At 70.6% G+C, this 55,511-nt stretch carries 64 protein-coding genes; 47 read left to right on the top strand and 17 right to left on the bottom strand.

Features of this window, described 5'->3' with window-relative positions:
• Nucleotides 1–46: 46 nt before the first annotated feature.
• Complete coding sequence (gene tpg / locus OIU81_RS42075) at nt 47–640, bottom strand: telomere-protecting terminal protein Tpg (RefSeq protein ID WP_329156324.1); 594 nt, start codon at nt 638–640, stop codon at nt 47–49.
• A gap of 158 nt (nt 641–798) precedes the next feature.
• Between tpg (OIU81_RS42075) and OIU81_RS42070 the strand changes: the two genes are divergently transcribed.
• A complete protein-coding gene (locus OIU81_RS42070) occupies nt 799–1,272 on the top strand; it encodes a hypothetical protein (protein ID WP_329332171.1) in 474 nt (157 codons plus the stop codon).
• Nucleotides 1,273–1,355: 83 nt separating this feature from the next.
• Nucleotides 1,356–1,850, top strand: coding sequence for a hypothetical protein (locus OIU81_RS42065; protein WP_329156327.1), 495 nt, complete (start codon nt 1,356–1,358; stop codon nt 1,848–1,850).
• 67 nt (nt 1,851–1,917) lie between these two features.
• Here the strand turns inward: OIU81_RS42065 and tpg (OIU81_RS42060) are convergent, their stop codons facing one another.
• Both tpg (OIU81_RS42060) and tap read right to left on the bottom strand, forming a co-directional pair.
• On the bottom strand, nt 1,918–2,475 hold the full coding sequence (gene tpg, locus OIU81_RS42060) for a telomere-protecting terminal protein Tpg (protein ID WP_311314893.1): 558 nt from the start codon (nt 2,473–2,475) through the stop codon (nt 1,918–1,920).
• Between the two features lie 3 nt (nt 2,476–2,478).
• Entirely contained in the window at nt 2,479–4,671 is a 2,193-nt protein-coding gene (gene tap / locus OIU81_RS42055) for a telomere-associated protein Tap (RefSeq protein WP_329156331.1), read from the bottom strand.
• Between the two features lie 270 nt (nt 4,672–4,941).
• Between tap and OIU81_RS42050 the strand changes: the two genes are divergently transcribed.
• The 3 genes from OIU81_RS42050 (at nt 4,942) to OIU81_RS42040 (ending at nt 7,035) form a co-directional block, all read left to right on the top strand.
• Nucleotides 4,942–5,382: a hypothetical protein gene (locus OIU81_RS42050; RefSeq protein ID WP_329156332.1), complete on the top strand. Its 441-nt coding sequence runs from the start codon at nt 4,942–4,944 to the stop codon at nt 5,380–5,382.
• Between the two features lie 116 nt (nt 5,383–5,498).
• Nucleotides 5,499–6,059 (top strand): hypothetical protein, encoded by a 561-nt coding sequence (locus tag OIU81_RS42045; protein WP_329156434.1) that lies wholly within the window; start codon nt 5,499–5,501, stop codon nt 6,057–6,059.
• A gap of 4 nt (nt 6,060–6,063) precedes the next feature.
• A complete protein-coding gene (locus tag OIU81_RS42040; RefSeq protein ID WP_329156334.1) occupies nt 6,064–7,035 on the top strand; it encodes an SLATT domain-containing protein in 972 nt (323 codons plus the stop codon).
• Between the two features lie 9 nt (nt 7,036–7,044).
• Here the strand turns inward: OIU81_RS42040 and OIU81_RS42035 are convergent, their stop codons facing one another.
• The 4 genes from OIU81_RS42035 to OIU81_RS42020 form a co-directional block, all read right to left on the bottom strand.
• Complete coding sequence (locus OIU81_RS42035) at nt 7,045–7,314, bottom strand: hypothetical protein (RefSeq protein WP_329156336.1); 270 nt, start codon at nt 7,312–7,314, stop codon at nt 7,045–7,047.
• A gap of 433 nt (nt 7,315–7,747) precedes the next feature.
• The gene (locus tag OIU81_RS42030) at nt 7,748–8,557 is read right to left on the bottom strand and encodes a DciA family protein (RefSeq protein WP_329156338.1); all 810 of its coding nucleotides are present in this window, start codon (nt 8,555–8,557) and stop codon (nt 7,748–7,750) included.
• On the bottom strand, nt 8,557–10,323 hold the full coding sequence (locus tag OIU81_RS42025) for a hypothetical protein (RefSeq protein ID WP_329156340.1): 1,767 nt from the start codon (nt 10,321–10,323) through the stop codon (nt 8,557–8,559). Before OIU81_RS42025 ends, OIU81_RS42030 begins: the two co-directional genes overlap by 1 nt.
• Nucleotides 10,324–11,169: 846 nt before the next feature.
• Complete coding sequence (locus tag OIU81_RS42020; RefSeq protein WP_329156342.1) at nt 11,170–11,478, bottom strand: helix-turn-helix transcriptional regulator; 309 nt, start codon at nt 11,476–11,478, stop codon at nt 11,170–11,172.
• 114 nt (nt 11,479–11,592) lie between these two features.
• Between OIU81_RS42020 and OIU81_RS42015 the strand changes: the two genes are divergently transcribed.
• Together OIU81_RS42015 and OIU81_RS42010 are read left to right on the top strand one after the other, a co-directional pair.
• Nucleotides 11,593–12,243 (top strand): HAD family hydrolase, encoded by a 651-nt coding sequence (locus OIU81_RS42015; RefSeq protein ID WP_329156344.1) that lies wholly within the window; start codon nt 11,593–11,595, stop codon nt 12,241–12,243.
• 4 nt (nt 12,244–12,247) lie between these two features.
• The gene (locus OIU81_RS42010) at nt 12,248–13,087 is read left to right on the top strand and encodes a DUF1932 domain-containing protein (protein ID WP_329156345.1); all 840 of its coding nucleotides are present in this window, start codon (nt 12,248–12,250) and stop codon (nt 13,085–13,087) included.
• A 7-nt stretch (nt 13,088–13,094) separates the two neighbouring features.
• Here OIU81_RS42010 and OIU81_RS42005 read toward each other — a convergent pair whose 3' ends face one another.
• The 4 genes from OIU81_RS42005 to OIU81_RS41990 form a co-directional block, all read right to left on the bottom strand.
• Nucleotides 13,095–13,664: a phosphotransferase-like protein gene (locus OIU81_RS42005; protein ID WP_329156346.1), complete on the bottom strand. Its 570-nt coding sequence runs from the start codon at nt 13,662–13,664 to the stop codon at nt 13,095–13,097.
• Nucleotides 13,661–14,698, bottom strand: coding sequence for an AAA family ATPase (locus tag OIU81_RS42000; RefSeq protein WP_329156347.1), 1,038 nt, complete (start codon nt 14,696–14,698; stop codon nt 13,661–13,663). The genes OIU81_RS42005 and OIU81_RS42000 overlap by 4 nt, the downstream gene beginning before the upstream one ends.
• A 198-nt stretch (nt 14,699–14,896) precedes the next feature.
• Nucleotides 14,897–16,150, bottom strand: a complete 1,254-nt coding sequence (locus tag OIU81_RS41995; RefSeq protein ID WP_329156350.1) for a helix-turn-helix domain-containing protein — start codon at nt 16,148–16,150, stop codon at nt 14,897–14,899.
• Nucleotides 16,147–16,506 (bottom strand): putative quinol monooxygenase, encoded by a 360-nt coding sequence (locus OIU81_RS41990; RefSeq protein ID WP_329156351.1) that lies wholly within the window; start codon nt 16,504–16,506, stop codon nt 16,147–16,149. Before OIU81_RS41990 ends, OIU81_RS41995 begins: the two co-directional genes overlap by 4 nt.
• 189 nt (nt 16,507–16,695) lie before the next feature.
• Here OIU81_RS41990 and OIU81_RS41985 point away from each other — a divergent pair, with 189 nt between their 5' ends.
• From OIU81_RS41985 to OIU81_RS41835, 31 genes are all read left to right on the top strand, one after another.
• Nucleotides 16,696–17,079 carry a hypothetical protein gene (locus tag OIU81_RS41985; RefSeq protein WP_329156354.1) on the top strand — a complete coding sequence of 128 codons (384 nt, stop codon included), beginning with the start codon at nt 16,696–16,698 and terminating at the stop codon, nt 17,077–17,079.
• Between the two features lie 985 nt (nt 17,080–18,064).
• Nucleotides 18,065–18,271 carry a hypothetical protein gene (locus tag OIU81_RS41980; protein ID WP_329156355.1) on the top strand — a complete coding sequence of 69 codons (207 nt, stop codon included), beginning with the start codon at nt 18,065–18,067 and terminating at the stop codon, nt 18,269–18,271.
• Nucleotides 18,272–18,380: 109 nt separating this feature from the next.
• Nucleotides 18,381–18,842 (top strand): hypothetical protein, encoded by a 462-nt coding sequence (locus OIU81_RS41975; RefSeq protein WP_329156356.1) that lies wholly within the window; start codon nt 18,381–18,383, stop codon nt 18,840–18,842.
• Nucleotides 18,842–20,983: a hypothetical protein gene (locus OIU81_RS41970; protein ID WP_329156358.1), complete on the top strand. Its 2,142-nt coding sequence runs from the start codon at nt 18,842–18,844 to the stop codon at nt 20,981–20,983. The genes OIU81_RS41975 and OIU81_RS41970 overlap by 1 nt, the downstream gene beginning before the upstream one ends.
• A 170-nt stretch (nt 20,984–21,153) precedes the next feature.
• Complete coding sequence (locus tag OIU81_RS41965; RefSeq protein ID WP_329156360.1) at nt 21,154–22,653, top strand: hypothetical protein; 1,500 nt, start codon at nt 21,154–21,156, stop codon at nt 22,651–22,653.
• On the top strand, nt 22,650–22,832 hold the full coding sequence (locus OIU81_RS41960; RefSeq protein WP_329156361.1) for a hypothetical protein: 183 nt from the start codon (nt 22,650–22,652) through the stop codon (nt 22,830–22,832). The genes OIU81_RS41965 and OIU81_RS41960 overlap by 4 nt, the downstream gene beginning before the upstream one ends.
• Before the next feature lie 147 nt (nt 22,833–22,979).
• Complete coding sequence (locus OIU81_RS41955) at nt 22,980–23,477, top strand: hypothetical protein (protein WP_329156362.1); 498 nt, start codon at nt 22,980–22,982, stop codon at nt 23,475–23,477.
• Nucleotides 23,464–23,901: an RRQRL motif-containing zinc-binding protein gene (locus OIU81_RS41950; RefSeq protein WP_329156363.1), complete on the top strand. Its 438-nt coding sequence runs from the start codon at nt 23,464–23,466 to the stop codon at nt 23,899–23,901. The genes OIU81_RS41955 and OIU81_RS41950 overlap by 14 nt, the downstream gene beginning before the upstream one ends.
• Before the next feature lie 127 nt (nt 23,902–24,028).
• A complete protein-coding gene (locus tag OIU81_RS41945; protein ID WP_329156365.1) occupies nt 24,029–24,262 on the top strand; it encodes a hypothetical protein in 234 nt (77 codons plus the stop codon).
• Nucleotides 24,259–24,858, top strand: a complete 600-nt coding sequence (locus tag OIU81_RS41940) for a hypothetical protein (protein ID WP_329156367.1) — start codon at nt 24,259–24,261, stop codon at nt 24,856–24,858. The genes OIU81_RS41945 and OIU81_RS41940 overlap by 4 nt, the downstream gene beginning before the upstream one ends.
• Before the next feature lie 12 nt (nt 24,859–24,870).
• A complete protein-coding gene (locus tag OIU81_RS41935; RefSeq protein ID WP_329156369.1) occupies nt 24,871–25,560 on the top strand; it encodes a hypothetical protein in 690 nt (229 codons plus the stop codon).
• Nucleotides 25,561–25,652: 92 nt separating this feature from the next.
• Nucleotides 25,653–26,120, top strand: coding sequence for a Pycsar system effector family protein (locus OIU81_RS41930; RefSeq protein WP_329156371.1), 468 nt, complete (start codon nt 25,653–25,655; stop codon nt 26,118–26,120).
• Entirely contained in the window at nt 26,117–26,263 is a 147-nt protein-coding gene (locus OIU81_RS41925) for a hypothetical protein (RefSeq protein ID WP_329156373.1), read from the top strand. The genes OIU81_RS41930 and OIU81_RS41925 overlap by 4 nt, the downstream gene beginning before the upstream one ends.
• 3 nt (nt 26,264–26,266) lie before the next feature.
• Complete coding sequence (locus tag OIU81_RS41920; protein WP_329156375.1) at nt 26,267–26,836, top strand: hypothetical protein; 570 nt, start codon at nt 26,267–26,269, stop codon at nt 26,834–26,836.
• A gap of 113 nt (nt 26,837–26,949) precedes the next feature.
• A complete protein-coding gene (locus tag OIU81_RS41915) occupies nt 26,950–27,330 on the top strand; it encodes a hypothetical protein (RefSeq protein WP_329156376.1) in 381 nt (126 codons plus the stop codon).
• Between the two features lie 96 nt (nt 27,331–27,426).
• Entirely contained in the window at nt 27,427–28,104 is a 678-nt protein-coding gene (locus tag OIU81_RS41910; RefSeq protein WP_329156378.1) for a hypothetical protein, read from the top strand.
• A gap of 96 nt (nt 28,105–28,200) precedes the next feature.
• Nucleotides 28,201–28,770, top strand: a complete 570-nt coding sequence (locus OIU81_RS41905; protein WP_329156380.1) for a hypothetical protein — start codon at nt 28,201–28,203, stop codon at nt 28,768–28,770.
• Between the two features lie 92 nt (nt 28,771–28,862).
• On the top strand, nt 28,863–29,660 hold the full coding sequence (locus OIU81_RS41900; RefSeq protein WP_329156382.1) for a hypothetical protein: 798 nt from the start codon (nt 28,863–28,865) through the stop codon (nt 29,658–29,660).
• A 58-nt stretch (nt 29,661–29,718) separates the two neighbouring features.
• The gene (locus OIU81_RS41895) at nt 29,719–30,135 is read left to right on the top strand and encodes an NUDIX hydrolase (RefSeq protein WP_329156384.1); all 417 of its coding nucleotides are present in this window, start codon (nt 29,719–29,721) and stop codon (nt 30,133–30,135) included.
• Between the two features lie 105 nt (nt 30,136–30,240).
• Nucleotides 30,241–30,543, top strand: coding sequence for a hypothetical protein (locus tag OIU81_RS41890; protein WP_329156386.1), 303 nt, complete (start codon nt 30,241–30,243; stop codon nt 30,541–30,543).
• A gap of 88 nt (nt 30,544–30,631) precedes the next feature.
• Nucleotides 30,632–31,318 (top strand): GGDEF domain-containing protein, encoded by a 687-nt coding sequence (locus OIU81_RS41885; RefSeq protein WP_329156387.1) that lies wholly within the window; start codon nt 30,632–30,634, stop codon nt 31,316–31,318.
• Nucleotides 31,315–31,761, top strand: coding sequence for a hypothetical protein (locus OIU81_RS41880; RefSeq protein ID WP_329156389.1), 447 nt, complete (start codon nt 31,315–31,317; stop codon nt 31,759–31,761). The genes OIU81_RS41885 and OIU81_RS41880 overlap by 4 nt, the downstream gene beginning before the upstream one ends.
• Entirely contained in the window at nt 31,758–32,318 is a 561-nt protein-coding gene (locus tag OIU81_RS41875) for a WhiB family transcriptional regulator (protein WP_329156390.1), read from the top strand. The genes OIU81_RS41880 and OIU81_RS41875 overlap by 4 nt, the downstream gene beginning before the upstream one ends.
• Nucleotides 32,318–33,166 (top strand): Lsr2 family DNA-binding protein, encoded by an 849-nt coding sequence (locus OIU81_RS41870; protein ID WP_329156392.1) that lies wholly within the window; start codon nt 32,318–32,320, stop codon nt 33,164–33,166. The genes OIU81_RS41875 and OIU81_RS41870 overlap by 1 nt, the downstream gene beginning before the upstream one ends.
• A 3-nt stretch (nt 33,167–33,169) precedes the next feature.
• Entirely contained in the window at nt 33,170–33,658 is a 489-nt protein-coding gene (locus tag OIU81_RS41865; RefSeq protein ID WP_329156394.1) for a hypothetical protein, read from the top strand.
• Between the two features lie 6 nt (nt 33,659–33,664).
• On the top strand, nt 33,665–34,381 hold the full coding sequence (locus OIU81_RS41860) for a hypothetical protein (protein WP_329156396.1): 717 nt from the start codon (nt 33,665–33,667) through the stop codon (nt 34,379–34,381).
• A 64-nt stretch (nt 34,382–34,445) separates the two neighbouring features.
• Nucleotides 34,446–35,036 (top strand): hypothetical protein, encoded by a 591-nt coding sequence (locus OIU81_RS41855; protein ID WP_329156398.1) that lies wholly within the window; start codon nt 34,446–34,448, stop codon nt 35,034–35,036.
• Nucleotides 35,033–35,440 (top strand): ParB N-terminal domain-containing protein, encoded by a 408-nt coding sequence (locus tag OIU81_RS41850; protein ID WP_329156400.1) that lies wholly within the window; start codon nt 35,033–35,035, stop codon nt 35,438–35,440. The genes OIU81_RS41855 and OIU81_RS41850 overlap by 4 nt, the downstream gene beginning before the upstream one ends.
• Nucleotides 35,437–35,805, top strand: coding sequence for a hypothetical protein (locus OIU81_RS41845; protein WP_329156402.1), 369 nt, complete (start codon nt 35,437–35,439; stop codon nt 35,803–35,805). Before OIU81_RS41850 ends, OIU81_RS41845 begins: the two co-directional genes overlap by 4 nt.
• A 137-nt stretch (nt 35,806–35,942) precedes the next feature.
• Nucleotides 35,943–36,581 (top strand): plasmid partition protein, encoded by a 639-nt coding sequence (locus OIU81_RS41840; protein ID WP_329156404.1) that lies wholly within the window; start codon nt 35,943–35,945, stop codon nt 36,579–36,581.
• Nucleotides 36,578–37,513, top strand: coding sequence for a hypothetical protein (locus OIU81_RS41835; protein WP_329156405.1), 936 nt, complete (start codon nt 36,578–36,580; stop codon nt 37,511–37,513). The genes OIU81_RS41840 and OIU81_RS41835 overlap by 4 nt, the downstream gene beginning before the upstream one ends.
• Nucleotides 37,514–37,609: 96 nt before the next feature.
• Here OIU81_RS41835 and OIU81_RS41830 read toward each other — a convergent pair whose 3' ends face one another.
• The gene (locus tag OIU81_RS41830) at nt 37,610–37,840 is read right to left on the bottom strand and encodes a hypothetical protein (RefSeq protein WP_329156407.1); all 231 of its coding nucleotides are present in this window, start codon (nt 37,838–37,840) and stop codon (nt 37,610–37,612) included.
• Nucleotides 37,841–37,867: 27 nt separating this feature from the next.
• Nucleotides 37,868–38,110: a hypothetical protein gene (locus OIU81_RS41825; RefSeq protein ID WP_329156409.1), complete on the bottom strand. Its 243-nt coding sequence runs from the start codon at nt 38,108–38,110 to the stop codon at nt 37,868–37,870.
• A gap of 172 nt (nt 38,111–38,282) precedes the next feature.
• Here OIU81_RS41825 and OIU81_RS41820 point away from each other — a divergent pair, with 172 nt between their 5' ends.
• The 7 genes from OIU81_RS41820 (at nt 38,283) to mobF (ending at nt 48,967) form a co-directional block, all read left to right on the top strand.
• Nucleotides 38,283–39,410, top strand: coding sequence for a site-specific integrase (locus OIU81_RS41820; RefSeq protein ID WP_275538522.1), 1,128 nt, complete (start codon nt 38,283–38,285; stop codon nt 39,408–39,410).
• Complete coding sequence (locus tag OIU81_RS41815) at nt 39,407–39,751, top strand: helix-turn-helix domain-containing protein (protein ID WP_329156411.1); 345 nt, start codon at nt 39,407–39,409, stop codon at nt 39,749–39,751. Before OIU81_RS41820 ends, OIU81_RS41815 begins: the two co-directional genes overlap by 4 nt.
• 6 nt (nt 39,752–39,757) lie before the next feature.
• Nucleotides 39,758–42,082: a hypothetical protein gene (locus tag OIU81_RS41810; RefSeq protein ID WP_329156413.1), complete on the top strand. Its 2,325-nt coding sequence runs from the start codon at nt 39,758–39,760 to the stop codon at nt 42,080–42,082.
• A gap of 325 nt (nt 42,083–42,407) precedes the next feature.
• Entirely contained in the window at nt 42,408–43,172 is a 765-nt protein-coding gene (locus OIU81_RS41805; protein ID WP_329156415.1) for a hypothetical protein, read from the top strand.
• Between the two features lie 150 nt (nt 43,173–43,322).
• Nucleotides 43,323–44,591 carry an AlbA family DNA-binding domain-containing protein gene (locus tag OIU81_RS41800; protein WP_329156417.1) on the top strand — a complete coding sequence of 423 codons (1,269 nt, stop codon included), beginning with the start codon at nt 43,323–43,325 and terminating at the stop codon, nt 44,589–44,591.
• A 411-nt stretch (nt 44,592–45,002) separates the two neighbouring features.
• Nucleotides 45,003–46,409, top strand: a complete 1,407-nt coding sequence (locus OIU81_RS41795) for a hypothetical protein (RefSeq protein ID WP_329156419.1) — start codon at nt 45,003–45,005, stop codon at nt 46,407–46,409.
• Nucleotides 46,410–46,999: 590 nt separating this feature from the next.
• Nucleotides 47,000–48,967, top strand: a complete 1,968-nt coding sequence (gene mobF / locus OIU81_RS41790; protein WP_329156421.1) for a MobF family relaxase — start codon at nt 47,000–47,002, stop codon at nt 48,965–48,967.
• A 758-nt stretch (nt 48,968–49,725) separates the two neighbouring features.
• Here the strand turns inward: mobF and OIU81_RS41785 are convergent.
• Complete coding sequence (locus tag OIU81_RS41785; protein ID WP_329156423.1) at nt 49,726–50,175, bottom strand: hypothetical protein; 450 nt, start codon at nt 50,173–50,175, stop codon at nt 49,726–49,728.
• 606 nt (nt 50,176–50,781) lie between these two features.
• On the opposite strand from OIU81_RS41785, the gene OIU81_RS41780 reads away from it, so the two are divergent.
• Nucleotides 50,782–51,684 carry a replication-relaxation family protein gene (locus tag OIU81_RS41780; RefSeq protein WP_329156425.1) on the top strand — a complete coding sequence of 301 codons (903 nt, stop codon included), beginning with the start codon at nt 50,782–50,784 and terminating at the stop codon, nt 51,682–51,684.
• Between the two features lie 31 nt (nt 51,685–51,715).
• Nucleotides 51,716–51,886: a hypothetical protein gene (locus OIU81_RS41775; protein WP_329156427.1), complete on the top strand. Its 171-nt coding sequence runs from the start codon at nt 51,716–51,718 to the stop codon at nt 51,884–51,886.
• A 61-nt stretch (nt 51,887–51,947) separates the two neighbouring features.
• Here the strand turns inward: OIU81_RS41775 and OIU81_RS41770 are convergent, their stop codons facing one another.
• The 3 genes from OIU81_RS41770 to OIU81_RS41760 are packed head-to-tail and all read right to left on the bottom strand — an operon-like array spanning nt 51,948 to nt 55,254.
• Nucleotides 51,948–52,439 (bottom strand): hypothetical protein, encoded by a 492-nt coding sequence (locus OIU81_RS41770; RefSeq protein ID WP_329156428.1) that lies wholly within the window; start codon nt 52,437–52,439, stop codon nt 51,948–51,950.
• Complete coding sequence (locus OIU81_RS41765) at nt 52,436–52,732, bottom strand: hypothetical protein (protein ID WP_329156430.1); 297 nt, start codon at nt 52,730–52,732, stop codon at nt 52,436–52,438. Before OIU81_RS41765 ends, OIU81_RS41770 begins: the two co-directional genes overlap by 4 nt.
• Entirely contained in the window at nt 52,732–55,254 is a 2,523-nt protein-coding gene (locus tag OIU81_RS41760; protein WP_329156432.1) for a DEAD/DEAH box helicase, read from the bottom strand. The genes OIU81_RS41765 and OIU81_RS41760 overlap by 1 nt, the downstream gene beginning before the upstream one ends.
• Nucleotides 55,255–55,511 lie beyond the last annotated feature (257 nt).

Here is a 55,511-nt window from a genome sequence, read left to right as displayed (position 1 = left end):
GGCGAGCCGGTTATCCAGGTCTACAGCACGCCAGAATTGCGCGCTGCTAAAACTCGATGTCGAGCGATTGAACGTCCCGAAATTTCACCTCCAGGCTTGCGCGACCGCCCCCGCCTTGACGGAAATAGGCGTCCGCGATGGCCTCCGCGACGGCCTCGTGGAGGTCGGCGTCCGTCGCACCCTCCTCCCGTGCCGCCAGGATGAGTGCTGCGTGGGACGGCGACACGGCGATGCTCAGATCCCGTACTCGGGTGTCGTCCGAGGATCCGTTCGCGGTGAATCCGAGGGTGGCCCGGAACTTGATGACGAGCCCGCCCGAGGTGGTCGCACGCTGCCTCGCCTGTGCTCTGACCTGCGGTTGCCACTCCGACTCGGTCTCCTTGACCAGTACCTCCTGGAGGCGCTTGTTCGGCTTGGTGGACGCGCCGGAGAGGTAGCGCTGCACCGTCTTGCGGGAAACGCCCAGGCGCTCCGCCAGGCTCTTGGTGGAGCCCTTCTCCCGCTTGCGGAGGAATTTCATCTGAGCTCGCGGCGATTTCGGCGCGGAACGGGTGAACAGGGCACGCTCCGCGCGAGCGAGGCCCTCCATGAGCTTGGTACGCGTCCTGGCAGCCTGCGCTGCCTTCTCTTCCTCGGTCATGGGGGTAGCTCACAGCTGCGGACCTGTGGACAGAGACCGCCGACGACGGGACGCTCCTACGGCTGATCTCCACCCCTGTGGGTGACGCGCCCTGGTGAGCGCCGGTGCCGGGCCGCTACGTTCCCCTGGACTTGATGATCGAGGGGGAGGGCCAAGGGATGAGCGAGCGCGGCGCGTTACGGGGTCTGCGGGTCTTGATGTGGGTGGTGATCGCCATCGAGGTGCCGGTGTACCTGGTGTGGCTGGTCCAGGTCGGCTACGAGACCGGGCAACAGCTCGCCCGCGGTGACGTCGCGCGGTGGGCGCCGCCCGTCCTGCTGCCGCCGGCGGCCGTGCTGTTCTGCGTGGCGGCGGGCTGGGTGTGGTGGGGAACTGTGGTGTCCGGCGCCCGCTCCTCGCTGCGCGAGCCGTGGATCCTCGCGTCGCTAGGGTTCGTCGCCGTCTTCTCGGTGTTCTGCGGGGTCGCCTCGGTCGACGACCCGTCGGTGTCGGTCGGCCTGCTCAGCGCCGCCGTGACCGGGCTCGGCATGATCGGGCTGTTCTTCATCCCGGCCGCCGCCTCCCGTCAGCTGCCCGACGTCATCCGCCGGCGCCGTACGACGGCCGTCCCGGGTGAGGTGGACCCGCAGTAGCCCGCCGTCCCGGCCGGTCCGTCCGATTGCCCGGGGCGCCGCGCGGCGGGCATGCTGCGCGTTCCGGAGAACGAGGGGTGAGCATGTCCGAACAGGACGACGCGACGGCGGCGCAGGCGTCGCTCAGGAAGGCCGTGGAGCAGCTGAGCGGCGACGGGTTGGGCGATGACGCCCAGGCCGCTCAGGAGGCTGTACAGGCCCTCCATGAGGGGGCTGGGCAGGAGTGGACGCCCGAGCAGGAGACGCAGATCAAGGCGATGGTGGAGCAGATCCGCAACCTGCGGAATCTGAACCGGCCGGGCGGCGGCGGGTGGCGTCGGCGACGGGCGTGGCGGGCGCAGGGGCGCCTGGCCGACTTGATGATGGCCGCCGGTCCGGAGCTCGTGAACGAGGCGGAACTGCGGCACTGGAAGAACCACCTGATGGTGGAGCTCCTGGTGGAGTTCGCCGGCGGCGCGATGAAGCCGGACGACACGGCGACGGCGCTGAGCCGGATGGAGACGCTGCACGCCGCGACGTACGAGCAGTTGCAGCAGGCCAGGAAGAAGGCGGCCGACCGGCAGGCCGACACCGGCTGACCCGTCGGCAGATGACGAGGGGCCCCGAACCGGCGCGCGGTTCGGGGCCCCTGCCGTGGGCGGGTGATCACAGATCGATTTCGAGCCGCTCCACGTCGGTGAACTCCACCCCGAGACCGTGGGCCCTGCTGTTGTTGGCGCGGAAGTACATCCGGGCGAGGCCGTCGGCGGCGATCTGCCGGAGCTGGTCCTCGGTCTTGCCCTGCTCCCGTGCGTTGAACAGCTGGTCGGCGAACTCGGGCGGCAGGGCCTGGGTGATGTCGCGGATCCGGGCGTCGTCGGTCGTGCCCGAGGCCGCGGTGAACCCGAAGCGGGCGCGGGTGGAGACGACCAGGCCGCCGGTGGATGCCGCCTTCTTCCTCGCCTTCGCGCGGATCTGCGGCTGCCACCGCTTCTTGACCTCGCGCTCCAGGCGGCCGCGCAGGTCCTGGCGGGGCCGCTTGAGCTTGCCCGACACGTACCGCTCCACCGTGCGCTGGGAGATCCCGAGCGCCTGGGCGGCGGCCTTGGTGCCCTTGAGCTGCTTGACCAGGTACTTCATCTGCGCCTGGGCGCTCTGCGGGATGCGGCGGGTGAACGCCCCCTCCAGCGCGCGGTCCAGGCTGTCCCCGAGTGAGTCGACCACGGTCTACTCCCCTTCTCCGGCGCTCTGGTCGGTCTTGATTAGGTTGGCGATGTTGAAGACGCAGCCGCGTTCCTCGAACTGGGATTCCGCCCACAAGGTGGTCTGGGTGCCCTGGTGCTTCACCATCCCGGGCGAGACTCCGAGCCGGAACGTGCCCGGCGCCGGCTTGCCCTCCTCGGTGCGCGGCAGGACGTCCAGCGGGGACGGGCCCGGCGAGGGGTAGACGATCGCGTCGGTGCCGATCGCGACCGGGTACAGGTCGGCGGCGGCCGCCGTCTTCATCAGCTTGCGGTGCAGGCCGGTGCGCTGGTTGGCCAGCACGGCCGCCCGGATGTCCGGGCGCCACGTCCACCGGTCCAGCGCCGGGTAGGGCTCGTAGTACGGCACCTGGCCCCGGCTGCGTTGACGCAGCTTGCCGATCGCGCCCTTCGCGGTCGCCTTGATCGCGGTCTCCAGCAGCGCCATCGTCGGGTCCACCTGCTTGCGCCGCCCCATCGCCTCCAGGAACTCCTGCTCTGCGAGGTCGGTGGTGACGTCCATGTCGGCCATGGTCGCGATGTACGCGTCGCGCAGGCGCTTGTACCAGGCGTCCAGGTAGCGGCCGGTCTGGGTGCGCACGTACGCCTCGATCGGCGCGACGTCGAAACCGAGCTCCACCGCGTAGGCGACGGTCGGCGTGGCGTACCAGGCCGGGCCGGTCGGGCGCTCGCCGGTCGGGGTGAACGGCGAGGGCAGCAGGGTGCCGTCGACGGTGCGGCCGTTGACCCGTACGCGGGAGAGGTCGACGTGGCTCAGGTCGACCAGCCACGAGCCGGGCAGCGCCGGGTCGAACGCCGGGTTGTTCTCCAGGTGGGTCGGCCCGTTCAGCCCGACCGTGAGCCCGTTCGCGGCCGCGGCGAACGACATGTTCAGGTCGACGACGACCAGGTATTTGTTGACGCACTCCTCATCGGTCAGCGGCCGGCACCAGTCGTAGGGCTCCTCCATCAGCATCTCTGCCGGAGTACGGAGGTGGTGCCGGGCGAACCCCGCGTCCTTCAGGATCGGGTGTTCGTCGGGGACCTCGCACGGCACGACGTCGTACTTGGCGGTGATCGCGTCGTCGTTGTACGCCGGTTTGAACTCGCCGGTCGCCTCGTCCTTCTGCGCGCGGGTGGGCGGGCGCAGCGCGGTCATCAGCTCCAGGCCGGTCGTCGCGGTGCTGCCGCGCGGCGTGATCACCCGGGCCGCGTACAGACCGAGGTACTGGACGAGTTCGGCCGGGTGCATCGTCGGCAGCTGCGGATCGTCCTTCTTGTCCCACTCACGGGCGTCCAGCGCGTTCCAGGGCAGGATGCACAGCTGGACGCAGCGGCGCCGGGAGCCCTCGGGGTCGCGGTAGACCCGGGCCCACGGGCCGAAGCCGCGCTGACTCATCTGGAGTCCGGCCTTCTCGATCTGCTTGACCACTTTGTGGCCGGACGGGAGACGGCTCGCGTGCCGTTCCTCCTCCGACAGGGCGACCGGCAGGCCGAAGCGCTCCAGTGCGGACGCGGTGAGGACGAGGATCGGGTCGGCGTCGCGGCCGTTGCGGTGCAGCCGGGCCTGCCCGAGCCGGGCTTCGGTCAGCGTCCAGTCGACCAGCGCCGGGATGGACTTGGCGGGCACGTCCAGGACCAGCCCGCCGACGCAGTACGCCGACACCTGCCCGTCCTCGCAGTCGATGACCGCGAGCGGACCGTTCTCGAAGCGCGGATTGGCGGCCGCCGCGGTGGTCTTCGCCACCGCCTTCTTCGCACCCGGGCGCCGCGACGTCGTCGACGGCCTGGCGGTGCTGCTCGCCTCCTTCGTCGGACGGGACGGCGGCACGACGGCGGGCGCGGGCGCCGGCTCCGGGGCCGGGCCGGTGAACGCCTCCGGGACCACGGGCGCCGGAGCGGCGGCGGGCGCTTCGGCAGCCGGGACGGGGAAGCGGGCGGCGAGGCCCTCGAGGAGCCGGGCGTACGCGGCGCGCTTCGGCGGCCGCGGCTCGGTCCGACCGGTCTCCCAGTTCCCCACGGCCTCACGGCGGGCGTCCAGCGCCGTGGCGATCTGAGCCTGGCTCAGGCCCGCCGCCTCCCGCAGACGCTTGCGCTCCGCAGGGTCCGGCAGATCGTCCTGCGCAACCTGCTCCAGCAGCGCATCAACGGCGCTGAACAGCTCGTTCTCAGTGGACACAGAGGTCACCTCCAATAGACAGCATACCCGATCGCGCATTGATTCGCGCACTCAATCGCGCATTGAATCGCGCGTATTTGAGTGCAACACGGGGGTGGGTAAGCGGCGCAACAACTGTTCGTCCAGGTCAGAGCCGAAACAGAGGGTGCGTTGCACGCGGCTGTTGCACCGCGTGTTGCAGGTGCCGGGCGCGGCATGGCGACGGAGCAGCACCGGGGCCGGCTGCCAGGCTGAGCAGGTCCGGCCCGCAAGGTGATTGGGAGCTCTACCGTGTCCGTCGCGTTCCGCATCAGGTGCTGCCTGTGCACCAAGAACATCCCGCTCGCCGGGGACGTCATCGCCCTCGATGGCGAGTGGCAGCGCCGCTACCCGGACATGCACGGCATCCTCGCCTGCGAACGGTGCATCAGCGACTACGGCTGGAACTGCTGCACACGGACCGAGGGCGGCTTCGTCGACGGGCACGTCGCTGCGCCCGAGGGGCAAATTGACATCGACGCCTGGTGCCATCACCTGAACCGCGGCACCCACCGCGCCCTGGTGACGCTCCACCCCCGCTCCGGCCTGCTCCAGGGAGCGGAGCCGTACCTGCGCTCCCTCGCCACCCGCAGGGGGACCAACCCCGAGATCGCCGCCATGCTGCGCACAGTGATCCAGGAGTGGGAGGAGCAGCACAGCCACCCCGTCACCCGGCAGCCAGCCACCGCCTGAATCCGGCTTCTCCCCGCCGCATGCTGGCTGATCATCCCGCTGACACGGCCTCAATCCCCGTGGCAGGGTGCGGTGATCGGATCACCGGACGGCAGGGGGCTCCCGTGGAAGCACGGATGTGGAACGGACTGGTCGGCGTCGCGAAGGAGACGTACACCGCCTCGCTGAGCGAGGGGGTCGTGCCGCGCCCGCTGATGATGCCGCTGGTGCGCGGCGAGCTGGTCGGGCTGATCTGGGTCCGCCCGCTGAAGGTCGGCCAGGACGCGCTCGCCGGGATCGCGGAGCTCGCGAACATCGCCGCGGCGGCCGGTGCGGACGAGGTCGTCCTCGCGTGGGAGACGCACGACGTCGCCACCGCCTGCGATCTGCCGATCGTCGGCCCGGCGCCGTGCCTGAACATGGTGCTCGCCACCCCGGCCGGGCACGTCCTGCACCAGTTCCCCTACAGCGAGCAGCTCCTGTCCCGCAGTCCCGAGGGATGGGCGGCGGTCGCCCCGGACTGGAGGCCGGCCCCCGCGCCGCAGCCCGGCGGCGAGCTGGTGCCTCCGATCCAGGCCGCGGTGAACTTCTCCTTCACCCCGATCGAGCTGGACCACCCCGACCCGTTCGGCGTCACCGTCGTGCTGATGGAAGAGGACGGCTACCGCATCAGCCTGACCGAAGCGTTCGCCCGCTGATCTCGTGGCACGGGACTTCGACGACGACGCGCCCCGCCGCCTCCAGGACGCGGACGACCTGTTCAACGCCCGCCAGCGGGAAGAAGCCGAGCGGATTCGGGCCCGCCAGCAGGACGAAGCTGAACGGATTCTCGCCCGCCAGCGGGACGAAGCTGAACGGATCTACGTGGTGACCACCAACCTCGTCATCGACGCCCAGGAGCAGCTCGCCCGGCGCCGGCTGCTGGACCGCATCTGGCGCGCGGGGGCGGCCCTCAGCTGGCTGTCCTTACTCGCCGCGGTCATCGGCACGGGCATCGCCTGGGGCACCACAGGCGACCCGGCGCGGTTCGTCGTGGGTGACCTGATCTGCGGCGGCCTGCTCCTGATGTCCCTGTTGACGCTGGTCGGCGTCTACTTCGCCGGGCGGGACGTGTCCAGCCTCCAGCGCCTCGAGGCGCATCTCGCCTCGCAGCAGGAGTCGCTGTGGAAGCAGAAGGTCAGGGGCAACCCGGACTTGGAGGACCGGCGCAAGCTCTACCGCGAGGAAGTCGCGGCCGGGGTAGAGCAGTACCAGGCTGACAGCCGTAAGTACCGGACGATCCACAACGGCCTGCAGACCCTCATCATGATCGGCTCAGCGTCCACGACCACGATCGCGGCCCTGGACACCGGCAAGGAGCTGACCTGGCAGAGCGTCACCCTGACCGTCATCAGTTTCGCCATCACGGTGGCCGCGATGTTCACCGGTTACTACAAGTTCCGCGAGCGCAGCTACTTCCTCCAGCAGACCGCCGACGCGATCGAGGAGGAGGTGAACGCCGTCCGGCTCGGCATCGGCCACTACAGCGAGTACGGGCCCGGCCAGGAGGGCGAGGCGCTGAAGAAGTTCACCCAGCGCGTCGAGGACCACCGCAACGAACAGCGGCGCCGCCAGCAGCAGCTGGACCAGCCCGCCGACCAGGCCACGCCCTCCAGCCAGCCGCCAGCGGCCTGACTCCCGGCTTCACCCCCGCCGCCGGCCTCCTCTGCGCTCGGACCGTACGACGACCGGCGGTGCGATGGCCTGGCCCCGCGTCCCGCGCCCCCAGGGGAGGAAGAGGGACAGCGCGGCCAGGACCTGACCCAGGCCGGGAAGGATGTGCTGTAAGTCCTCGGGCCGCGCCTTGGCCACGACCGCCTTCGCGACGATGGCGACCACGGTGAGCAGCACGACGATGACCGCGAGCGCGGCGAGCAGAACGTAGGCGGGCACGGCAGAAGCAAGTTCAGTCACGGGAACCTCCGAAGGGCATGCAGAAGAAGCCCCGGCGGCTGCCGGGGCTTCAGGACACAGATACATAGGGGTGAGAGGACACAAAGGTGCCCCCGCCCCGGCATGCCGGGAGTGGGAGCCTCTCGTGGTGGAACCGGCTGGGATTTGCTTGGGCCATCAACCTCGCCGTAGTACTTGCACCGTCGTGAGGGAGCAAAGGCTCACCTCGATCCGCCGGTACCTCTATATGCGGTTGTGGGGCGTCATCCTGGCAGTGCCTGCGACGCCCGGTCAAACCGTGTGGTCACAGGGCGCGGCATCGAGTTCGGGACGCAGGGGTGCGTCCAAGTGGTGCCGGCAGTGAGGGAGTTGGGGGAGCCTCTGAAACCTCAGCCGTGGTGCGAAGCGCCATCGTGGCAGCGCAGATGGCACCCGGTCAAACCTCGTGGTCAGGTCATGCGGTCTGTCCAAGCTGACGCGGTCCCTGTGCCTTTCCGGCCCGCTCGGCTCGGGCCCGTCGCAGTGCCGCAGCTTGGGTCACCGCGGCCTGGCGGCGACGTTGGTCTCGGGCCGCCTCGATCGGGGCCGGCGCATCGTCCGGCACAACATCGGGCTCGGGGAATGCCCGGCGGCTGAGCTCGCGCATCGCCTGATTCTGCCGCTCCACCGCTTCCGCGATGCCCGGGTCCACCCGCGACGGCACGGCGACCTCCTGGTGCGCGGCGAGCGCGCGGCGGTAGCCCTCGGATGCTGTCTCCCGGGTCCGTGCCGGGCCTTCGGTGACGGCGACCGGGGTGACCGGGGCAGTGTCGGCAGGTTCGGGTGCGGGCACGGCGCCGGGCGGCAGGATCCGCAGGGCGCGCACGACGGTGCGGCCCGCTGCGGTGTTGGCGGCCGCGATGACGCGGGTCTGCTCCAGGCGGGCCTGCGTCGCCCAGGCCGTCGACTCCGGGCACACGGTGAGCCGGCCGGAGTCGACGTCGTACGACACGGCAGCGACATGTCCGGCGAGTTCGGGGGCGATGGCTGCCCACCGCTCGCGCAGGGTGGCGCCGGCGGCCGGGAGCTCCCAGGCCCGTTCGGTGACCAGCGCACCGAGCGCCGCTCCGAGGCCCACCGGCTCGCGCCCGTCGCGCCGCGCCGCCGTGATGGGCCGCGGCTTCCTCTTCGCCTTCTGGCCGCCACCGTTCTTCCGGGCCGCCTCCATCGCGGCCCGCAGCGCGACCCGGGCCAGGTCGACGCCGGACACCTCGCTGCCGCTCATCAGGATGCCTCCGCATCGGTCAGGGCCAGTTCCTGAGCACGGTGGCGTGCGCAGACCGTCCGGCTCGGCAGCGCCGGACGGCCGCACGGAACCCCATCGCCGCCCTGGCACGTCACCGCCTGCTGCTCCTGGGCGGCCCCGACGGCCACGAGGCCCTCGGCTTCCTCGCGGCACAGCTTGCACAGACCGTCCTCCAGCGCCCGGCCGGTCAGGAAGATCCGGCAGCCGCAGTCGCCGCAGGAGCTGCGCGGCGGGCCCTCGGGCTCACGCGGGGCCGGCATCGAGGACGCTGCCCCGTCGATGGCCCGCTGGAGCTCGCAGTCGCGGCAGGTCCCGGACGGTCCGGGCTCGCTGCCGTGATCGGGGCACAGGCCCTGCTCGGTGCGCTGCGCACGCCGTCGGGCGGCGAACTTGTCGGCGACAACTTCCTCGCACACGGCGCAGCGCTCGCCGTTGGACCAGCGCACCCCGGACTCGCAGTCCAGGTGCCCGCAGCCCCACCGCGGCAGCGCCACCCCGAGCAGCCACCGGCCGGGGTCGCGGATCTCCGAGGACATGACCTTGGCGAACCGGGCGGTCAGCCGGTGGTGCAGCCGCTCAGCGTCCATCCCGCCCGCCAGCTGACGGCCGACCTCCCGGGCGATCTGCCGCTCCACGAACGGGTTGTCCACCCGGGCCAGCAGCCAGTGCACCGGCTCCAGCACCGCGTAGATCTGCGGGCTCATGGCCAGCTGCGGTCCGGTGTACGACGACCGCGCCGACCCCCCGCCGTTGCTGCGCTTTTCGTCGTTGGGCTTCGAGAGGACGGGCTGGCTGTTCTCATCCGCGCGCAGCGCGAGACCACCCGGCGCATCCGTACGCGCCTTCGCGTCAGCCGGGTTTTCCACAGCTTCTACTACCGGTACCTCGCCTACGGCGGATGAGAAGAGCGCTCGTTCGTCATCAGGTGAGTCAGTCCTAGGTGATTCCTTATACGCGAGGGATCCCTCACCAACCGACAGACCCGATCCCTCACCAACCAACGAACATGCGGAGAGGTCCGCCGTGCTGTCCACAGGCTCCTGCGGGAGCTCCTGGACCGTCTCGGGCGCGGCGTCCGAGACCGGCTCACCGGCCTGCACATCGGCCGCAGGAGCGATGTCGCACGCGATGAACAGGTGGCGTCCCTGAGCCCCCGCGCGCCGCCGCACCGTTGCCCACTTCGCCGCCTCCAGCTCGTCGACGACCACACCGGCCGCCGCCGCGGTGAGGGGCTGGCCGGCCTTCTTGCCCGAGTGGTGCCGCAGGTGCCCCGCCAGCTCTCCCTCGGTCAGCGCGATGCGCATCTGCTCCGCGAACGTGATGACCGCGAACGCACGCAGCTGCCGGGGCGTGAGGTCCTCCGCGGCCGCCACCGGCAGCCACACGAACGACTCCGTACGCTTCACCGGCCGCGTCGTACGCACCGCCGACGTGCCCCGGCCGCCCGGCAGCGTCCGGCGCTCCGACTTCAACTCGATCACACCGTCCGGCGCCGGACGCGAGAGCAGCTTCAGGCCCCGCTCCACCGACGCCTTGGAGATGTTCAGGTACGAGGCGATCGTCGCCGCCCTCGCCTCACACCCCTCCGGGCGCGCACCGAGCGCCTTCACCTTCACGTACACCGACAGCGCGACATCGGCGTAGGCCGCCGACGACACCAGCCGCATCGGCACCTTCACCCGCTGCCGGCGAACCGGCGCACCATCGGTCGACTCCCCCGCGGCCTCAGCCGCCAGGGAACTCACCGGCCCACCGCCCCGATCGGAGCAGCCAGAACTCGCGTTTCCTCATCCACCCGCCGACCCTGCAACGGAACACCTGTGGACAGAGGCCGGGAAGGCGCGATACCCCCAGGCCCTCCCGCACGGCGGGCAGAAATCTTGGAAACCGTCCCGCCACACGGGAAGCCGTCGGTGTGGACGGCGTCGTCGACGCGGTTGTCGATGATCTCCGCGAGCGGGTGCACGAGCGGGGCGGCCGACGCCGCGACCGAGCCCTTCGAGACCGCCCCGAAACCGCTGCTCTTGTAGCTTCCTACCGGAAACCCCTCTTCCGGTAGGAACCGGAAAAAGAAGGAGGAACCGTACGCCGATCCCGTCACACGGGACGACCGCCGCGCCTGAACCGGGGTGAAACGGACAGACTCAAGCTGACAGGGGGACACCACTTCGTGCACTATGAGAGCGACCTACCTTCCATATATCTGGAGCGACCGAGCCCTCCGGGCTGGACCGTCTTCCATGTGTGCGGATGTGTCGGTAAGCCCCCTTCGTGAGAAGCGGGCGGACACCGACCGGGTGGGGGGAGATTTCTCCTCCCCTCCCGGTTCTGCTGAACCGCGAAGCCCCCTGGTAGGGGCCCGCGGGTGAAGCGAGTTACTGATCTGGCTGTGGTGGCCGTGGTTAGTGGCCTGGTGGTGGCCCTGATTAGGGGCCGTGGAGTAGTGAGCGGCTTGATCGCCGCGGCTCAGGACCAGCGTCAACTGGGATCTGAGCGACCGACTCGGGCAAAGAGCCCGGTCGGAGACGGGCCGCGCGAGGCCAGCGGGAGGTTAGTCCGCTTCTTGGCGCGCGCGGCCGATGGCCGTTAGGTCATCCCGACCCCCTGGATTCAGAGGCCGGCGTCGCGCTGCCCAAATCCAGTACAGCGGCCTTGGGGAAGCGCTTTGCGAGCTGATTGAGCAGGTGGATGTACACCTGTCGTTGCGGGCGCCGGGGGTTGCTCTTCCCCAGCTCCCAATTCACTACGGACAGGCGCTTCACGCCCACCGCGTCCGCGATCTCCTGCTGGGTGAGGCCCGCAGCGAGGCGCAGCTGAGCGCGCACCCGCGGCGGCGGCAGGACTTCGTCCAGGCCCTCCAGCAGGGCGTCGACCCGCTTCAAGCGGTCCGGGTCGGACATAGCGCAGGCTCCCATGATCGATTGATCTTCGAAACATACACCATTTATTGCTCGGCGGGGGTCCGCTGCTGTCGTGAACGGCGCTGCACCCGACGCCCGGTAGGGTCCGGGACCGTGCACCGACTCGCGCTTTTCGATCTGGACGGCACGCTGGCCGACCGGCAGTCGGCGCTCAGCGACGCGTTGATGCGCCTGTGCCGCTCCCGTGGCCTCACCCCAGATGCCGAACAGTGGCTGCGCATCGAGCTGGCCGACCGCGCGACCGCCAACGACTTTGCCCGGCTGCGGGACGCCTTCGGCCTGGAGGCATCGGCCGCGGACCTGTGGCAGGAGTACGTCGACCTCATGTCGGCCGCCGTCACCTGCCGCCCCGAGGTCCTCGAGGGCCTGGCCCGCCTGCGCGCGGCCGCCTGGACGATCGGCATCATCACCAACGGGGCCAGCGACATCCAGCGCGCCAAACTCGCCGCGACCGGCCTCGCCTCCCTGGTAGACGGCGTTGCAGCCTCGGGCGACCTGGAGATCCGCAAGCCAGACCGGCGCCTCTTCGAACTCGCGGCCACCCGGTGCGGCATCAGCCTCACGGACGGCGGCTGGATGATCGGCGACAACCCGGCCGGAGACATCGGCGGCGGACACCAGGCCGGCCTGCGCACCATCTGGCTGCGCGGACGCCCCTGGCCCGATGGACTCGCCGCCGCTCACCACGTCGTCGACGACGTCACCGACGCCATCACCATCCTGCTCAACGAAACCTGGGAGTAGCACCGTGGACCAGCCGACCGTCGGCATCCTCCACCCCGGCAGCATGGGCGCCGCCGTTGCCGCCTGCGCCGCGACCAACGCGGCCGCGGTCCTGTGGTGCGAGACCGGGCGCAGCGCCGCGTCCATGGAACGCGCCGCCGAATTCGGGCTGATGCCCGTGGCCACGCTGGCCGAACTGCTGGACCGCAGCGACATCGTCATCAGCCTCTGCCCGCCGGCCGCTGCCGAGGACCTGGCCCGCGACGTCGCCGGGCACCGCTTCGCCGGGCTGTACGTGGAGGCGAACGCCATCAACCCCGTGCGGACGCAGCGGATCGCCGCCCTGCTCGCACCGGCCGCGACCGTCGTGGACGGCGGCGTCGTCGGCTCCCCGCCGGTCGGCGGCAAGACGCCGGCCCTGTACCTGTCCGGGCCTGCTGACGCGACCGCCCGCATCGAGGCGCTGTTCGCGGGCACCGCCGTCCAGGCCGCCGTGCTGGGCACGGACGTGGGGAAGGCATCCGCGCTGAAGCTGTCGTACGCCGCGTTCCAGAAGACCTCGCGGGTGCTGGTGGCGCTCGCGGTCGGGATGGCGCGCGAGCACGGCGTCGACCAGGAGCTCATCGAGGTCGCCTCGAAGCGCACCGACTCGTACCTCTCCGAGCCGCAGTACATCGCCAAGACCGCGGCACGCGCCTGGCGCTGGGGCCCGGAGCTGGAGGAAGCTGCCGACGCGCTCGCGGCCGCCGGCCTTCCACCGGAGATGCTGCGCGCGGCCGCGACCACGCTGGCACGGTGGCACGACGCCAAGGACGACAGCGAGCTCACGCTCACCGACGCCCTGGACCGACTTGCCCAGCCGTAGCCCGCGCTCATGCCGTCGCCCTTCCCGCCCGCTGCGCCAGCAGCTTGTCGATGAGTACCGCTGCGTCCTGCGGGGCCGCCGCCGTGGTGTCCACCGTCAGGTCCCAGACCAGGCCCGTGTGCGCATCCAGGTCCTCGCGGGTCGCGTCCCAAGCCACTAGGCGCGCCGCGGTGTCGCCGTCGCCGCGCCCAGCCGATCGCTGCTCGGTCACCTCGCGCGGGCACCACAGCAGCACCACTGTCCAGTCGGCCGGGTAGCCGTCGACCAGCGCGCGAATGCCATCGACCTGCCCGAGGTGCACCACGGGCACCCCAGCCGCGAACGCCGCGTCGACGCCGGGCCGGTCGATCGCGTACGTGTTGCCGTACCGGGCGTTCGCGTAGACCACGTCGCCCGCGGCCTCGAGCTCGCGCAGCTGTTCCGCCGTGCCCATCCGATAGCCGGCCGACTTGCCCGTCCCCACCTTGAGCCGTGCGAACTGGGCGTACCTGGAGTCGAGTTCGCTGAGCGCGGCAGTGACGGTGTCCTTGCCCGAGGCTGGCGGGCCGTACAGGATCACGCCCTGCTTCGGGTTCACGCGTTCATCGCCCCCATCGCCTGCCGGGCCTGGTCCGCGAGCGTCACCGCGGTCCCCAGCCGGTTGTCCACCACCAGGTGCGGGACCGCCGGGCGTAGCTCCAGGTCGATCGTCGCCATGTACTCGTCCCACCGCGCCAGCTTCCACGCGTCCCGGGCCGCGGAGCGGAATCCGATGTACTCGCGCATCGACTCTTCGTCGCAGCGCACCCACACGGGGAAGACGTCGACTCCCATCGCGTTCGCTCGGTTGGTCAGGCGCTGCATCCAGGCCGGGTCGGTCATCTCGGCAATGAACGGCGCGGTGAGCACCGTGGAGATGCCGCACTTGATGTTGGCCATGGCCGACTGCATCAGGCAGTCGTACTCCACCGGCCGGACCTGTTCGCGGTAGAGGTCGGTGTGCCTATCGTTCGCGTCTCCGCCCAGTGCGACCAAGAGGCGTTCTACCAACGGGCGGGTGAGCGGGTCCTTGTCGAGCAGGGGCCAGCCGGTGAGCTGAACGAAGAAGCGGGCGAGCTCCGTCTTGCCGCTGCCAGCGAATCCACCCACCAAGATGAGCACGGGGCGGTGAGGGTCGCCGCCCGTGTGCCGGCGCTTCCACGCGTCGATGATCCGCTGCTGCAAGTCGAAGTGGTCGGCCTCATCGGAGCCCGGTGCGATGCGATGAATAGCGCGCTCAACAGCCAAAACGTGGGATCCGTTAAGACGGTCGTCCAGCGGCGTGAGCTTGAAGGAGGACTCCTCACCGGGCAAGGCGGTGCGGAACCCCAAGTCGGGCTCGGTGGCCCGGTAGAGGAGGCAGTAGGCCCGCCGGTAGTGGGGACCAGGGAAGACCTCGCCCTGTTCGTGCTGCCACAAGGTCTGAGGATTCGCGGCGGGGATGCCCTTGAGCTTGGCCTGCTCGGCAACCGCCCGGAGGCGTTCGCCCGCCTTCTCCAGGGTCAGGCCATGAGCCTCCCGCTGCTCCCGGAGCCGGTCCGGCCTCCACCCTGCTCGCTGCTTCCCCACCCTCTGCCCCTCCGTCATCGTCATGGGCGCGAGCCTAGAGCTCGGGCCCCAAATCCCATGTGTACGTGGATGTTGAAAACCCGTGAACGGAAGTGTGCACGGGCTTCGACAAGCCTCTGTGATGTTCCATCTCCGCCGCCGCCGGTGTGATTGCCCCCACACAACGACGCGGTTGGCAGGGGGTGCAGACCAGTGGCTATCGACCACTCCAGCGGATTCGAACTAGTCCAGGGCATCCGCCCTTTCGGCGAGTTCCAGCAGCTCACGCGGTGCGTTCGGTCCTGCCACCAAGACGAGCTCTCGGATGGCTGCGCGGGCGGCCTGGTGGGTCTGGATGATCTCGGGGGCGATGGTCTCAGCGTCCAGCAGGCAGCGGAGAGCCTCGCCGCCGTGGCGCCTCTGGGCGTGAGCACGACCCAGGTCCATCAGGAGTCGGCCCTGGCGCTCGGGCGAGAGTTCGGTGGCGTCGATGGCGAGGCCGATGTCCAGCGCCTCGCCAGCGTCGCCCAGATCCACAGCGGTGCTGACCGCCTGGATCTCGACATTGACCGGACCGAACTCCAGATTGAAGTCGTTGCGGTTCTCACCGAGCTGCGCCGCGATGGCGCGGGCCTTGGCGATCTCCTCCTTGGCTTCGGTTCGCGCACTGGCACGGGCGCGAACGAGCGCCAGGGCCAGGTGGAGGGAGCCGAGGACGGACAAGGACTCCGGCGACTGGCTGCTCTGCTCTCCCAGAGCGTTGATCGCGGTCTGGGCGGCGTGTTCGGCCTGCCCGAGGCTGCGCAGACGGACGAACGCCTGCACCATGCGGAACACGCTGGCGCAGACGTGCAGAGGGTCGCCGGACCGCTCGGCTGCGAGGACCGCGCGGTCGGCGGCTACCCAGGCGGCATCTGCCTCGTCCTGTCGCACGAACGCCGCGGACAGGGCCTGGTAGGCCCGCGACAGCAGCAGGTACAGCTCGCCCTGGTGCTCGCCGGGATCGGTCCGGACCGTGCGCTCCAGTTCAGGGAGCAGCTGCACCGCAAGGGTGCTGACCTGCGCCAGGTGACCGGCGTGGGTCAGGTCCCAGAGGTCGTCGACGTCGCCCTGCAGAAGGTCAAGGGCCCGCGTCGGTCCGGAGTCGTCCGCGCCGGCCAGCAGGGTCTGAAGCGCCGGGTGGCCGGACAGCAGTCGGCGGGTCTCGTCCAGATCGTTGGAGAGCGACTGGGCGGTGGGTGCCTGTGATGACCCGTCTGCCGGAACGCCGGGACGCAGCTGCTGGACGGACACGCCCAGCTCGTCCGCGATCTGCTGGAGCAAGTCCATTCGCTGGACCGGCTGCACACCGCGTTCGACCTGGGAAAGCCAGCTGCTGGTCTTCCCAAGCGCTGCCGCGAACTCGGCTTGTGTGCGTCCGCGTTCCTTCCGGAATCTCTGGACGCGCTGCCCGAAGGCCCGATCCTGCGGATCGACGTCCTTGCCGCTCGGCTTCACGCCTGCTCCGTTCCGGGGCGCTTGCTCAGAGCCTCCAGCTCGTTGAGGAACGTCACTTCGACGTTGCTCAGGAGTTCCTCCCGGGCCGCGAGAAAGCGCTGGGTGTGGGCCTGATCCTCGTGAGCCTGGAACGCATCGCGGTCGGCGTACAGCTCGTAGAAGACCCGCACCAGGGGCTCGTCCACCGGGGTGTGCACCGAGTAGACGAGCGTGCCGGCCTCGGTCCTGATGCCCTCGATGGTCAGGGCGACCAGGTCGTCGAACTGCCGGGCTGCCGAGCTGTCTCGGAGGGTGAAGCGCACCACGAGTGCGTATCCGCTGGTCACGAAGTCGTCCTCTCCACGTCGCGTAAGCATGCACACATTCTCACACCTAAAGCCAGGGTGCTAGGTCGCAATCTCAGTGTTGACTCGCACTCGCAGTGCTACTACTGTCCTAAGTGTTCCGCCCCGCAAGGGATGGACCGCCAGAAGGCGCTTATTTGGCCTGCTCAAACGCCCCTGACCCGCTTCTGTGCGGGCTCCTACCGAAGGGAGCACCACCCCATGAACACCACCCGCCGTCCCGCCGCCAGCCTCGCCACCGAGACCTTCGACGCTGAGACCCTCGCCCTCCTGGAAGCCGTCGAGGTGCCGCTCCCCGACTTCGCCGACATCGACGCGGACGTCGCCTTCGGCACGCCGCTGGAGATGTACGCCGCCGGCCCTCTCCCCCACGAGCGGCTGGACGGCCTGGACATGACCGCCGCCCTCGCCGCGATCGAGGCCCGCGAGAACCGCATGCTCGCCGCCCGCGACATCGCCGCCACCGACCCGTCCATCGCCGCGCAGGTCCGTGAGCGCCTGGTCGACGTCCTTCTCCCCTACGCCGCGCAGCTGCACATCTCGCGACGGCCGGCCGCCGCGGCGCCCCTGCCGATCGCGGCCTGACCTCCGCACCACCCGCCGGGTCTTCGGACCCGGCTCCCCCACCCGGAACCGCCCCCGCGGGCGGCGCCGGATGAGGGAGCCGGAAGCGCGACTCCCGTCACCATCCGCCCGGACATCCAGCCCTTCTCGGGCCTGGCTCTGTAAGGCAGCGGCCGATCTTTGAGAACTCAACAGCGTGATCCACCACCGCAGTACCGGCCGTGACCACACCGGCCGGGGTGAGTGGAAACCCGTCGTGAGCGGCGCCATTACCTCTGGTGGTGGCAGTCGGCACGTGCGATGACCCGTCAGGCGCCCTCTTGGGGGCGGTCCGGTGCAGTACCAACTGGACGCTCATTACTGATGGCGAGCACGGAGGGCCGGCATCCCACGACGTTAAGAACGACGCGACACCTTCTTCCCAGACCCCCGGCAGCTGGTCCCAGCCAGGGCGATGGATCGCGTCGGGACTGAGGGAACCTCGTCCTCCCTCTCAGAACACAAGGCGAGCAGCGCGGCGGCAGAGGCCGCGCCCCCTGTTTTGCAGCCACGCGCTGCCCCTCGTACGCCACCGCCCTGCGGTCGGTGTGCGGGGGAGAGCGCGGTGGACACCGGCTCTACCAACGGCGACAGCCCCAGGGATCGGACCCCCGGGGCTGTCCAGGACCTGCATGGAGGCCCCTGTTGAACTCCCTCAGCGTCACACGGAACGACCAGCCCACCGACCCGATCATCGAAGAGGCCCTTCGTCGGGCCCGCGGCGGCAAGTGAAGGAGGCAGACATGAAGTTCCTCTACCTCCTCGGCATGGCCGGCCCGTTCATCGTCATCGCCGCGGTGCTCCTGGCCCGCTGACCCGCTCCGCTTCCTGCGTTGCCCAGTCGCCACCGGCCCGCCCCGCGCGGTCCGGTGGCGGTGGAGAGCGAAGGAGCACCCCGCTTCCCCAGCTCTGTTCGGCCCTCGTGGCTGGAGAGCACTTCCCCGACTCCCCGTCTCTGGAGGACCTCGTGATCGCACTTCCCCTGTTCCTGCTCGCCGGTGGCGCCACCTGGCTGTTCTGGCGCTCCGACATGCGAGCGGGCGTCATGATCGCCGCGCTCGTCTGCGGCTACGCCCTGGCGACGTCGCCCCTCGCAAGCGCGATCGACGGCATCGGCACCGGCATCGGCACCGCGATCTCCAACGCCAACAACAACGCCGCCGCCAGCAAGTGACGTTCCTGCCGCTTGCCCGTGGCTCCGCACCGCACGGTGCGGGACCGCGGGGAGGTGACAGCCCCCGATCCCCGCATGACCCCCTCACCGGAAGGAACCCCACCCCGACATGAGCGACAGCGACAGCGGCGAGAAGCTCGGCTCGAACCTCTCCCAGCTCATCCAGCAGCTGGAGAAGATTGAGTTCACCACGGACCGCGACCTCTACCAGTACGCCCGGATCCTGCGCGCCATCGGCATGGAGCTCCACATGCGGATCGGCATGGACGCGGACATGGTCGGCGCCATCCTCGCCCAGTACAAGGGCAAGTGGTGGACTTTCGGAGCCCAGTCAAAGATCCGCGCGAAGCTGGTGTCCGCCCACCTCAAGGGCGGTGCCTCCGCTGCGAAGGTCCTCGGGCTGAGCGGCATCAAGATGTACGCCTCCTTCGTCAAGCACTTCATCCAGCCCGAGATCGAGGCTGAGCGGAAGGCACGCGAGGGCAAGGGCGCGAAGAAGCCCGGATTCTCCATCGGTGACAAGCCCAAGGGCGCCGCCGGGCGTCCGGGCGAGGGCGGAAAGGCAGCGTGATGGCCCGCCGTATCTCTGCACGAGCGAAGAAGATCGACACCCGTACCGAAGAGGAGCAGGAGTCCTCGAAGAAGGTATGGGTCACCTACGGCGGGCCGTGGGGCATCAACATCGGCGGCTGCATCGTCGCTGAGACCGCCCACGTGCTGCTCGCCACCACCCCGGCCTCCCTGGCGCTCGCCGCGCTCGGTCTGGCCGGCACCGGCGCGGCCCTGTCCAAGCTGATCAGCCACATGGACGTCAAGGCCAAGCGCGAGAAGGACGTCCGCTACCTCCACCAGGTCAACTCCATCGCCACCACGGCCGGGATCACCCTGGGCACCGTGGTGGGCCTGGAGTCCGGCGCCACGATGGGCGCCTGGATGCTCGCCGGGTCCGGCCTGTGCATCGCCAACCACCTCTGGTCGGCGCTGCACAAGAAGGGCGCGGGAGAGAAGGCCGACGGCAAGTGGGCCAAGCTCGAATCCGAGATCGGCCTGGCCAAGCACGAGCTCCAGGAGGCCAAGTCCAACGGCAAGGGCACGGTCGTTGCCAAGGTCGAGGCGAAGGACGGGGCTACGGCGGACGAGTTCGCCCGCCGTATCCCCGCCATGACCTCCGCGCTCAAGCTCGGACAGGGCCGCATCACCCACACCGTCGACGACGACGACGCCTCGCTGATCACCATGCGGGTCCAGGTCGCCGACCTCCTCAAGGACGGGTTCGCCTGGCCCGGCCCGTCCGCGTTCGGCGCCGGGTTCGGCGACCTGCCGATCAGCCTCGGACGGTACGAGGACGGCGAGACGCTCAAGCTCAACCTGCCCGGCATCCTCAACGACTTCCAGGAGGTCGAAGGCGGGCAGAACGTGGAGCACTGCGTCGCCCAGGGCGTCAACGGCGCGGGCAAGACGGTCGGCAACTCGATCATCGTGACCGAGGCGTCGACCCGCCGCGAGGTGTCCGTCATCGTCATCAACTGCTCGAAGTTCATGCAGGACTACGGGCACGTCCGGCACGCCGCCGACATGGTGATCACCAACGAGAAGGACGCTCGCCGGTTCTTCAAGCAGATGCACACGGTCATCAAGGCCCGTGGCGACTTCCTGGCGGCCAAGGGCCTCTCGAAGTGGAAGCCGGGCTGCGGCCTGAACTTCCTGCTGATCATCGGTGAGGAGGCGGCCGACTTCGCCGACGGCGAGGCGTACAGCAAGGTGCTGCGCACCCTGCGCTCCACCGGCGGCTGGTTCCTCTCCTCCATCCAGCGCGCCACGCACGACCAGATGGACACCACGGCGCGCTCCAACCACCCCGCCGGTATGGCCTACGGCCTGTCCGACGGCGCGGAAGCCCAGTACGTCCTGCCGCCCGAGGCGATCGACGCCGGCGCCTTCCCCGGCTGGGCGAACAGGAAGCCCGGCTACCTGTACGCGGCCGGGATGGGCATCAAGGAAGACCGCTGGGCGGTCACCGCCCGCACCTACAACGCCGACCGCCCCACCCTGGCGGCCGCCGTCACCGCGGGCATGAACGTGCGCACCCCCATGGACGCCACGACCGCCGAGGCGTTCGGCGCGCTGTGGACCAACCGCACCACGTACACCACCCCGCTCCTGGAGGGCGACACCGACGGCGTCGGCTCCTTCCCCCAGCAGCCGGCCGCACCCGCCGCCCCGGCGGACCCGGCCTCCGAGTACGACGCCGACGACGAGTACGAGGAGGACGAGGACGTGGAGATCGACCCGGACCTGCTCGCGAAGGAGACCGAGGACTTGGACGAGGAACTGCGGCAGATCCTGGCCGCCGACCCCGAGCCCGGCGCGTACGACCACCTGAACGTGGAGACGGACATCGAGCCGCCGGCCGACGACGCCCCGGTCTTCTCGCTGCCGGGCCTGGTGGACGACCAGGAGAAGCTCTCCCCCGACGACACCAAGGCCGCCATCTTCGCTCGCCTGGATTCCTGGCTGCGCGAAGGCAAAGACAACTTCGAGCCCAAGGAGCTCAACGACCTGTGGATGCGGGTCGACAAGAAGGGCGCCCGCGACTGGTGGAACCGCCTCAAGAAGCAGCTCCTGGACGAGGGCGTCATCGCCAAGGACGAGTCGGAGGAGGGCTACGGATCGTACGACCTGATCCGCTCCCCGCTCGAAAACGGCAACTGAGAGTCACCAATCCCGGGAGGGGTCGCACACCGCACACCGCACTGTGCGGCCCCTCCCCTCTCTAAGGGAATTTCCAGTGTGCAGGCCCGCACACAGGTGATTGATCCCGGTTTGCACCCTGTGCAGTGTGCGCCGCACACTCCCCCCGCACATTACGGAAGGTAATCAGCATGAGTCCCCCGTCCGTGCCCCGGCCGACACCGGCCGGGGCCCCCCGCACACCCGCGCCGGTCAGTGCCGACGACGCCGCCAAGGCCAAGAAGTCCATCGCCAAGCTGGACGAGGTCCTGGCCATGGTCACCAAGGCGCTGCTCACCCTCGGGGGCGGCGCTTTGATCTTCACTTGCGTGAATGTGACCCGGTTCGGCGTCTCCCACGAGATCCCCTGGTACATCGCCTGGATGCTGGACCCGCTGGCCAGCCTCGCCCTGATCACCGTCCTGTACGTCGACGGTGTCCTCGCGGAGCACGGCGGTGACTACAAGCCCGGCGGCTGGCCGTTCCTGCTGCGCTGGACCGCCGGCCTTTCCACCTGGGTGATGAACTGCTGGACGTCGCTCTACCCGGACGGCCACTTCCACTTCGTCCCGCAGAAGCCGGACGCCGGCGGAATCCTGCTCCACTCCGTCGCCCCGGCCCTGCTGATCCTGCTCGCGGAAGCCGCCACCGGCTACCGCAAGTACGCCACCCGCCGCCGCGGTGAACTGGCCGCGACCATCGCGCAGTTCGAGAGCGTGAAGGTCGCGGAACGCGAGGCAGCCGAAAAGCGAGCCCGCGAGAGGGAAGAACGCGAGGCGGCCGACAAGCGCGAGGCGGCAGAACGCGAGGCCGCCGCGAAGCGCGCGGACGCAGAACGCGAGGCCGCCCGGCGCGAACGCGAGGAAATCGCGAGGCTCGAAAACGAGCGGCGCACCGCAGAAATCGAGGCGGCCGACCGGACCCGCCGCGCAGAAATCGAGGCAGACCGCGAGCGGCTCGCACTGACCGAGCGCACCGCAGAAATCGAGACGACGCGGCGCAAGACCGAGGCCGAGATCGAGGACCGCCGCCGCCGCGAGCAGTGGGAGCGGGAGCAGGCCGAACGGGACCGTGAGGCCACCCGCCAGGCGGAGATCGTCAAGGCAGAAGCGCAGGCAGAGGCGCTGCGCAAGGAAGCCGACGCCCAGGCGGAAGCCCTGCGCCGGGAGGCCGAAGCCGCTGCGGATGCCGAGCGGATCAGGGCTGAGGCCGAAGCCCGCGCCCTGGAGGAAGCCGAGAAGATCAAGCGGCAGCGCGCCCTTGAGCGGGCCGCCGCCAAGACTCGCGGAACCTCGGAAAGTGCAGTCGCCCGCGCCTCGATTTCTTCGGGCCGCGCCTCGGAAAGTGGGGTCGCGCTCAGCGCGGTACCCGCCCTGACCGCCTCGGAAAACGGCGGCCGCGTCCCTCGCGAAGTGCGCGAGCAGCAGCGTGACGAAGCCGAGCGGTACATCGCGAAGTGCTCGCTGTCCGGTCTCGCGCCGGATCTGGAGCGCCTGGCGAACCAGTACGGCAAGGGCGAGACGTGGGTCGGAGACCGCGTCCGCACCGCGAAGCGCCGCCTCGCGGAAGAGGACGGATTCGAGGAGTCGGTGATCGCCGACGCCCTGGACGTCTTCGAGGACGACGACAGCGACAGCGTCGGTGCGGCATGACCCACCGGCCGGAAGAAGAGGAAGAGGACACCGTGGACACGGACTTCGAGTTCGACTTCACCCACCTGGGCACCGAGCCGGTCGCCCTGCTCCCCAAGGCCGGCCCCGGCCACCCGACGACGATCCTGATGCGCCGGGACGAGCTGCTGCCCACGCGGTGGCGGCACCTGACGGACTGACGTACCCGCCGCGCTTCGACGGCTCCACTGGCCTCCGGGGATGAATCAAGCACCCCCGGAGGCCGGTGAAGAGGCCGAAGCCTCCCCGGACGATCTCACGCCAAATGACATTCGCCCGAGCTCCCCAAGCAGAGGAGAGACCCCATCATGCCGTCTTACGGCGAGCAGCCCCAGCCCACCTACTACCCGACGCCGCTGCCGCCCCAGTACGGGCAGCAGCCCGCCCCGCAGTACGGCCAGCACGTCGTCCCGCTCCCCCACGGCAGCGTCGTCTACCCGTCGACCGCCGGCCTGGACGGCGTCGTGATGATGCCGGGCCCGAACGGCCAGCCGGTCGCGTACTACACGGCGCCGCCCGCCCCGGCCCCGCAGGCGTACGTCTCCCCGCTCCTGGTGAAGGCGGCGCTGGTCGCGTTCATCGTCGGAGTCGCCGGAGTCGGCGTCTACTTCCTGGCCGCCGCGCTGATGGAGCTCGCCAAGGCGGTCGCCATCCTGGCCGCCGTCGGCCTGGGCGGCTTCGTCCTGATCAAGATGCTCGCCACCGGGCCCGGCAGCGGCCGACCGATCAACGTCAACGCCCGGGGCCGCGCCAAGGTCCAGGTCCACACCGGCCGCGGACACAACCGAGGCCGTGGCCGCCGCTGAACCGGCGTCCCCGCCGGCCGTCCGGGACGTCGACATGTACGCCGACCCCACCGGGGCCCTGCCCGTGCACCGCTGGAGGCAGGCCCCGAAAGGGCTCGCGACCAGGCGGCAACTGCGGGAGCGGCGGTTACGGCCCGGCGGCCAGGACCCGGTCGCGGTCATCGAGTGCCGGGGCGGCAAGCGCATGGCGTGGTTGTACGAGATCAAGAAGGCCAAGCCGATACGGCCGATGACCTTCGCCATGGAAGTCGCCCTCGACAAGGCGATGGCCGCCCGGCAGACCTGCCCGAAGTGCGCGCGCCGGTACTACCACTGCCTCCCTTTACGCACCCTCGGATCGTGCCTGGAGTGCTACGACGGCACCCCGGCCGCACCCGACAGCTACATGCGACACAGCGTCGGTCAACTGGCCGCCGCAGCCTGAGCGTTCACCCCTGACGGCTGCCTGATCCACCCGTACCGCACGCTGCGGGCCGGGTGGTGACGGGGAGCCGGGCAGACCGGCCCCGCGCACATGACCTGTCCCCTGTGCCTGGGAGTGCCCACCTGTGATGGCGAAGAAGCCGCCCGCCGTGATCGGCGTTCTGACCGAACCCGCCCCGCCCACCTGGTGGAGAGCCCACCGCCACCAGGTCCTGCTGATCGTCGGGATCTTCCTCGGCTGGCAGCTGTGCGGAGCAAGCAGCGGAGCCGCCGATCACGACCAGCACGGCCCCGACCGCCCCGCCCACAGCGTCACCCCGTCCGCGACGCCGTCGACCACCTCGAAGGAGAACCACCGGTGAGTGAGCCCGACAAGTCCCGCGAGCCCGACCCCGCCGTTCCGCCGCTGGACACCATCCCCGACAGCCAGCGCGTCCCGCCGCCCCGGCGGCCGGCCCCGCCCCGCCCGCAGCCGATCAACGCCGCCGCCGACATCCCGCCCGGCGCCATCGCCGCCTTCGGCGTCGTCGGCCTGGTTGCCCTGGTCCTCGTCCTGAAGTGGGGCATCCCCAAGGGCATCGACTGGTATCACCACCAGGACTGGGCGTGGTTCACGCAGTGGACCGCCACCGTCGCCGACCCCGTCCACGCCTACCTGAGTGCGCACACGGTCGGCCTGCCCCTCACGGCCACCAGCGCGTTCGTCATCTGGCAGGGCGTCGGCATCGCCTCCCTGGCCCTGTCCTGGTTCACCGGCGCCGTCGGCGCCCGGCTGACCTGGACCGCACACGGGGCCTGCTCGGTGTTCATGGTCTGGGACGCCTCCCCCGCCGCCGGCCGCCCCGTCGCCGCCGCGCTCGCGGTCCTGGCCTGGACGATCGGCAGCTTCCTCGCCCTGCGCGGCCTGTCCCTTCGCCCGCTGATCCACCTGCACAACCACAACCACCCCGCTCGCTGAAAGGACGTCGTCATGCTCCGGATCATCAGCACGGACCGGCTCGCCGAGCTGGACAACCTCGCCTCCGCGTTCCCCATGGTCCGGAGCAAGTGCGACCGCCTGGAAAAGGACCTCGAGGCGGAACAGCGCCTCACCAAGAGCCTCACCGCGAAAGCGGAGCAGGCAGACGCCCGCTTCCGCCAGGAGCTCACGGACCTCGGTCAGCAGGCCGACGCCCGCGTCGCCGAAGCCGCGGCCTCGGTACGGCGGACACAGCAGCAGAGCAACGCCCTGATCGACGCGGCCGTGCAGCGGGCGAACGGCATCGAGCGCCGGGCCGATGAGAAGGTCCGGCAGCTGAACGCGGAGATCGAGCAGCTCAAGGGCAAGCTGCCCCACCCGCTGTCCAACCCGGAAGGCGTCGTCGCCCGGTACCAGAACCTGGTCGGCGCGCTCATCGACCTCACCCTGTTCGTCACCGAGGACACCAACGCGGAACCCGGCTACGGCTACTCCTCCAAGTGCGTAGACCTGAAGCTGGTCAGTCTCTGCTCCGGCTGCGGCTATCGCGAGGAGGAGACCCGCGAGTCGGTGTACGACACCCCCGAGTCCCGCAGCAACTTCCTGGAGAACACCTACGAGGGCGGGAAGCTCAAGCGCTGGGCGCAGGAGCACGCGGAGGCGTGCCGGGCCGTTGCTCTCCCTCTCCAGCGCGCCGCCTGAACCGGTCTGACGGTTGCCTGATCCACCCGCCCCGCGCTGCGGGCCGGGTGGTGACGGGGAGCCGGACAGCCCGGCCCGGATGGGAGTCGCACGTGACCACCGCACCCCTCACCATCGTCGGCGACCGGAACCGGGACGCGGCCTGCGCCGCCGTCACCGGTGAGATCGCCCGCACCGACAGCAAGGCCAGCCTGCTGCTCGCCTTCGACGGAGCGGTCCTCGCCGGTCTGGCCAGCGTCGCCGACAAGGACCTGCCGGGGTTCACGAAGGTCGTCGGCGGCGTGGCCGTCCTCGCCCTCGCCGCCGCGGCCGTCTTACTCCTCCTGGTCGTCCGGCCCTGCCTCACCGTCGGCGCCGCCGCGCCGGGCACCTTCCCGCAGTGGGCGCGCCTGGAGGAAAACGAGATCGAGGTGGCGATGGAGCAGGATCACCGCCTTGCCCGCATCAAGGCGCTGTCGACTCTCGCGGCCCGCAAGTTCCAGCGCCTGGCCCTGGCGGTCGACGTCATCCTTGCCGCGCTCGCCCTGCTGACCGTCGCCGCGATCGGGGTGCTGGTGTGAGCACCTTCCACCAGGCCGCCGGCTACCTCATCACCGTCGCCAGCTTCGCCGGGGCGCTCGCCATGCCGTTCGTGGTCGTCGCCGCCCGCCGGTCCCTCGCCCGCATCCACGCCAGCGCCCAAGCCGACCAGAAGGAGCAGTAGCTCATGGCACTCACCCTCTTCCGCCCCCGCACCCCCGCCGCGCCGGAGTTCACCCCCGAGCCGTGGCCGGAGATCGGCGAGACCTGGAAGCCCGAGGGCGTGATCGTCACCCAGCGCTTCCTCGGGCTGGCCGGTGCCGTCGTCCTCGTCTACACCGCCGATGCCGGGGTCAACGGCACCTACTACGCGGTGACCTGCCTGGGCTGCTCCTACCGCACCCGCTCCAAGGCCGACACCAACTACATCTCCTCCGAGCAGGCGGGCGGGGAGATCGCCAACACCCACGCCGCTCAGTGCCGGGCGCTGCCCCGGGATCTGCCGTCCCGTCCCGACGACGGCACCGCCCGCGAGATCGTGCGCCGGCGGCTGCACGCGGAGCGCCGCTCCGACTACGACGTCACGGTCTACCTCACCAGCTTCCACCTGGACCGCCTCGCCCTCCAGCGCTCCACGGAGTGGATCGAGGAGGAACTGCAGCGCCTCGCGGACACCCAGCCGGAGATCCTGACCGCCAAGCCGCGCACCTACGGCACCGGCACCGAGTTCACGATCCTGCGCTTCCCCAAGAGCTGACCGGACGCTCTCCGTACGGTCCCGCCGCACCGCCACCGTGGCGGCCGGTGGGGCCGGGCGGTGTCCGCCCGGTCAGCCGAGACCGGACGACCGGCCCTCCCCCGGAGGTCACCGTGTCCCTCGCCCGCCGCACCCTGATGGAAGCCGCCGCCGCCCGCTTCGGCTGGCGCCGCGCCTACGGCGACACCGCCGACGTCGACGGTCTGCTGACCGAGCAGACCGAGACCGCGTACACCGGGGCCGCCGACCACGCGGCCCTCGCCACCGCGAAGAACGCCGACGTCCTGGCCGTGCAGCCCGGCGTCCTGGACGTCCGCGGCCGCGTCCTGGCCGACGTCCTCTACCTCGAGGGCGTCCTGACCGGCGCCCGCAACCGCGGCCTGCCCCCGGAGCTCATCGAGCGCCTGGAGGACGCCGTCGACCACGGCCACGAGATGACCGTGCTGCTCGCGGACACCGTCCGCACCACCGCCGCGCTCCACGCGGCCAGTTGAGCGCCCGGGGCGGCCGCAGGCATCGAACCCGGCCGCCCCGGAGCAACGCCCCCTCCCCTCCCAGAGCGCACTGACAGAAGAAGGAGCCCCATCATCATGACCGCAACTCTGCGCCAGACGGCCAACGCCGTCGCCAGCTCGATGATCGAAGGCGCGAGCATGGCCACCGCGCTGATCGGCGGCGCGGCCGGCGCCTACCTCGGCTACCAGCTCGCCCCCGTCACCTGGTCGGACGGAGCCCGCATCGCGTTCGCCGGCGCGGTCGCCGTTGTCGGGGCCGTCGCCATTGACGGGCTCGCCGAACTCGTCCTCGCTCCGATGCGCCGGCTGATGCGGCGCACCCCGTTCAACGTCACCCGCGCGTCGGCCCCGGCCCCGGCCGACAACCTGGACGACGCGCTCGCCCAGGTCGCCACCGCCACCGAGGTCGACGCCGCCCACCGCGCCGCCGGTGCCGCCTTCCGTATCGACCAGGGCGACAACTTCCTGCGGGACGAGGACCGGTGGCGCGGCTACGAGGACGGCGAGGCGTCCTTCTACCTCGCCCCCGGCGTGTGGCTCCACCACCGCGCTGAGCTCGGCAAGTACGGCCGCGAGCACCACTTCACGCTGCTGACCGGCGACGGCGAGCAGCCGGTGGCCATCACCGGCATGGAGCAGATCCGCCACCACCTCGCCGCCCGTGCCGCCGGCCTTCCCGCCGTCCCGGCGACCGCCGACGCCGACAAGGACGACGTCCTGGACGACGACCTCACCGGCATCCACGCGGTCTGACGGACTGCCCGTTCCGCCCCGGCCCTTCGCGGCCGGGGCGGTGCGGTGGCCAATCAGCCCACCCCGTGATCCCCCACCGAGAGGACCGCATCGACCATGCCCGCGACCAAGAACAGGCCCTCCCAGCTCAGCGTCCTGCGCTATGGCGCGTTCGTCTCCCGCACCGCCGAACAGCGCGTCACCACATTCGCGCCGACCGTCCGCAACCTGGTCCACGACCACTTCGGACGCCGCCCGCTGGGCGCGGTCACGATCATCCTGACCAAGCCCCACCTGCTGCTCTCCCTCGCCAACGAGGCGCAGGGCGAAGCGGCGGGCATCCCGGAGAACGTCTGGAAGTCCGCCGGTGTCCAGCAGGCCATCGTCGGCAAGCCCAAGGACTTCCGCGTCGCGACCGTGATCGCCCCCAAGGGCGCGCTGTGGATGCTGATCAACGCCCCGAAGATGCGCGACCCCAAGCAGCTGAAGCTGAGCCTGCTGCGCGGCTTCGTCGAGGTCGACCAGCTCATCCGCTCCGGCACCCGCGAGAACCGCGTCGGCTGGGTGCGCCACGAGATGAACGTCAACCCGCTCAGCAAGCGGCAGGCCAACAAGTTCCAGGCGCAGATCCTCGCCGACGGAGCCGAAGCCGAACGCGTCACCGCGGAGCTCGCCCGGCGCCTGTGACCTGACGCGCCGCCGTGCCGCCCCGGCCACCCCGGCCGGGACGGTGCGGGGGCACGTCAGCCCACCCCTTCCTGACCGACACGGAGGAAGTCATGGCACACAGCGCCCGGCCCGTCGTCCACTACATGGCGACCCGGCCCGACGGCACCGTCCCGCCCACCGACAACTACCTCGCCCGCTACCACCGCGCCCAGGGCGAGAGCATCCCGACCGTCAACCTCGCCGACCACGTCGGCCAGGTCGTCGACCACCCGACCCCCGGTCAGAAGTGGTACACGGACAAGCCGTTCGGCTACTTCCACATGTACACCCGGCCCGGCGAGATCCTGGAGCGCATCGAGGAGGGCTGGCCGATCCGGCTCTGGATCGTGGAGCCGCTCGGTGAGACCGGCAACTGGGGCGGTCACTACTACCCGTACTGGCTGCTGTCCCAGCAGATCCGCGTCGTGGAGGAGACCGACGCCTGGCGGGCGTTCGGGCACCGCGGCGCGCAGACCCTGGCCGCCCTCGCGCAGCTGCCCGACCTCGCCCGGCAGTGGGCCACCGAGTGGGCCGCCGACCCCGAGGGCACGCGCCGCACGTACACGGCGTGGGAGAAGCGGGTGGACCGCACCCGGGCGCTGACCGGCTGGGCGTTCTGCAGGGCGCAGTACTCCCGGCGAGAGGCCGCCCTCCAGGCGGTCAACCAGCTCGCCGGTGACGCCGCCGCGCAGGCCGCGACCGCCGCCGGCGCCGACCCGCACGCCGTCGCCCTGATCCAGCTGCGGGCCCGCTGCCTGGTCGCCGGTCAGCTCATGTTCGACCGGATCCGCTCCGGCGAGTACGAGCAGTCGATCCGCGGCCTGCTGCTCGGTGCCGGGCTCGACACCCCGGCCCCCGTCCCGGCCTGACGCTCTTCCGCCCCGGCCCACCCGGGCCGGGGCCCACTCCGAGACCAGGAGACACCTCTTGAGTACCGACACCACCGACGAGACGATCCGCTACACCGCCGACGTCGTCCTGCTCGCCGCCGGCCACGTCCTGCTGATCGAGCGGGGCTGGGAGCCGTTCAAGAACCGGTGGGCTTTGCCGGGTGGCCATGTAGACAAGGGAGAGACCAGCCTGGCCGCCTCCGTGCGCGAGTTGGAGGAGGAGACCGGCATCACCGTCCCGGCCGCCGACCTCCGGCAGGTGGGCGCGTACGACGCCCCCGCCCGTGACCCGCGCGGCCGGTACGTCAGCGTCGCCTACACGGCCACCCTGCCCGCGCCGGTCGAACCGACGGCCGGGGACGACGCCACCGCCGCCCGCTGGTGGCCCCTGGACGCACTCCCCGACCTCGCGTTCGACCACGCCGAGATCGTGACGGCGGCCGCGCACCGCTGACCCCTGTCCCGCCCGAGCGCGGCGTTCCTCCGTGCCGCCCCGGCCTCACCGGCCGGGGCGGTCGCGGTGTTCCGCCACGACCAGCGACAGGAAGGAGAGGGCGTCATGCCGAACCTGGAGTTCTACGAGGTTGACGTCCCGATACACGACACCAGCCGGGCGCAGCACGGAGTGCACGTCTTCACCGGCAAGGCGTCCTCGGTCACCGAGGCCCTGAACCGCGCCCACCAGGTCTACGACGCCGCGTTCGCCGCGCGGCAGGCCGGACGCGAGATCCCCGGACAGCAGGACGGCGGCTGGGGAGCGCGCGGAGTCCGCGACGGCTGGGAGCTGGACTGGGCGGCGGCGAAGGCCGGCCGCTGGTCCAACCCGAACAGCTGGACCCGCAAGAAGCTCTACGAGCTGTAGCTACGCCCCGGAGCAGGCGCACTTGGCGTCGAAACCGTCGCCTGCCCCGGGCCACCCATCCCGTACAAGACGAGAGGGAGAGCCCAGTATGACCTCCATCGCCCGCGTACAGGCCCGTCCCGGGCAACGCGCGCTCCTCATCACCACCCTCGCGGTCCCGCTCACCGGCTGGACCGTCCACGCGGTGACCCTGCACCGCCAGCTCGCCCACGCTCAGCGCGACAAGCTCACCGGCGCCCTGCGCCGCGAGTCCTTCGAGCCCCGGGTGCAGCGGTTCATCAACCGCCACCGCGACCAGGCCATGGTCCTGGTCTGCGACGTCGACCACTTCAAGCGGTTCAACGACCAGTTCGGCCACGCGGTGGGCGATCGGGTCCTGGCGGAAACGGCCTCCCGGATCAGCCAGTGGGCGGGCAGCCGCGGCATCGTGGGACGGCTCGGAGGAGACGGCGGTGACGAGTTCATCGTCGCCGCCCAGGTCCCCGCCGACCGGCGCGCGCTCCTGCTCCAGCAGCTCATGCAGGCGCTGAGCGCGCCCATCACCGTCGACGACGGCCGCCTGGTCGACGTCGCGGTGTCCATCGGCGCCGCAACGCCCGACGCGATCGGCACCCGCGACCGGTCGACGCTGATGCGGGCCGCGGACGTCGCGATGTTCCAGGGCAAGCACGGCGGCGTCGCCGTCCAGGCCGGGTCCGAGCACGCCAACGCCGGAAGCAGCAACGGCCGCCGCATCGGACGCATCGGCACCCACGCGGTGGTGACGGCGGCATGAGCCAGACCCGCATCGACTGGATCCGGGGCATCACGGTCCGCCAGCCCTGGGCGACCTGCCTCCTCACCGGCCACAAGACGATCGAGAACCGGCCCTCCCCGGGCTGGCCGCTGGGGCTCTACCTCCTGCACGCCGGACTCGCCGTCGAACGTGCCGCGCTGCGCCTGCCGCTGGTCGCCACCACGATCCGCGGCCGCCAGCTGGACCGGAGCGCGGTCATCGGTGTCGCCCGCCTCGCCGACGTCCACGCCGGCGACGGGCGCTGCACCGAGTGGGCCGAACCCGGCAGCCCCTTCCACCTGGTCTTCACCGACGTCCAGGAGCTCGCCCTCCCCATCCCCATCCCGGCGGGCGCGCTCGGACCGTGGAAGCCCAGCGAGGACCTCGTGGACCAGGTCCGCCTTCAGCTCCCCGACCTGCGCGCACCGGAGGGAACCTCATGAACGGCAACCGCACCGGCGTCGCCAACCAGCCGGCCATCGTCCTCGCCGACGACCGCATCCCTTTCCCCGAGACCGACCAGGTCCTGCGCTGCCGTACGAGCCCGGCCCTGTTCCAGCTCGAGGACATCCGCAACACCGACAAGGAACCCCGCGCCCGCGAGAAGGCACTCGCCCAGGCCAAGCACGCCTGCTCCGGCTGCCCGATCGTCAAGGACTGCCTGAAGTGGGCGCTGGCCAACCCCGGCCTGACCAAGACGGGGGTGTGGGCGGCGACCACCAAGCGCGACCGCACGCAGCTGCGCAAGGACCTCGTGGCGCGGCTCGGTGAGGACTGGGTCGGCGTGGTGGCCGAACAGGACCGGCTCCGCAGGCAGCGGCAGCGCGCGGCGCGCGTCGTGCCGCCTACCGTCCGCGAACTGGCCCTCGCCCGCCTGGCACTGGAGGACATCCCCACCCGGCCCGCGCCGTACAACCGCTGGAAGGAACCCATCACCCCCCGGCAGGCGGCGTCCAACCGGCACGTGCTGGAACTGGTCGCCAGCGGCAAGGCCGCGTGATGTTCACCGACTGGACCGAAGCGCTCGAAGCCGAGTCGCTGCCCCTGGAACCGTCCCCGGCGCAGCAGCTCGCCGCCGCGGCCCGGGTCACCGCCCGCGCCTCCCGCGACAAGGACGACCTCGGGTTGCTCCTGGACGTCCTCGGGCTGCCCACCGACCCCGACACCCTCACCGCCCTGCTCCCCCTCCTCCCGGAATCCGGAGACGCACCCACCATGACGAACACCACCCCCGCCGCCCCGGCCCTGTCCGCGCACGAGGCCATGGCGATCTCCATGCACAACAACGGCGACAGCCAGCAGGCCATCCGCGAGGCCACCGGCCTGAGCGAGAGCGAGCTCAGCGACCTCATCGCCGACCAGATCCTCGGACTGCCCCGCACGGCCGCCGACTCCCCGGCCATCGACGTCCCCGTCATCCCCCTGGCCGTCGCCGTCTCCACCGAGGTGCAGGAGCTGCTCGCCTGGGCGGCCGCGCACCCGGCCGCCTCGGTCCGCAGCCGCGCCACCCGCATCACCGCCGACCTCTGCGAGCTGTCCGAGCGCCGCGACAGCGAGGCCGCGCAGCGCGAAGCCGAAGAGAAGGTCGCCCAGGCCAAGGCCGAACTGGAGAAGGCGCAGGAGCAGCTGCGCACCGTGAAGGCCGGCACCCGCACCACGGCGGCCGCGACCGCGCCCACCCCGATCCGTACGGGCCTGGGCAGCGGTCGCACCCGCGAGGAGCTCGCCGCCATCAGGACGTGGGCGCGCGCCAATGGCCACCAGGTCGCCGACGCGGGCATGATGCGCAAGACGGTCCTGGAGGCGTACGACGCCGCCCACCAGGCGCCGGTCCGCAAGGCCGGCTGACCCGTGGACACCGACGCGATAGCCCTGGACGGGTACCTGGACGAAGAGACCGTGCCCGGCGACCTGCACGGATCGACGGCCCGATTCCGGCTCACCGTCTCCCCGACGGACGAGCGCGCGGACGAGATGATCCTGCCCTGCAGCGTCGCCGACTCGGAGCTCGCGCACACCGTGCTCCACGAGCTCGTCCCCGGCGACCAGCTGCGCGTCACCGGCTACCTCCGGCTCCCCCGCACGCCGGACGAGCCGATGTGGCTGATCGTCACCACCCTCGCCGTCCTGGAGACCGCGCCCCTGCTGTCCGACCCGGCCGCCGCCGCCACGGCGGTCATCGAGCGGTACGGGCCGTACGTCTGCTGGTTCGACGCCGACACCACCGGCGTGGAGGTGTTCACCGAGCGGGGCACGTGGGTCGGCACCGCACCCGAGCCGAACGAGCTGGGCGAACTGCTCGAAGCTTTCGAGCACCGCCAGGCCGCCGGCGGCGAGTGAGCCGCTGTGCCCATCCGTCCCGAGAACCTGCACCGCTACCCGCGCGACTGGAACGAGATCAGCGCGCGGATCCGGTTCGTGAGGGCGGGCGGCCGCTGCGAGTGCACGGGCCACTGCGGCCTGACGCACCCCGGCGGCCGCTGCCCCGCCGTCCACGAGCAGACCCACCCGGACACCGGGTCCGTGGTCGGCCTGACCACCGCCCACCTCAACCACACCCCCGAAGACGTGCGAGAGATCAATTTGCTCGCCGCCTGCCAGCTGTGCCATCTGCGGATTGATCACGGACACCACCGGGTCACCCGCTCGCTCACCCTCGCCGCCCGCGCGGCCGCCGCCGGACAGCTCGGACTCCTCCCCGAGACCACGCTCGTCCGCACCGAGCCGCCCACCCCGCCGCGCCCCACCCGGGCCCGCGCCCGCGCGGCCGCGCTCCACCAGCTGCCCTTCCCCGAAATCGACCAGGAGAAGAAGCCCATGGCCCGCATCAGCGTGAAGATCACCCCGCTCCACCCGGACGGCACCGAATGCACCCACGCCGTCCGGCCCTCCGGCAAGCCCCGCGACGCCGACTCCGGATGCGCCGGCCGCCGCAACTACGCCGTGGTGTGCAGCGACTGCGGCACGGTCGGCGAGCCGCACGGCCTGCGCGTCCTCGCCGAACCGGCGCAGAGCGCGCACCGCGACAGCCACAAGGCCGCCCTCGCCCCGGCCTCCCGCTGACCCCCACCCGCTCCGGCCGTCGGGATCACCACGGTCCCGGCGGCCCCGTCGAATGGGAGGGCCGATGCCCACCACCGTCTTCGACCAGTTCACCCGCCGCACCGCCGACGTCACCGCCCAGCTCACCGCCCTCGGCATCCCGCTCACCGCGCCGCCGCTGCCGCCCGCCGCCGACCCCACCGACCTGTGGGCCAGCAACTACCCCCTCCCGGTCGACCGCTCCACCCTCGCCTGGTGCACCGCCGCCCAGATGCTCGCCGACCACCACCACACCGGCATCGACCGCCAGGTCCTCGCCGCCGACGCCCTGCTGCGCGAGCTCGGAGTCCGCGGCCTCGCCCAGCTCCACTCCGACCTCCACCACGGCGCGCCCGTCGACTACCGCTTCACCCGCTGCCCGTACTGCTCCGGCATCGGCGAGGACCCCACCCAGCCGACGTGCGGAGAGTTCGGCTGCGCGCCGTGGCTGGAGTTCGCCGGCCACGACCACCCGTGCCCGGTCTGCCCCGACGACTACCAGCCCGAGTGGTTCGCCGAAGAGCGGATGGCCGACCTCGAGGAGCTGCTTGCCGACGCCATCGAGGAGCGCGAGGAGCACGCCTCGCTCCGCTACCGGCTCGGGACGTTGCTGCGTCGCCGGGGGATGCGCTCGTGACGGCCCGCGCCGTCGACGGCAAGCCCTGGACCGGGCGCATGCGCACCGCCGCGCTCCGGCAGAGGCTGGTCCGGCCTGCCGAGTTCTCCACGTGGGCCGGTGCCCGCCGCTACCACGAGCGTCACGGCCGCGACCGCCGGGTGCTGGAGAAGCTCCGGGCCTCGATCGGCACGGACGGGATCCGGGAACCGCTCCTGCTGGGCGTCCGCGCAGCCGACCGGCTCGTGTTCGTCTTCGAGGGCCACCACCGGGCCGTCATCGCCCTCGAACTCGGGGTGCGCTCCTTCCCCTTCCGGTGGTTCTGGGACCCCGACGTCCAGGACGTGGAGCACGAACCGTTCCCCCACCACGCCCTGGGCCATGACGGGCAGGCGTGGCTATGCCACCAGGAGACGCGCTCATGACCGCCCGACACCGCAGATGCGGCCACGGCAGCGGACCGATGCACCCCGGCGACCAGAAAGCCGTCGCGGAGTTCACCGCCATGCTCGCCGCCCGCCAGCGCCCGACCCCGTGGAACGGCCGCGGGGACGCCGCCGTACGGATCGGTGAGCGCGGCTTGGAGCGCGGGCGGCCGCTCCCCGAGCAGCCGGCCGACGCCGACCCCGTCGCCCTGGTCCTCATCCACCCCGACACCGAGACCGCCCTCACCGGCACCCTCCACTGCGCCCAGGCCCGCATCCACGGCGTATGGACCGACCCCTACCGGCTCCTCACCCACGCCTTCGCCGGGCGCGACCTCCCGGCCGGCATCGACCTGAGCGCCTGAGTACACGAAGCGGCCCCCGCCGTCCGGACCTCAATCCGGGCGGCGGGGGCCGCTTTTTTACGTTCCGGGAGTCACCGGAAGAGGTACATGCCGGTCGGGAGTGCTTGGGGAAGGTACAGGGTCGGTACGCTCACGCCATGTTCTTCATCGCCAATGTCAGCCCTCGCAGTACGGGCAAGACCACGAACTCCGCGTGGCTGAGCCACGCCCTGCACGAGCGCGGACGCAAGGTGATCGGCTTCGACGCGGACGACTCGCGGCAGTTCAGCCGCTGGCAGGCAGCGGGCCCCTACCCGTTCGTCGTCCAGCAGGCCGCCACCCCCGCCTTCCACATGAACGTGCCGCAGATGATCCCGGCTGGGTTCGAGGAAGGCGTCGGCGTCGTAGACGTAGGACACCTCGAAGACCACAAGGCAGTGGGCACCTCCGTGCTGCGCCTCGCTGACCTCGCCATCATCAACCTGCCGCCGTCCATGAACGACGTCGAACGTATGGAGGAGCTCCCGACCAAGGAGTTCATCGACGACGTCGCGCCGCTTCGGATGGACAGCAAGCCGCCGGCCACCTGGGTCCTGCTGTGCAAGGCACCGACCGGCGTGAACGAGCTCAAGCAGGTGCGCGAGTACCTGGAGGCTGACGGCTACAACGTGTTCACCACGGTGGTGCCTTCCGTGGTGAAGTACATGCGCACCCACGAGGGCAGCGACATCCTGGCCAAGGGGTCAGTGTTCGACGAGCTGGTCACCGAGATGGAAGAGCGGGGCCTGCTGCCGTGAGCAAGCCCAATCCCTTCAAGGACCGCCAGGCGCGCAAAGCCGCAGGCGTAGTGGTCCCGGGCCAACAGGGCACCGACCCCGCCAGCACAGGATCTGACCCGGCCGCCATCCCCTTCGCACAGGGGCGGCCGGAGAAGATGATGACGCTCGCAGACCTGCCGGAGCCCATCGAGACGCCGGACGCGGCGGGTGACCTCAGCGAGGAAGAGGAACAGATCCTCGCGCTCTGCATGCGCGGGGTCCAGCAGTTCGAGGACGCCTGGTGGGTCATGGGCAAGTCCATGGCCAACATCAGCAACCGGCGCCTGTACCGCAAGACGCACGCCAACTTTGAGGACTTCGCCCGGGACGTCTTCAAGAAGTCCCGGCCGATCGCCTACGAAGAGATGACCGCGTACGCGATCGGAGAGCTGCTGTCTGCACGTGCAGACAAAGCGTTCGAAGAGAATTCGAACGGTGTGTCTGCACGTGCAGACACACCGAGCATCGGGAAGAAGGCAGCCGGTGCCCTCAACCCGATCACCAAGGACTACGGGGCTGAGACCTCGGTCGCCGTCCACGAGACCATCAAGGACGCCACCGGCAAGACCGTCACCGTCAAGGCGCTCACCGGCATCGTCCAGAAGCTCCCCCGCAAGGAAGAGCGCGAGCTGACGCAGGACGAACTGATGGCCCTGGCTCGCGAGGTCGCGGCCAACACACCCCGGACCGTCCCGGAGAAGCCGGCCACCGCGAGCCAGCCCACTGCGCTGGACGGACTCCGTAACGCCGTGACGCAGCTGGAAGCCGCCCACCGCGCCCTGGCCCCGGCCAACATCAAGAAGGCCCTCGAAGAAGACGCAGACGAGGCGGCCAAGATCCTCGCGTCAGCCAAGGCAGCCGCAGACAAGGCGGTCGCGAGGGCCAGCACCTCTCTCCCCCGGGCGACCTGAGCGCCCCCAGCGAAGACAGCGGCGGCCCCCACCTTCGTGGTGGGGGCCGCCGCCGTGTGCGGTCGTCCTATGTGGCCGGAGCGCCCGGCCGCCGCTTCAGTCCTGGAACTCCTTGCTCTTCACGCCGTAGAACGTGGGCTTCGCGGGCCGGACCTCGGACCGCTCCAGGGTGTCGGCCATGACGGCGAACCCCTCGCTGCGCCGGACGACATCGAAGAACTTGCCCAGCGCCTCCTTGTCCTCCCACAGCGCCTGGGCGGTGCTGATGATCAACGACTTCAGGTGATCCGACTCAGTCGCCTCGATCACGGACTCGTTCGCTGCCACGGCTTTCCCCTCCTGGTCATCGGACGATCAGCCAACCAACCGGTGACCCGCGCCCGCAAGACAGCCTTCGGCCACGGGCCGGTCCAGGATGCTGTGCGTCCCGATCCGGTGCCACACGATGTGCGGGAGCCCGGCGAACTTCTCCCCGCCGTACGACCACGTCGCGCGTCCGTCCGGCGCCCAGGTGAGCTCGTAGACGCCGGGGGCGCGGCGCACGCCCTTGATTGGTGGAGTACGTACGGGTTCGTTCGTGGCCGTCTGGCGTGTCAACGTCGCATTTCAGCTGGTAGATCGGCGTGCTGGGCCCGTTCACTCGATGGTGTGAGATCTCCGCAATAACCCGCAGATTCTGCGAGTGATCGCCGTAATCTGCGGCTTTGTGTCGGATCTCGAAAGTCGCACCCTGTCGCTCGTACGCACCGTGCCGGAGCCAGGCGTGCCGGTGGACCCGGCCTCGGTGTCGGTCGAGGCCGGGCTCGCTGACGTCGTGACGCTTCAGCGGCGCCGGCAGGCAAGGATCTCGGCGCACGACGAGGAGAGCTTCTTCCTGGACACGCTGTCGGAGTATCAGTGGGCCCGGGACGCGGCGGGGCTGGCGCAGGAGACGCTGGATGGGCTGATCAAGCCGGTGATTGAGGTCTGTGAGTTCTACGGCACGGTGCCGTGGCAACTCTCTTCCCGTGAGGTCGACCGGTACTTTGCCGGGCCGGGGAAGCGGGCCCAGTCGACGATGCGGTACAAGATCGGCAAGATCGACCGGTACTTCGCGTTCCTGGAGCAGCGGTACGCGGGCGAGATTATGAGCCGCTTCGGGGCTGTGGTCGAGTCGCCGATCGATCCGTTCAACAGGCCCCGGCACCGAGGCGACTTCGGGCTGAGAATCCCGCCGTCGCAGGCAGCGATGAAGATGTTCTTCGGCCGCTGGCGCGAGGACCTGCCCCGGGCGCGGAAGTACCTGGTCGCCTGCCGCGACTACGTGATGACGAAGATCGCCTACTTGTCGGGCGTCCGTGCGGCGGAGTTGTGCGGCGTCTGCATGGGGGACGTGCACTGGGAGCACGGTCAGTGGGGCCGGTTCGTCGTCCTGGGCAAGGGCGCGAGCGGTTCGGGACCGCGGCCGCGCGAGGCGTACCTGTTCCAGGAGGGCCGGGCTCTGCTGTGGTGGTACATCGAGCAGATCCGGGGCGAGTTCGGTGATGATGCCGAGCACCCGCGGGCGCCGCTGTGGCCGTCGGAGCGCAAGCCGACGGCGATCGCGGCGCTGAACCTTCCGATCGCGCCGGCGATCGTGCCCTCGACGTTCCGTCGCGCCCTGCACAGCGCGGCGGCGAGCTACCTGAGCGGGCCGGTCACCGACCTTTTCCCGCACCTTCTCCGGCACGCGTGCGCGACCCACAACTACGAGCGCGGGATGACGTTGTGGGAGGTACAGAAGGTCCTCGGACACGCCTGGGCAACCACGACTCTTCGGTACATGGCGACCGCGCAGGCCGATCCTGAGCACGCGAACGTGGAGGCCAGCTCCCGGGCGGCCCGACGACTGGTGATGGACAAGGGGAACCTGAGGTGAAGTGGAATCTGCGGATGGTGGCCGCGCAGCGCGATCTGTGGCGGCCGACCGAGGTACTAGCTGCGTTCCGGCAGGTCGGGTTCAACCCGTCGCTGAGCAAGGTCGCCGCGCTGTGGGGCGGCACTCCGGTCACGGTGCGGCTGGAGGACCTGGACCTGATGTGCGCCGCGCTGGGCTGCACCGTCGCGGATCTGCTGCAGGCCGAGCCCCTCGCCGGAACCCAGGCGCTGCCGGAGGAAGGGGAACGGACGGCCGACGGCGCGGAATTGCCGTCGGGGCCGGTGCGGCCGGTGCCGGGAAGCCGCCGGGGGAGTGGGCCGCGCCCGCTCCCGCCGAGCTGAGCGCCGGTGGCCGCGGACCGGGCAACGGCCCGGAGCTGCGCGGACTGTCTGGGCTGGGTCGTCCTCAACCAGCGGGGGGCCTGCGCCGGGTGCAGGCGCTGGCGACAGCACTACCGCGAGCGGGGAACGTGTCCGCGGTGCCGGCACGAGCGGCTGCTGAACTCCGACGGTCTGTGCCGCTCATGCCTGCAGGCGATCCGGCTGCTGGACGACGCCGAGTGGGCCCTGGGCATCGAGGGGGCACCGCCGCGTGACCTCCAGCTGACAGTCGGCGTCTATCACGACCGCGCAGACTCAGCCCGCCAGCTGAGCCGGGCCGGCGGTACCGGTCCGCGGACCAGCGAGGTGTGGAACCTCAGACTCCGGCAGCAGCGCGCGGGCACCGAGCAGCGGCCCGCGGTGCTGGAGCCGGGCGCGTGGGGGCAGATCCCGCTGTTCACGATCCCCAGGACTCTGACCGCGGACACGGCCCGGGCGGTTGCGGGCCGTCCGGTGCCCGGGTGGGAGAAAGCCCAGGCAGTGCTGGAGGAGATCGCCGCCGAACAAGGGCTGAGCCGCGGGAACCGCTACCGCAAGGCCGCGCTGCTGCGACTCGCGCTGGCGATCCGCGCGGCCGAAGGCACCTGGCTGCTGCCCGAGGTACTCCTGCGGGACCTGCCCGCCGGCCGCAACACCATCCGCCTCGTTCTCCAGCGGGCCGGGCTGCTGGCCTCCGAGCCGGAACCCCTGCGACTGTTCCCAGCAGTCCGCCGCCCACCCCGGACCGTGGCCGGCCGGGTGCCCTGGTGCCGGACGCCGCATTCGTGTGCGGACTGCCAGGCGTGGATGCCCTCTGGCCAGTACGGTTCCCGCTGCACTCCCTGTCAGCACTGGCACGCCAAGCTGGCGCGGAGCACCTGCACACGCTGCCACCGGCGGGAACTCCCGCTGCGGAAGGGCCGCTGCCGCGGCTGCCGCCCGTACCGTCTCCTCGACGACGCCCAGCCCGCCACCACCCGGTACACACAGCTGATGGTCGACGTGCCCGTCGAAGGATCCGGACCGCCCCCGCCGATCCCGGTCGACGAACCGTTCCAGCCGGGGCTGCTACCCGCACCGGTGCACACCGCTGCCGGGCAGGAGCAGTTGTTTGCCATCCGGCGCGACTGGACGCGGCTGCTGTCGGGCCTCCAGGGCCGGAACACGGCCGACCTGGGGCTGACCGGGACGACTGCACGGCTGGTCGAGGACTTCAGCCGGGTTCTGCACGAGCGGCAGTCACCCGGCCGCGACAGCAACATCCGCACCCTGAGCATCCTCGTATATTGGTGCGGCGCCGAAGGGGCCATCTCCGAACGGGACATCCACGAGCTTGCCCGGACCGGACCGGGCCTCAGAGCCAAGACCGTCTGCCAGTTCCTGCGCGATCGGGGCCTTCTTCTGGAGGACCCCGACCTCCACCGCGATGTCGATCTGGCGTGGATCGAAGACACCATCGCCGCGATGCCGGAGGCCCTCGCTGGCGAGGTAGGGCAGTGGGTGAAGGTACTGCGAAGCCAGGGCCGCCATGAAGGGGAGACCCGCGGCTACGACGCGATCCGCCCGTACCTCGCCTCTGTCCAGCCGGTGCTCACCGATTGGGCGGAGGCAGGCCTGCTCTCGCTTCGAGAGATCACCCGGCGCCACGTCGACGCGGCCGTGGACGGCCATGCCGGACGTGCCCGCCGGCAGCTCGCCCTCGCCCTGCGCAGCCTGTTCAGGACGCTGAAGCGCGAACGGGTGGTTTTCCGCGACCCTGCCCAGCACCTTCGCGTCGGGAACCCGACAGGGATCCCGAAGCCGGTCCGCAGCGACCTGCTGGCCAACGCGTTGCAGCAGACGAAGACCCCGCTCGGGCGCATGGTCCTTGTCCTGGCCGCTGTTCACGCCGTGCCCGTCCATGAACTCCGCACGATTCTGACGTGCGACCTGGACCTTGCACGCGGCACCCTCGTCATCCGGCGCGGCCTTCGACGGCACACCCTTTACCTGGAGGAACTCACCCACCGGATCACCGCCGACTGGCTGGACTACCGCCACGGTCGCTGGCCCGCCTCGACCAACCCTCGCCTGCTTGTCAGCCAGAGATCGGCACTCGACCCCGACCATCCCGCCGTCAGCAAGACCCTGCTCCGCGACGACCTGCCCCAAGGGCTCACCCTCGTCGGCCTGCGCCAGGACCGCATCCTCAACGAAGCCGCCGAAACCGCCGACCCTCTCCGGCTGATGAGGCTCTTCGGGATCACGGAGAAGACCGCCATGCACTACGTCACCGTCGCCCACCCGGAGCGCACGGCCAAGCTGCCGAGGTGAAGCGGGCCGTCAGCCTTCCAGGGGATCTGCACGCCAGGGGGCGTCGGCTCGGGTGGGGCGGGCACCGGCGGCGATCCGCAGTACGTACACCGGCCGTTAGTCGTAGGGCCTTATCTGCATCTGTTAAGTGCAACGGCTGGCCACAAACCCATAGCTTGTGCAGGCACATCAGGCACGTTCCTCGCCGCCGAGGCGAGAGGATCGGCACGATAGGGGCACGGACGAGGCACTCGAGCGGAGCGAGGACGAGGGACCTCCTCAGCGACGACTGATGGCGATCTCTGAAAACGGCCGTGTTGTCGGCGCGGCCTCCTACAGTTCCGTCATGTCCAACTATCAACGGCTCCAAACGAATCGAAAGTACATGCTGGTCGAGTTCCCGGCCGGCACCCACCTCGACCACTCCCGTGCCTCCTCCGGCGGTATGCGGGGTACCGCCCGCGATGACCGGGACAACTCGCTCGTTGCCCAGGCCGAACTCTTCGACGCCGACGACCGGTACGACGAGGGCTACGGGGACGGCCTAAGGAACCTCCTCGTCAACTGCGCCACCGACATTGCGGTTGAGGTCGCTCAAACCGTGACGGTCGCCGCCGTGGAGGTTGCCACCCCGTACCTCAAGGAGGGGGCACGCCGATTCAAGGAGAAGCTGCGACGCAGGCCCAAGGACGCCCCGGCCGCTGAGGTGGTACAGGAGACTGCCCCCGAGCGGCCGACTGCGTCTGGTCTCCGACCGGTGACTGCTGCCGCCAACGGCCGCGACCAAGTGGACCTCGTCCTGCGTGCCGACCAGGGTGACGCCAATATGCAGGCTGCGCTGGAGCGAATCAACACGCGCGCGGCCGAGACATATGGCATCGCCACGCACTACTCCGCCAGCCTGCCCGCGGCAGACGTGGTCGGCGAGGCCATGCGCCAGGCGCTGGCAGCAGCCGCGCCCGGCTACGTCGCCGCCGCCCTTGAACGCCTCGCCTTCGACGACGAGCTCGGCCTGACCCCCGCGCAGCAGAAGCGTCTGTGGGGTTGTGCTGCGGAGCTCGACCCCGGTGTGGTCGAAGACCTCACCGGCGCCAATGCCCCGCTCGCGTAGCCCGGACGCTCTGGGGGCGAGAGCGGCCGCTGCGCATTCGGCCCCCGGTCGGGCGGATCCCGGCCGGCGGCGCTGCCGTCCTGGAGCCACTGGTCACTTCGTGGCAGCTTCAGGAGGACAGGGCACAGAGGGCTTCCCTAGGCTTGCGCCATGCCTTTCACGCCACTTCACCGCATACTCGGGCTCGCGCCTGGGCCACTGACCGGTGACATCCTGGACGCCGCCGTAACAGCTGGCGTGACGGAACACAGCGACTTGGACTGGAAGTCCGAGCTGCCGCCCGCCAAAGGTCTGCCGCAGACAGACTTCCCGAAGGATGTCGCGGCCATGGCGAACAGCGGCGGCGGTGTGATCGTTTACGGCGTACAAGAGACGCAGAAGGCGGCGACTAGCCGCGTCGATGTCGGCGAGTTCGATGAGGGCCACGAGCGGGCACTGCGAAGCGCCGCGATCACTGCGATCTCTCCGCCAGTGTTCGGGCTGGGTGTGCACCGGGTGGGCGAGGCAGGGAACAGGGCCGTGGTGGTGGAGATCCCGGCTAGCGTCGACGGTCCACACCTGATCTATCGGCACGACTATTTTGGCGCTCCCGTCCGCAACGACGCCGACACGGTATGGATGAAGGAACGCCAGATCGAGGCCATGTACCGCGCTCGCTTCGACGAGCGCCGCCACGCGACCGAGGCCCTGGACTCGCTGTTCACCGAAGCCGCCGCCGGGCGCGACAGCCGCAAGCGGGCGTGGCTGATCGCGGTTGCCCACCCGCGGCTCCCTCTCGTTCGCGAGAGGCTGACGCGCGACCAGGCGCAGAAGGTGATGTCCAAGGCAGAGAGCCTTGCCTTGATGTACGCGGGGCGGGGTGGTGTTCACCCCCTGGAGAGCGTGGACCGGCTCAACCCTCGCCCTGGCCTGCGCCGGTGGGTCCTGGTGAACACGGCAGCGGCCGCCTACTCCTTGTGGAAGGAGGCGTGGGCCGCCATCCACCACGACGGATCGGTCACCCTGGCGGCCGCTGTGGGCGGACACCGGCGTGCTGCTTCGGGCGCTGAGGGCGGGGAGTTCTTCGAGGGCCGCCACGTCGAGTCCTCTGCCATCGAGTGCTCGATCGCGGACATGATGGCGTTGGTCCGAGCGACTGCGGACCTGACCGGTGCCGGCGAGTACGACGTGCGTGTCGGAGTCGAGTGGGCTGGCGAAGGGCCGCTGACAATTCTGACCCGGGACACCATGGGCTTCGTTTACGACGAGGTGTCGACCCCTCTGCATCGGTATACGCCTGTCGAGACGACTGTGAATGCAGTTGCTTCTGACCCGGACTTTTTCTGGCAGGTGCACGACCTGGCGCAGGACTGCGTGAACCAGGGCGGTGTGTCGAACGTTCTGATGATCCGCCCTCCAGAGCGTGACGGGTCGGCGTAGCTGAGCTGCTCCCTGCGGGCCTGCTGTTACCGATTCGTTCGTCCCAGAAGCCGGTGCGAGCGATGGCGTCGGCGGTGACAGATGGGGTGCGGTCGACAAGGAGAGGGTGGGGACGGGACCCGCGGTCTCCTTCTTGCGGGAGCCGGTTCGTGGCTACAGTCCAGGCCATGGCTTCTCCCGAGGCACTCGCAGCGCGCGCACTTGCCCAGGCCGCGGTGAAGCTGGCGCAGAGAAAGACCGCCTGCCCCGGGCCGCTGCCGCGGCAGGTCATGGCGCCTCGCATCTGAGGCGTCCATCGCGCCATGACCAGCACCGCTCGGCCCTCCGCCCAGCACTGCGAGCCTGACTCGACAGCCGTCCTGGACGCTGCAAACTGCTGACTGCCCGGCGGAGTTCTGGGATCATCGGCTGATGGTCAGCAGCAGGTACCGCTCGGGACTTCGGCAGCAGCTGGACGCTGTCGTCTCGCGCCACCTCAGCGGGAACACGCACGCCACCCTCAACGCAGCGTTCGCGGAGCTGGCCATGCCGGAGATCCCCAAGGAGGAGGGATCGCTGCGTGAACGAATCGAACGCAGCTACGCCCAGGTCTCCGACAACGACCTCACCCACGTCGCGCAAAGCATCCTGGCTCGTGGGAGCCTCACCGCTGCGACTCGCAACGGGATACAAGATCTACTTTGGGCGGAGTCGTCACCCCCGGGGATATCCAAGAGGGTCCGACGCGAACTGGCCCGAGCCCTGGACCTGGCGGACATGGCACGCCACGAAGCCCGATTCATGACGCTGCTGGAGCGCTTCTGGGTGCTCGACCGTGAAGAATCCCTTGCCGACCTGCTACTTCCCAGCACCAACCGCCCGCCTGGGCTGAGACAGCACATCCAGCAACACGTCTTCCGCAACCCGGAGGACTGGTCGACCGAGGACCTCTTCGAACACCTCGGGGCGTTCGAGGCCGGCGACGCGCGATTCGCCCGTTTCCTCGCATCGGCCGTCTCCGCCGACGTGCTCCTCGACGAGCCCGCCCAACGTCACCTCGTGGCACAGATCAACGAGCAGATCCGGAGCGCGGGAGTCGAGCTCCGTGAGACCGGGGCCGACGGCGGCTACCCGCGCTTCACCGTGGTCTCCACCCGGCTCGCCGACAACCGACGGCCGAAGAACGTCATCTTCGCCTCGCTCACCAAGCCGGACATCCGATTCCTCTCCGCAGTGGACAACGACATCGAAATCGTCGGTGACCCCGGCAACGTCCTTGTCTACGACCGCGAGATCACAGGCGACGGCATCCGCTGGCGAGACCTCCAAACCTGGTGGCAGGACACCCAAAAGATCGCAGACGAGGCCGAAGCCAAGAAGACCCTCTACCACCGGCTCCGCCGCAGCCTGCCCGGCAACTCACCCGGGCAGCGCAACGTCTTCGAGCTCTACCACCACATCCTCGGCTCTGCCGTCTATGACCTCCCGGCGCTCCTGCCCGAGGTGTGGCTCCACTGGGACCACAAAACAGTCCGTGAGCGTGGCCCTGAAGCGCTGCTGCGCTCCCGCATGGACTTCCTGCTCCTACTGCCCCACGGCCAGCGCGTCGTTCTTGAGGTCGACGGGTCCCAGCACTACACCCGCGACGACGGTCAGGTACCCGACAGCTGTAAGTACGCGGAGCTGGTGGCTGGGGACCGCGAACTCAAGCTCAGAGGTTACGAGGTCTTCCGGTTCGGCCACGACGAACTCAGGGACGCGGAACGTGCCAGGCTCCTGCTCCAAGAGTTCCTGCTGGCCCTCTTCCAACGTTTCGAAGTGAACGGCCGCACCAGCTGACACAGGAGGCCGGAGCACGGGCCGGATGAATACGGGTACCTATCCGGCCCCAGCCGTGAAGTCTGAACTCGCACGACCACCGCCGAAGACAGGGAAGTGGCGTCCCGGTTCGGCGTACTCCGGCTCCGGGATTTCGGGAACCCGCGCGCTTCCCGTAAGCCGGGGCGGAACTGTCGGCCAGTGCGCAGGTCGGGCACGAAGGCGTCCAGGACGACGCGGCGGAAGCGCCGGCGCTGGGCGGGGGTGAGGTGCTGGAGGTCGGTGGTGAAGCGGGGGAGGGTCTCGAAGGTGGGCACGTGGTCTCCTCCGGGCAGCACGACGAAGCCCCCGGCGGTTGCCAGGGGCTGCTGTAGGCGGTGCTCGTTGGTGGTGTTCGTTCCGTGGTGCTGAATGCTGCTCAGTGGTGCTGGATGGTGTTGTCCGGGCCGTGGTGTGAGGACTGCCGGAGAGCGATGACATTCGTGTTCGGCCCGGCGCCGCTTCCCGCCCGGCGGGCACCTGAGAAGAAAGTTCGGCCGCTGCTCCCGCCTGACGGGACGTACGACTGATCGGCCTTTTCTCGCAGGTCAGAGCCGTGTGACGTGGTCTCCATGACAGTGGATATCAAGGTCATCCGGGCCGGTCAGATGTACCGCTACTACCTGCGCCAGACCGTCGTCGGCGACGGCCGCCGCCCGGCCCGCACGCCGCTGCGCGCCGCCCAGGAGCAAGCCGGTGTCCCGGCCGGGCGATGGATGGGCCGCGGCTTGGGCGCGCTCGGACTCGCGCCGGGTGAGGAAGTCACCGAGGCGCAGCTGCGGAACCTGTTCGGCGAGTGGGGCCGGCACCCGGACGCGGACCGGATCGAGGCCGACCTGCTCGCCAAGGGCGAGTCCCCGAAGAAGGCGTTCAAGGCCGGCGCCCTCGGACGTCAGGTGGCGGTCACCGGTGTCGACTTCGTCTTCCGGCCGCAGCCGACGATCTACCTCCTGTGGGCGCTGGGGGATGACGAGACCCGGCGGGTGATCGAGGCCGCTCACGAGCGGGCGATCGTACGGGTACTGGAGTGGATCGAGGACGAGGTGGCGGTGATCCGCTACGGCAAGGACGGGGTCCACCGGGTGCGGCCGCCCGGCGGTCTGGTCGCCGCCCGCTTCCGCCACTACGAGGCACGCTCCGGGATGCCGCTGCTCCATGACCATCTGCTGCTGTCGGTGAAGGGGCAGCGCCTGGACGGGAAGTGGGGGTCCATCCACTCCCTGGCCCTGTACGAGAACACCGTCGCCGCCTCCGCGCTCTACAACGAGCTCGTGGCCGCTGAGGTCTGCGAAGAGCTGGGGCTGGCGACCGAGCCGCGCACCGTCACCCCCGGGCGCCGGCCCGTGATGGAGATTGCCGGGGTGCCGCACGACCTGATCCGCTGGACCTCCCGGCGCAGCGACCAGATCGCCGCCTGCCGGGAGGACCTGGAGCACGAGTACGTCACCGCCGTCAAAGACGACGGCACCCCGAAGTTCCTGCCCGTGGTCTCCGAGCGGGCCCGCGCCAAGCTGAACGCTGTGGCCGCCCGCAAGACCCGCCCGCCCAAGCAGAAGACCCAGCCGCTCGCGCAGCTGCGCGCCTGGTGGAAGGCGAGCGCGATCCTCACCTCCGGTGTCGCCGCCGACGTCATCAACTCCCTCCTTGAGCACGCCCGCGCCGCGGCTGCCGCGATCCGGGCCCGGGTCGCCGCCGTGGTCGACGTCGCCCTGGCGGCCGTCGACGTCGCCGCGACGTTGTTCGTGATGAACGAAGGCGGCCGATTCCACCGGAGGCACCTGCTCGCCGAAGCCCGCCGCCACCTCGCCCTCGTCCAGCGCGGCCGCCGCCGCGACCCGGGCCTGGACGAGAAGATCGTGGCCGCCGCCATCTCCACCCACTGCCTGGACATCAGCGAGCCGAAGACCACGATCGGCCGACTGTCGGAGTACCGCCTCTACACCGCCCGGTGGGCCCTGTCCGACCTCCCCGCCCGACGCCGCCCACCCACCCCCACACCCGACCCGGACCGGCAGCCCCCGGCCGATCCCGGCGAGCCGGCTGCGCCCCGGCCCCCGGGCCAGGACGCGGGGGAGTGGGAGATCCCCCGGATCCCGCTGCAGTACGACCGCGCCGTCCTCGCTGGCGCCGTGGTGCGGGAGAAGCTGCGCACCACCACCACCACCGCCATGCGGGGCCGGGCGTACGACATCGCCCGGCACCAGCAGGCGGCGATGCCCGAGCAGCTGCTCGCGCCCGCGGGCGCCGACCCCGAGAACGACGACCAGGAGCAGAAGCCCGGCCGCCGCGAGGCGCACCTGACGGCGCTGCGGGCCCTGCGGGAATCCCGCACGGACGTGGAAGCCCTCGATGTCACCGCCGAACGCCTGCGCCACCTCCAGGACGCGTTCACCGCAGCGGCCGACCGGGCCCATACGACGATGGACCGCTACGCCCACCGCGACGATGTCGAGAAGCCGCACCCGGCGCGCAGGGACGATCAGCAGGAGCACCGCCCGCAGGAGCCCGGACCGCACCGCGGCCGGGAGGCCGGCCACTGAGCGCACCCGATGCCACGGCGCGCACCGACGATGCCCCGGTGTCCACTCCACCGAGTGGAGTCCACCGGCCGGGAGTGGACGCCACCGCGCTCACCGTCCACTCCACCGAGTGGAGCCCACCGAGTGGAGCCCACCGAGTGGAGCCCACCGAGTGGAGCCCACCGAGTGGAGTGGACGACATCGACGGGGGCGATGCCGCGCATCCACCCGGTGCTGTGCACCCGATGCGACTGACGATGCCGTGCACTCCCACCTGGGTGCCCGGCATCGTCTCGGGAGTGCACGGCATCGCCGATGACGATGCCGGGCATCGCCGGGCGTGCATCCGGTGCGCGTCGCCGCCGGGCGGGGTGCGCGCACCGGGTGCGCTGCCGGACCGTGTGGATGCGCACCATCCGCATCGGGTGCGCGCACCTCGGTGCGCCCCGGCGGCGGGGTACCGGGCGACCCACCGCCAGGCGCACCGAGGTGCCCCCGCACCTCGAATTTCTGTGACCTGCCGCACATTCGCGGGTTGGGCAAGACGATGGTCAAGGGGTCGTGTGATAGAGGAGTTCGGCCCCGATCGTGCTCTGCGGCGGGAGGCCGCGCGTACCGCCCGACCGCACCGCGCGCGCGTGGTGCGCGCACCAATCGCGTCTCCACATCGGCGGTGCGCGCACGCGATGCGCATCGGATGCGCACCACGGTGCGCACGACTCCAGGTCGTGCGCACCGACCCGGTGCGCGGTGCGCGCACGCGATGCGCACTGGTGCGGCTACCGGTGTTCACCGACCGCGGAGTGCGCCGCGCGGGCCTGCTCCACGCGCCCGTCGCGTATCACCTCCAGGGCGCGGTGGCCTTCCTGCGGGTCGGTGACGAAGACCTGGCAGACGAAGTGCGCGATGCAGCGGGCGATGGCCGGCGCCGCACTGGCCGGGCAGTCGCTGGCCCACGTGCGGATCGCCATGAGGAAGACGACGCCGAGCTCGTTCAGGGCGAAGGAGTCGGCGCAGACATCCTCAATGTCATCTCCCAGGGCGGTCACCGGGAAGACGAGCTCCTGCGCGATGGCGACCAGCAGACCGGCGTGGGGGAGGAGATCGACCGTGAGCTGATCCACGGTGGCGGTGTCGTCGGCGTCGACCGCCAGCACGTAGTCGAACGCGAGCTGGACCTGCGCCGGGGTCAGCTGCGGGTAGTAGTACGTCGGCATGTTCTCGGACATCGGTGTCTCCTGTCGTGCGGCCACCGTGTGGGTCGCGGCGGCTTCTCCAGCAGGATTCAGCGGCGGACCTGTGGACAGAGGACGGAGATTTCTCCCCCGCTCCCCGAATGCGGACGAATAACCACTGCAAGGGGCAAACCGTTCGGGCGGCGGGTCGGGCGGATGACCCCTTGTCCAGGTCGGCCGTACTTCCGCGAGCGCCGCGTTTCCCCTTGACCACCCTGGCTAGCGGCCGCGATCAGACAGCGGACAAGGGGTGGCTCTGCACGATGGCGCCTGCTCTGGTGCGCACGGCACCGCTTCCCGCTGTGTGCGCCGGGGCCGCGCCTCCCGTCCGAGGGGCGCGGAGCCGACCGGCAGGAGAAGACCACCGTGACGACCACCGCCCACCCGATGCCCGAGCCGGCCTTCACCCCGACACACAACCCGTCCCAGGGCCCGAAGACGCTGCCCGGACAGGGGCACACTCACGGACCCACTCACGGGCCCGCTGCCGGACCCACAGCCGACGCGGGCCCCGAGAGCGTTATGCCAGCTCGCAAGGGGGATTCACCCTTCGCGCGGGGTGCCGACTCCTCTCTGGTACCTGCTTCCACCGAGTACGGAGTGGAACATGATCTGCGGATACTGCAGCTGCTCGCCTGCACCCGGGTCGCCACGCCCCACCAGCTCCACACCTGGCTGACTCCGATGGCGACGGACTCCAGCACCATCCGCAAGCACCTGCGCGGCATGGCGAAGGACGGCCTGGTGGCCGCGAACGAGAAGCGGCGGCCGCACATCTGGTTCCTCACCGACGCCGGCCTCGCGGAGGCGCGCCGCGCGGGGCTCGCCGAGCACCGCACCACACAGGTGACCGGCGAGCACGTCGCCGCCTCTCCGGCCTTCGCGCACGCCCTGGCCGTCACCGACACGGCCATCGCGTTCTCCCGCGACCTGGCGCCGGACACCAGGTTCGGCACGGCCCTGGGCGAAGTCGGCGACTGGGAGGTCGAAGTCGCCCACCCGCTGGGAGGCGGCGGCCTGCTCATCCCGGACGCCGTGCTGCACCTCCAGGTCCAGAACCTGCCCCACGTCTTCGTCGAACTGGACCGCGCCACCATGTCGCTGGGCAAGCTGATCAACAAGGTCGCCGCCTACGACCGCTACCGCCACTACACCCACCGACCCACCGGGCCACGCCTCGCGCGCGCAGCCGGCGCGGGCCCCGCCGGGCTGCCGGACTGGTTCACCCGCTACCCCAGGGCCGGGGCTGAGACGAAGTTCCCGCCCCTGCTGATCGTCCTGGCCGACAAGAAGAAGACCACCCTGGACAACCGGACCGCCGACACCCTCGCGGGCATCCGCACCCTGCGCGGCATCCGCCGCCGCGAACTCGCCGTCGGCATCACCACCCTCCCCAACCTCCAGGAACACGGACCCCTCAACCCGATCTGGCACAGCACCACCAGCGACCAGCCGCTGCGCCTGGCCGCGCTCATCAACGGACGACGGGAGCACGGCGGGTGACAACCCGGCCCCTCGGTTCGTTGATCCCCTCATGACACACCTGCCGTCACCCGAAGAGATCGAGGCCGCCCGCACACCCAACGGTGGCTACGGACGGGAACAGCTCGCGGCCTGGGGCATCGACTGGCCACCGCCCAAGGGATGGAGCAAGCACCTGAAGAAGCGCTGGCAGGACCAGCAGGACGGCGACGAACACGCCTGACAGCGACGGGCCGCACGGAAGACTCCGTGCGGCCCGTCGACGTCGTACGTCAGAGGTTCACTCACCTGCTCAGGCGGATACGCGGTCCCCACGCGAACTCGAGGTCGTCCAGCAGCACGATCTCCTCTTCCTTCTCCCACTGGCCACGCAGGAGGAACGGGCTGGTCTCCATCCGCTCCAGGATGACCAGGGTCTCGGGCTGCCCGATCAGCGCGTACCGGCCGTGCGAGGCGGGCCTGCTGCCCGGCCCGTACGCGCGCAGGAGTTCCTCCAGGCGGCCGCGGTGCTGCTCCACGAACGCTGCCAGGCGCTCGATGTACCCCTCGTGGTCCTCGGTGCGCACCGTGCTGAGCGCCACGTCCAGGAACGCCCCGTTCGGCCAGTGGCGCGTCCCCGGCGCGGCCAGGGCCCACGGGAAGCGTTCCGCCGCCGCCAGGACGTCCCTCGCGTCCAGCGCCACGGGCGGGGCCGGGGTGGGCGCCGGGGACTCCTCCGGGGCGGGCGGGGCCAGCTCCTGGCCGTACGCGTTGGCGTCGTGCTGCTCGATGCTCACGTGGTGCCTCCCTCGTCTGTGCGGGTGCGGTGGGCGACCCAGTCCGGATCGCGTACGGGCACCGGCACCGGGGTGTCGGCAGCCGGGGCGCGCATGATGCGCCAGCTGGCGCGCGGCGCGGTGACGACGTGGACCAGGACGACGACGGCCTGCCGTACGGAGCCGCCCCGGACCCACGTCCCGGTGAAGCGGACCTGACCGGCCGCCCAGTCGCCCGCACGCCGCCAGGGGCGAAGGCGTCCGAGCAGATAGCCGGCCGCGAGCACGGCGGCCGCGGTGACGACGATGCCCATCACGACCACCGCATCCCGACCGCGGACAGCTGCTCCATCCGCTCCGGGGGCAGCGCGGCGGCCCTGCTCCGCTGGTTGTTGACCCACGCCCCCAGGCGGTACTGATCCTCCCGGCCGTCCTCGGAGAGCACGGTCTCCACGTGCTTGCGCGGGACCTTGAGGTGGCCCTCGCGCTCGAAGTACTGCCGGGCGGCCGCGAGGTTGGCGGTCCACTTGTCGGCCTGCGTACGGGGCCGCGGGGGCTTCTCGTCCTCGGTGGCGGGCTCGATCCCGAGGACCTGCTCGCACATCCACTGCTGCACGCCGGTGAGCTGGTCCCACCCATTCCGGACCGACTGCACCCACCGCCCGAGGTCTTCGCCCTGGCGCAGGAACTCGCCCGTCTCGGTGGGCAGCGCCTCACCAGCGTCCAGGTGCAGCCGGACCAGGTGGAAGGACCGCTGCCACGTCACCGGCCACGACGGGCACCAAGAGGCGTCGATCTCCTCCAGCTGCTCGCGCCGGGTGTCCGACAGCGCCCCGGCCGACGACTCCACCGGCAGGCCCTCCGCGCGCCGCTGCTCGTTCTCAGCGGCCTTCCTCGCCGCGGCCCGCGCGTTCTTCAACCAGATGCCCACCGCCGCGCCCTGGAAGGTGGCGTCCAGCGGCGCCAGGAGGTGCCCGTGCTCGGCAGCCCACCCGCGCGCGGCGGACAGGCCCTCCGCCCACGCGACGTCGAAGTGGGACCAGATCATGCCGAGCTTCTCCAGCTGGACGACGCGGTCCTCGTCCATGTCGCCGCGGGCGTAGAAGCGGCGGGCGTCGGCGGTCCACTGCCCGAGAGGGAACCCGGCAAGCGAGGCCGGCCACCCCTCGCCTTCCGCCTCCTGGTCGTCGACGGCGGGCACGCGGAACGTGAACGGCACCTTCAAGTCGCCGTGCTCGCGGGCGTAGATCACGGCCGCTTCCACGCCGCGCCGCCAGTGCTCGTGCTCGGGGTTGAGGACGCGCAGGTTGATGAACGCGGCGAGGGCGGCCGGGTCGCGAGGCGTACTGAACTTCAGGAGAGCCTTGGCGGGGGCGCTGACGCCTCCGGAGCCCTCGCCGCTCCCCTTGCTGCTCTTCCCACTCTCGTCCTTCGCTACGGGCCTGTAGGCGCTCGCCACCTGCTGCTCCGCGAGGGTCTCCACGATCCTCGCGTCGTGGGCCCGCAGCGCCTCCAACAGCTTGGCCAGCCCGCCGAACGCCCGAGACGTGAGCATGTTGTCGGCCGTCTCCCCGGGTCCGAGCAACACCGGCACCACGAGCGAGGCCATCTTGCCCTCGCCCGGCTGCATCCGCAGGGCCCGGCCCACCGCCTGGACCAGGTCGGGCATGGAGCCGCGTACGTCAGCCCAGTACACGGAGTCGCAGTGCTTGGTGTCGACGCCCTCGCCCAGGACCTTCACCGAGCACAGGAAGCACTTCTCCACCACGGTGCCGTCCGTGGCGATCCCGTCGGCGAACTCGCCCAGCAGACGCCGCCGGTGGAGCGGCTTGTGGTCCCCGCACAGCCAGTCCGCCCAGATCGTGGCCGGGTACAGCTCGGGGTCGGATGCGTGCAGCTGCGCGGCGACGTCGGGAAGGCCGGCCGCGAACGCTTCGGCCTCCTTCACCATGTGGTGGAAGACCAGCGTGCGGCGGAAGCCCTCCTCCGACGACGCCTTCACCAGCGCGGTCTGGAGAGCGGCGAGCCGCGCCCCGCGGACCTCTGCAGAGCGGCCTTCGGCGCCCAGGAGCTGCGCGGCCTGGAGTGCGGTGTCGGTGACGTCGACACATACGACCTGGTAGGGGGCACAGATTCCCCGGTCGATGGCGTCCGAGAGCGTCAGCGTGAAGCAGCGGCTGCCGAAGGGCCCGTCCGGGTTGTCGTCCATGCTCGCGACCAGCTCGCCCGGTGCGCCGGCCTCGTCCTCGTCCCCGAGCTGCCACAGCCGGGGCGTGGCCGTCATGTACAGGCGGCGCAGGGAGGGGATCTTTTGGTTGTCGTGGATGACCGCCCAGGGCTTCCCGATCCGGCCCGAAACGCGGTGGGCTTCGTCCACGACGATCAGGTCCCAAGCCGAAAGGCCGGCGGCGTGCGCGCGCTCCAGCGTGCCGAGTCCGAGGCTGGCGTACGTGGCGTACACGGTGACCTTCTCCAGGCCGCGCGTCCACTCCACGAGCTCGTCCACGTCCGTGGTGTTGGGGAAGGACACCTCCTCACCCCGCAGCGAGGACACCCCGATCATCGGCCCCCGGCGGCCTCCCTCGCGCCACGCGGACTCGGTCTGGGCGAGCAGGTCCAGCGAGGGCACGAGCACCAGCACACGGCCCGCATGGAGCTCCTCCGCGCTGCGAACCGCCACCCGGGTCTTGCCGGACCCGGTTGCCATGATCACCTGCGTTCGAAGCCCTCGTTCGGGCACAAGTGATCTTGCAGGCAATTCGAGCGCACGGAGGACCGCATCAATGGCTTCCCGCTGGGCTGCCTCGCGCTGGTCAATGCGGTTGGTGGTCGACATATCCGCCTGCCTTCTCCTGGATGCCGTCCGGTCGACTGGAGCGGCGGGAAACGGGAAACCTGCACGTAGACGAGCCGCAAGAGCTACGGTTGGACTGACGCGATCGGTTCGCTGCTCTGCCTCACCGAGCACCGGAAAGGCCGTGTGGTGGATCTCGATAACCTCCCCAAGTGCTCTGGGGTGGTGTGCTCTAAGTCCAGAGTCTATCCCCACATCAAAAAAGAGACACACGGAATCACGAGATTCCCCCTAACGTG

Source organism: Streptomyces sp. NBC_01454 (genome assembly GCF_036227565.1).
GTDB lineage: Bacteria > Actinomycetota > Actinomycetes > Streptomycetales > Streptomycetaceae > Streptomyces.
The sequence above is the reverse complement of the archived record's forward strand: the minus strand, read 5'-3'. Positions and strand labels throughout refer to the sequence as shown.

Coding starts and splice junctions, on each gene's coding strand:
- tpg (WP_329156324.1), bottom strand. CDS start 640: ATGACCGAGGAAGAGAAGGCAGCGCAGGCTGCCAGGACGCGTACCAAG.
- OIU81_RS42070 (WP_329332171.1), top strand. CDS start 799: ATGAGCGAGCGCGGCGCGTTACGGGGTCTGCGGGTCTTGATGTGGGTG.
- OIU81_RS42065 (WP_329156327.1), top strand. CDS start 1,356: ATGTCCGAACAGGACGACGCGACGGCGGCGCAGGCGTCGCTCAGGAAG.
- OIU81_RS42045 (WP_329156434.1), top strand. CDS start 5,499: ATGTGGAACGGACTGGTCGGCGTCGCGAAGGAGACGTACACCGCCTCG.
- OIU81_RS42030 (WP_329156338.1), bottom strand. CDS start 8,557: ATGAGCGGCAGCGAGGTGTCCGGCGTCGACCTGGCCCGGGTCGCGCTG.
- OIU81_RS42020 (WP_329156342.1), bottom strand. CDS start 11,478: ATGTCCGACCCGGACCGCTTGAAGCGGGTCGACGCCCTGCTGGAGGGC.
- OIU81_RS42000 (WP_329156347.1), bottom strand. CDS start 14,698: ATGACGATGACGGAGGGGCAGAGGGTGGGGAAGCAGCGAGCAGGGTGG.
- OIU81_RS41990 (WP_329156351.1), bottom strand. CDS start 16,506: ATGCTTACGCGACGTGGAGAGGACGACTTCGTGACCAGCGGATACGCA.
- OIU81_RS41985 (WP_329156354.1), top strand. CDS start 16,696: ATGAACACCACCCGCCGTCCCGCCGCCAGCCTCGCCACCGAGACCTTC.
- OIU81_RS41975 (WP_329156356.1), top strand. CDS start 18,381: ATGAGCGACAGCGACAGCGGCGAGAAGCTCGGCTCGAACCTCTCCCAG.
- OIU81_RS41970 (WP_329156358.1), top strand. CDS start 18,842: ATGGCCCGCCGTATCTCTGCACGAGCGAAGAAGATCGACACCCGTACC.
- OIU81_RS41965 (WP_329156360.1), top strand. CDS start 21,154: ATGAGTCCCCCGTCCGTGCCCCGGCCGACACCGGCCGGGGCCCCCCGC.
- OIU81_RS41960 (WP_329156361.1), top strand. CDS start 22,650: ATGACCCACCGGCCGGAAGAAGAGGAAGAGGACACCGTGGACACGGAC.
- OIU81_RS41955 (WP_329156362.1), top strand. CDS start 22,980: ATGCCGTCTTACGGCGAGCAGCCCCAGCCCACCTACTACCCGACGCCG.
- OIU81_RS41945 (WP_329156365.1), top strand. CDS start 24,029: ATGGCGAAGAAGCCGCCCGCCGTGATCGGCGTTCTGACCGAACCCGCC.
- OIU81_RS41935 (WP_329156369.1), top strand. CDS start 24,871: ATGCTCCGGATCATCAGCACGGACCGGCTCGCCGAGCTGGACAACCTC.
- OIU81_RS41920 (WP_329156375.1), top strand. CDS start 26,267: ATGGCACTCACCCTCTTCCGCCCCCGCACCCCCGCCGCGCCGGAGTTC.
- OIU81_RS41910 (WP_329156378.1), top strand. CDS start 27,427: ATGACCGCAACTCTGCGCCAGACGGCCAACGCCGTCGCCAGCTCGATG.
- OIU81_RS41905 (WP_329156380.1), top strand. CDS start 28,201: ATGCCCGCGACCAAGAACAGGCCCTCCCAGCTCAGCGTCCTGCGCTAT.
- OIU81_RS41900 (WP_329156382.1), top strand. CDS start 28,863: ATGGCACACAGCGCCCGGCCCGTCGTCCACTACATGGCGACCCGGCCC.
- OIU81_RS41890 (WP_329156386.1), top strand. CDS start 30,241: ATGCCGAACCTGGAGTTCTACGAGGTTGACGTCCCGATACACGACACC.
- OIU81_RS41885 (WP_329156387.1), top strand. CDS start 30,632: ATGACCTCCATCGCCCGCGTACAGGCCCGTCCCGGGCAACGCGCGCTC.
- OIU81_RS41880 (WP_329156389.1), top strand. CDS start 31,315: ATGAGCCAGACCCGCATCGACTGGATCCGGGGCATCACGGTCCGCCAG.
- OIU81_RS41875 (WP_329156390.1), top strand. CDS start 31,758: ATGAACGGCAACCGCACCGGCGTCGCCAACCAGCCGGCCATCGTCCTC.
- OIU81_RS41870 (WP_329156392.1), top strand. CDS start 32,318: ATGTTCACCGACTGGACCGAAGCGCTCGAAGCCGAGTCGCTGCCCCTG.
- OIU81_RS41855 (WP_329156398.1), top strand. CDS start 34,446: ATGCCCACCACCGTCTTCGACCAGTTCACCCGCCGCACCGCCGACGTC.
- OIU81_RS41845 (WP_329156402.1), top strand. CDS start 35,437: ATGACCGCCCGACACCGCAGATGCGGCCACGGCAGCGGACCGATGCAC.
- OIU81_RS41840 (WP_329156404.1), top strand. CDS start 35,943: ATGTTCTTCATCGCCAATGTCAGCCCTCGCAGTACGGGCAAGACCACG.
- OIU81_RS41805 (WP_329156415.1), top strand. CDS start 42,408: ATGTCCAACTATCAACGGCTCCAAACGAATCGAAAGTACATGCTGGTC.
- OIU81_RS41800 (WP_329156417.1), top strand. CDS start 43,323: ATGCCTTTCACGCCACTTCACCGCATACTCGGGCTCGCGCCTGGGCCA.
- OIU81_RS41795 (WP_329156419.1), top strand. CDS start 45,003: ATGGTCAGCAGCAGGTACCGCTCGGGACTTCGGCAGCAGCTGGACGCT.
- mobF (WP_329156421.1), top strand. CDS start 47,000: ATGACAGTGGATATCAAGGTCATCCGGGCCGGTCAGATGTACCGCTAC.
- OIU81_RS41785 (WP_329156423.1), bottom strand. CDS start 50,175: ATGTCCGAGAACATGCCGACGTACTACTACCCGCAGCTGACCCCGGCG.
- OIU81_RS41775 (WP_329156427.1), top strand. CDS start 51,716: ATGACACACCTGCCGTCACCCGAAGAGATCGAGGCCGCCCGCACACCC.
- OIU81_RS41765 (WP_329156430.1), bottom strand. CDS start 52,732: ATGGGCATCGTCGTCACCGCGGCCGCCGTGCTCGCGGCCGGCTATCTG.
- OIU81_RS41760 (WP_329156432.1), bottom strand. CDS start 55,254: ATGTCGACCACCAACCGCATTGACCAGCGCGAGGCAGCCCAGCGGGAA.